The following is a 40,812-nucleotide window of genomic DNA, read 5'->3' as shown; positions in this document are numbered from 1 at the left end:
AGTAACGCAACAAAATCAAGTTGGTGCAGATGCCACTGAATCGCTCACTAAAGAGGATGTTGTCAAGTTACTGGCACAATTAGAAGCTTTAATTCAAGGCGCAGAACTCCCAGCCGACACTAAAGAAGAAGTAATTGAAGACTTGAGTGCAGCTAAGAAAGCAACAGATAAAGAAGAACCAAATAAGCAACGAGCATTAGAGCGTTTGGGAACTGTGGCAGAAACACTTGAAAAAACAAGTAAGGGCGTGGAAGCTGGTCAGAAAGTCTGGACAATAGCCAAGCCGATTATTGTAAAAGTTGCAACTTGGTTAGGTGTTGCGGCTGGTTCTCACCTGTTGGGATTGTAGAACTGAATTATGAGTCAGCAGCCACCTGAGAACTTGGAACCACAACAGCCTGATGCAAATTTAACGCAGCCGGCTGATGGTTCTGCATCTCAAAATGTAGTGCAGGGGAATCAAAACCGTGTAGTTCAAGGTAATGAGAACCAATCTGTTTTAGGTGACAATAATACAGTAGTTCAAGGTAGTAACAACTTGATGTTTGTCATCAAGGAGTTAATTCTTGGTCAGCAAGCAGTAGCTCCAGTAGGCAACCCTGCACGACCAAAGAATGAACGGGTACTATTAGCCGCAGTCAAGGAAGAAGTTACAGCACGGTTAAGGCAATCTCTACACAATGCGGTGCTGATTAATTTAGGTAAACAGTCGCAACCCCAGCAGGTTAAACGCCCTTGGGATGCAGAGATAAAAATTGGCTTAAAGCCTGTTGAACCTCTTCCAAATACTACAACTATTTTGTCAGTTTTTGAGTCAGAAGAAATTGCAGGTAAACTATTAATTTTAGGTACGCCAGGGGCAGGCAAGACAACCACACAATTAGAACTGGCACAAGCTTTAGTCAAACGTGCGGAAGAACAGCCTGATTATCCCGTTCCTGTTTTATTCAACTTGTCCTCGTGGAAAGATGACCGCCAATCTCTAACTGATTGGCTAGTAAATGAACTCAAATCTAAATACGGTGTTTCAAACCAACTTGCTAAAGAATGGGTAGTCAATCACCAACTGCTGCCAATGTTGGATGGTTTAGATGAACTGGAACCACAGCGCCAAGAACTTTGTGTCCATGAAATTAATCAGTTTTTAACGGGCGAGAATAGACCACTTTTTCTAGTCGTTTGTAGTCGGATTGAAGAATATAGTAGCTACTCCACTCAATTGCAACTTGACGGTGCTATTTACTTACAACCTTTAACCGATAATCAAATCTATGCTTATCTAAGAAATATTAAATCTATTGAATTGTGGTCAAGCATTAGTAATGATATCAACTTACTAGAATTAGTTAAAACCCCCTTACTACTTAGTATTACTGTTCTAGCATCTCAAGAAATATCTTTTGAACAATGGCAGCATTTGACTTCTACAGCAGAACGTCTTCAGTATTTACTAGATGCCTATATAGGGCGGATGTTAACACGAGATATTAACAGTAAGGTATATTTTAAAAACAAAACTAAAACTCCTAATGCTAGAAAAACGCGAATGTGGCTTGTTTGGTTAGGCAAACAAATGCAAAGAGAAGCTCAAACGGAGTTCTTGATTGAAGAAATGCAGCCTAGTTTGTTAAAAACTAAAATTCTCATAATTATTTATAATTTGATTGTCTGGGGAGTTATACAAATGCTGATTTACGGACTGATTGGAGGGCTGCTTCAAGGTCTGAATTTAGGGTTTATTGAATGGTTAATTTCGGGGCTGATTTCGGGGCTGATGGGAGGGCTTATAAATGGTTTATTTGGTGAGATAATAGAGTATAGTCTTGAAAATAAAGGTTTAATTAGGTCTAATAGCTTTTTAAATAAAACTATTAGAAAATGGCTGATTTACGGACTGATTGGAGGGCTGATTGCAGAGCTGACTGAAGGGCTGATTTACGGGCTGATTGAAGGGCTGATTTACGGACTGATTGGAGGACTGATTTTTGGACTGATTGGAGGACTGATTTTTGGGGTGATTGGAGATAAAATTGAAGCAATTGAAATTATAAAATTTTCTTATCATAATTTAAAAAATGGGCTAATTTTTGGATTAATTTTTGGATTAATTTTTGGATTAATTCTTGGGCTGATTGCAGGGCTGACTGAAGGGCTGATTGAAAACCTGATTGGATATCTGATTTTCGGGCTAATTTTTGGATTAATTCTTGGGCTGATTGTAGGGCTGATTGTAGGGCTGATTGTAGGATTTCATAGTCTAGAAATAGAAAATAAAACTATTCCTAACCAAGGGATTTGGCAATCTGCTAAAAATACAGTAAATTTATCAGTCTTGTTTTTTTTAACTTCTACAACATTAATCTTTTTGATTCAACTAATTATAACAACTAATAATACTTTAAATGAAACTTTAAAATATTTTTCAGATGGAGCTTTTAAAACTTTAACTTTAAATGAAGCTTTAATTTTTAGCTTAATATCTGGATTATTTTTCGGATTATTAATGGGGATACCTAGAAGTGGAACACCCGTTATTAAACACTTCACCCTACGCCTCATACTCTACTTCAACGGCTACATCCCCTGGAACTACGCCCGTTTCCTCGACTACTGCACCGAGCGATTATTCCTCCAGCGTGTTGGTGGTCGTTACCGATTTATCCACAAACTGCTGCAAGACCACTTTGCCCAAATGGAGTTCAAACGGAATTAGGAAGATATAACCCTTTTACAAGGGGAACGTTATTGTAGAACACATTTATGAGTCAGCCGCCTGAGAACTTAGAACCACAACAGCTTGATGCAAATTTAAAGCAAGCTGATAGTCCTACATCTCAAAATGTGGTGCAGGGTCATCAAAACCGCGTAGTTCAAGGGGAAGATAATAAAGCTGTTCTAGGTGACAGCAATTCAGTAGTTCAAGGTAATCACAATACCCAGAATATCCACATCACCAATTATTATTACCATGAAGATATTCGGGTAGCTTTTGTAAAACCTACGTCAGATGCTTTTACTGATGAAGAACTTCCATGCCCCTATCGCGGTTTATATCACTTTAGTCCAGATGATGCGGAATACTTTTTTGGCAGAGAAGTTTTTATAGAAGAACTGTTTGAGGCAACTAAAACCCGTAATTTTATTCCTGTGCTGGGTGCATCAGGAAGCGGTAAATCTTCTGTTGTGTTAGCAGGATTAGTACCGAAACTGCAACAAGAAGGTCATTGGAAGTTTACTCACTTTCGCCCTGGCTCTAACCCTTTCTACGGTTTGGCTGAAGCATTAGTTCCACTCTACACGCCTGATTTGGATGATACGGATCGGATAGCCCAAACACGCAAGTTGGCTAATTACTTCTGCAATGGCGATGTTCTTCTTGTTGATGTCATTGCCAAAATTCAGCAAAACCATCCTCACCATCGTGTGTTACTGATTGCTGATCAGTTTGAAGAGTTATATACCTTATGCAATGATGAAAAAACCCGCAGTCATTTTTTGGATTCTCTGCTAACTATTATTCAATCTCCCACCAGCAAATCGCTATCGACAGTATTTGTTGCAACTATGCGGGTGGATTTTTTAAGTTACGCGCTCTCATATCCAGAATTTGCGGATCGGTTGAAAGCTGACATCAAGCTGATCAGGTCAATGAATCGCTCTGAATTATCAGAAGTAATTGTAAAGCCTGCGCTAAAGTTGGGAGTAACATTCCAAGATGGGCTGATAGAACGCATTTTAGATGATGTAGAGTCCGAACCTGGGAATTTACCTTTATTGGAGTTTGCTTTAACTTTGTTATGGGAGAAACGCACCGATAAGCAATTGACTCATGCAGCTTATGAGGCAATTGGTGAAGTGCAAGGTGCTTTAGCTAGTCACGCAGATACAATTTACAAGAATTTAAATGTTACTCAACAGCAACAAGTAAGTAAAATTTTTATGCAATTAGTCCGCCCTGGTGAAGGTACTGAAGATACCCGCAGGGTAGCAACGAAAGCCGAATTAGGTGAAGAGAATTGGTCATTGGTGCAAGATTTAGCAGATGCGCGATTGGTTGTCACAAGTCGTAGTGTTGATGGGCAAGAAACTGTAGAAGTTGCCCATGAAGCGTTGATTCAGCACTGGCAGTTATTACAAAGTTGGATTGATGAAAATCGCAGCCAAATTATACAGAAGAACCGAATCGAACGTTTAGCTAATGAATGGGGAGGTAATAAAAAGTCGCCGGATTATTTACTGCAAGGAAAACAACTAAATGAAGCTCAGGCATTTCAGAAAAAAGAATCTGCAAACTTAACATTATCGAGTTTAGCTACTGAGTTTATTCAACAAAGCATCAGGTATAGGCGAAATAATCGCTTAAGGCTAATTAGTTTTGGTTTTATTCCGTTAGTCGCTTTAGCTGTATTTTTAGGATTTACTCTCCCCAGAGAATTCAAAATTAGTCAGTTGCGGAATACTGTTGAGCAGGCTAAGGGACAGACAGTTAGTCCTGCACGAATCCTCGCACTTCAAGAATTGGTCAAGCTTGGTGTTTCCCTTAATAATATTCCACTCAATGGTGCCATCCTCAATGGTGCCTACTTCAATGGTGCCAACCTCAATGGTGCCTACTTCAATGGTGCCAACCTCAATGGTGCCAACCTCGAAAGCGCCAACCTCAAGGGTGCCAACCTCTTTGGTGTCTACCTCAGCCTTGCCAACCTCAAGGGTGCCAACCTCAAGGGTGCCAACCTTGAAAGTGCCATCCTCAAGGGTACCAACCTCAATGGTGCCAACCTCAATGGTGCCAAACTCAATGGTGCTAATTTGGGTTGCAGAGCAATTTCTGAATATGACGAAGAATGCACCAATCTCAGTAATGCCAAAAACCTAACACCTGAGCAAGTTAAAGCTGCCCAAAATTGGCAGCAAGCGTGCTACGACCCAGAATTTCGTAAAACACTGGGCTTACCACCTGAAACTCCAATCGAGTGTAAAAATTAAGCATTGTATAGACAAACGATCGCATCCTTTCACACGAGTTACCAAATACCTCAATTCTTTATATCTTCTGCCTTTGAGGAGATGTCGGGATAGCTCCTAATCTTGACTGTGAGCCTGTTTCACTTCTATGTCGTCAAACTACCTTTAAACGACTTGTGGGCGATCGCAAGTGATCGCGGATTGGTTTGACTAATAAATTATTAGTGTCTTCCTACCTCTTTCTCCTGAAAGAAGACGAACTCTTCTGATACCAAGTGGTTGAAGCATTTTGATATCGCTGATAGCAACGATTTTCTATCAAGGGTATAGAAGAGAGTGTAGACAAATTAGGGAGCCGCAACCAGAGAAAAACCCCTTCACTGTGACCAAGAGTGCTAGATAATGGTTGTGGTATTGGAAACTGCCATTCTCGATACCGTAGCAGAACTTCGTTCTTCGGGGTAAAGGTGAAAGGGGAAGGGGGAAAGGTTTTGGTTTTATGGTTTGGAGGATTGATTTATGGCTTGAATTTGGTTAGACAGCATCCGGCTCAACTCCATTGCTTGGGTATAAAGCTGACTGTAAGTTTGGTTGTCTAAATAACCTACTTCTAAGGCGACTCTTAGAAGACTACGAACTTCTCCAGCAGAACCCTTAGCAATATTGAGAAAATTCAGGTACTCCTTGCGAGAAGCTCTTTCAAAGCCTTCAGCAATATTTGTAGGAATTGATACTGAAGCCCGTCTTAATTGATCCCGCAAACCAAAGTCCCTGCTCAGGTTTCCTGTGTTACTTATTAAGTATATTTGCTTAACCAGTTCAATACCTTTTTGCCATACTCTCAAATCCTCAAAAGTTTCAATCTTTTTCTTTTCCATTCCTTTAACCCTTCCCCCTTCCCCTTTCCCCTTATTATGACCAAGAGTCGAGATACGTAGCCGGGGGGAGTCATGAGCCAAGATATGGAATCCGTCGAGTTAGTTGTAGTCCAAAAATTGGAAAATGCCCTCAGTGCGAAAATTGAGGCATACTTTGCTGGCTCCATTGACTCTGACCCCGATGTTTTGGAAGAATTGCTGAAATCCAAGAACAGCGAGGGAACCCGTAAAGCTTACCGCAAAGATATCAACGATTTTTTCACTCGCATGACGGGCCAGCGCCCTAACCGGGATTCTATTTTGGAGTTTTTACACCTGGACGGTCACAAAGCAACGCTGGTAGTGACTAAATATAGATCCATACTCAATGAATCTGGACTAGCACCGAACACGATTAACCGCCGACTAGCTGCAATTAAATCTTTGGTTGCTTTTGGACGAAAGCTGGGAGTTTGCAACTATGCTGTGGATGTGGACAGCATCCCAGTGCAGTCATACCGCGACACTAGCGGTTGTACAGGCGAGGAATTTTTGACAGTCATTAAGGGGTGCGATCGCTCGACTTTAGCGGGGAAACGGGACTATGCTTTGCTGCTGCTACTGTGGGGCAATGCTCTGAGGCGAAATGAGATTAGCACCTTAGATGTAAGACATTTTGACGCATCTAGAGGGACGCTATCAATTTTGGGTAAGGGCAAGCAAGTACGAGTGACAATCAATCTGCCAAAAGTCACTGTGATAGCGATTACTGATTGGGTGATTGCCCGTGGTGGGGATATGTCTTTGTCCCGCCCATTGTTTACCTCGGTTGACTTCCAAAATTCTGGTCACAGGTTAACCGGGGATGGCATTTATAAAATAGTCAAACGTTTGTTTAAACGATCTGGTGTTGAAAAGCACATGAGTCCGCACCGCTGCCGCCACAGTGCTATCACAGCTGTACTTGAAAAGACTGATGGTAATGTCCGCAAAGCTCAAAAACTCAGCAGACACGCTAAATTAAATACGCTCCAAATTTATGACGATAACCGCAATCGCGATCAACTGGAGATGTCTGAATTATTGATGGATGGGTTGGATTGAAGTGGTTGCTAGACTATTGGTGAAGCGGGCGGCGGCGGCAGAATTGGAGAATGCCATGAATGTTTCAGCGCACTGGTTTAGGCACAGTAGAGCAAGCGTTTGAGCAAATTGAGTTAGAGGAATAAGTTACTCAATTACTTAACTCAATTACTTATTACTAGAGATTTGGGAATTAGAATTTAGAAACGGGAGAGAACTGTGAGCTTGCGCTTACATACACCGAACGGGTTGCCGCAGGCATTGCTCCAATTATGTACCAGGGCGAGCGCAGAAATGTTTAACGCCACAAGAGATATATAGGATGATTAAGTAATCGAATCCTCAAATTCATAAAGGGACATTGATTCTGGCAAATAGCGAGTGACAATTGATTCTCGGCGAGTGACATCATCAAATAATCCGGGTTGAAAGAATTCCACTTGATTTTCAATTCTTCTGACATCATCAAATAATCCGCGTTGAAAGAATTCCTCTTGATTTTCAATTCTTAAGGCTTCAGATGTACGATTAATCAACGATATTGTTTGCTCACCACTTAACGGGGATAGTTGATTCTCAAGTTCCAAATGCTCTTCAAAAGAAAATGCCGAGCCTGGAACTGGGTCGCTGCACCACATTATTTGTCGGGTGTTTGGATTTTGAAAAACAATGTGATGTGATTCATTTGTGAGCCAACCTTTTGGCGCTGTTGTCACATCTACAAACCGTAATAAATTTAGATTTGGATTTTTCCATAATATATCCTGATCAAAAATCATGGGACAGGCATAGTAAACTTTTGCACCTTTTATCTGACTCAATCGACATAAAGTTTCATGTTGAGATTTATTAGTCGATTTATTCGGCTTTAGTGACAAGGCTGAACGATAGTATGGTGTTGTAAACCCGTGAGGAAGATTTTTACTCCTTCGAGTTATTACTTCTACAACTTTGAATTGTAAAAACTCTCCAAAATAGAATTTAGATAATTTCGAGCTACCGTCTGAGATAGCAGAACGGAGTTGCATAAATAAATCCTGCTCGGACAAATCAGATTGTGTCCAACCTTGGTCAAAACCAACCCATGCCTCTTTTTGAGGAGAAGGTTTTAATAGTCTAAGAAATTTCGCACCAAATCGTTTTTCATACTGTTTAACAATCGCCCGATGAAAGTGCATTTCAAGCAGACTCTCTGGCAACCAATCCATTGCGTGTATCTATACCTTATTTAAGTATTGTGTTTATCTCACTCTTAAGTCAGTATTCCCATTCCTTCCAAATTAGTTACAACTGGCACAGAGCAACCAGCACAAGATTACCGTTCTCGCTCAACGACACGGGAAAGATGCTTTAGCCAAAAGGGGTAGAAAGTAATACCATGAATGATGGTCACAAGCTATACGCCCCGGTTACTTTTTAGATGGATTTATCACTGCAAAACAAAAACGTTTCTTTTATTTGGTCAATCGCTGATGATTGTCTGCGGGATGTATATGTGCGGGGTAAGTACCGGGATGTAATTCTGCCGATGTTTGTCCTGCGGCGGCTGGATTGTTTGCTGGAAGAAACGAAAGATGCAGTGCTGGAAGAGGTGCGGTTTCAGCGCGAGGAGGCGGAGTTTACGGTGCTTGACTCCATCGGCTTGCGGGAAGCATCAGGCTATGTGTTTTACAATACCTCTGATTGGACATTAAAGAAATTGGTCAAGACTGCTTCTAATAATCGCCAAATTTTAGAAGCGAATTTCAAGGCTTACCTAGATGGCTTTAGCGACAACGTTAAAGAAATTATCGAGAAATTTGAGCTACGCAACCAAATCCGGCGCTTAGTGCAGGCGGATGTGTTGTTGGATGTGCTGGAGAAATTTACCTCACCTTATATCAACCTGAGTCCCCACGATACCCTAGACCCGGATGGGCGAAAACTACCAGGACTGAGTAACCTGGGAATGGGTTATGTATTTGAAGAATTAATCCGCAAGTTTAACGAAGAAAATAACGAAGAAGCCGGTGAACATTTCACCCCCCGCGAAGTTATTAAATTAATGACTCATCTGTTGTTTATCCCAGTCAAGGATAAACTACCACCAGTAATTACGGTGTATGACGGGGCTTGCGGTTCTGGAGGAATGCTGACGGAATCCCAGGATTTTATTACCGTTTCCGAAGGGGAAATTAAATCGCAGGCGGCGGTTTATCTCTATGGCAAAGAAGTGAACGGCGAAACCTACGCGATTTGCAAGTCGGACATGATGATTAAGGGCAATGACCCGGAGAACATCAAGTTTGGTTCGACACTAGCAACAGATGAATTTAGCAGTCTGCGGTTTGATTTTATGTTGTCGAATCCGCCCTATGGGAAGTCGTACAAGTCAGACCAAAAATACATTCTCGATGGCAAGGATGTTTTAGACGGTCGCTTCGAGGTGTTACTAAAAAATTTTAAAGGTGAATTAGAAGTAGTTCCGGCGATTCCCCGTTCTTCCGATGGGCAATTGCTGTTTTTGATGGATATGGTCAGCAAGATGAAGCGGCTAGATGAGAGTCCTTTGGGCAGCCGCATTGCTTCAGTTCACAATGGTTCTTCGCTGTTTACCGGGGATGCAGGTAGTGGGGAAAGTAATATTCGCCGCTACATTATTGAAAATGACTGGTTAGAAGCCATTATTCAGTTGCCGAATAATTTATTTTATAACACGGGGATTACAACATATATTTGGGTTCTGTCTAACAAGAAAGTACCAGAAAGAAAGGGCAAGGTGCAATTGATTGATGCGTCAGAACTTTATCAAAAATTACGCAAGAATTTGGGAGCGAAGAATTGCGAGTTTGCAACTGAGCATATTGAAAAAATCACCCAGCTTTATTTAGAAATGCCGAATCAAGGTATTTCTAAAGTGTTTGACAACAAAGACTTTGGTTTTTACAAAATTACCGTGGAACGCCCTTTACGGCTGGCGGCTCAATTTACTCTGGGGCGAATCGAAAGGTTGCGCTATGTGCCTGGGTTGCGGGAGGTAATGGAATGGGCTTACGAAAAATGGGATGATGAGATTTACACTAAGCTGGCGGATTGCAAGCAAGCAATTGAAGATTACATCGAAAGTGAGGAAATTAATCTATCACCTAAAGTAAAGACATCGCTATTTACTGCGAAGACTTGGAACGGACAACGGGATTTGATGCAAGTAGGTGAAAAACTCGCCGCCGAGATGGGGCAAGATTTATGGATGGATTTTAATAACTTTTCGGCGGCGTTGGATGTGGCTTTGAAAAAGCTGGATATTAAACTTTCTGCCAGTGAGAGGAACCAAATCTGCAATGCTGTAAGTTGGCGAGATGAGAACGCCGAAAGGGTGGTGAAGAAGCTACACAAGTTAAAAGGTAATCAACTGAGTGATTTGTTGACGGAGTTGGGAACCACTGAGGATAACTTACCTGATTATGGTTATTGGACTGGGAAGAAAGCGGGGGAATGGGTAGAGTATGAGTCGGATAGTGAGTTGCGGGATACAGAAAATGTACCGTTGAAAGAACAAATACATGATTACTTTGTGCGGGAAGTGCGTCCCCATGTGGCTGATGCTTGGATAGCTTTAGATAAAACGCAGATTGGCTATGAAATTAGTTTTAATAAGTATTTTTATCAGCACAAGCCGTTGAGAACTTTAGAGGAAGTGACGGCGGAGATTTTGCAATTGGAACGTGAGACGGAAGGGTTGTTAAAACGGTTGGTGAGTTTTGGGGGGATAAACTGATGTCTGCTAGAGATATCTTCCATGAAAACGTCAAAAAAGCTCTCCAAAAAGAACAATGGGTGATTACAGCCGACCCGTTAAAATTTAAATATGGTAACGTAAACTTTCAAATTGATTTAGGAGCAGAACGAGTTTTAGCAGCAGAGCGACAAGGCGAGAAAATAGCTGTAGAAATTAAAAGTTTTCTCAATCCTTCGGCTGTGACTGATTTTTATGCAGCTTTAGGTCAGTTTTTAAGCTATAGATTAGCATTAGAAGCAACTGAACCCGACCGCTTATTGTATTTAGCTGTTCCTTTAGATATTTACGAGACGTTTTTTCAGTTTGAATTTACACAAGCAGCTAGACAACGGTATCAGCTTTTATTAATTGTCTATGAACCTGTACAGGAGGTAATTGTGCAATGGATAAATTAGCCAAGTATCGGGAGTGCGTGCAAAGTTTGTTAACTCGTTATGCTAACGAAGATGTGGCTCTTGATGAAGTGGAAGTCCAGCTAATTTTTGATGAAAAGCGCGACCATTATCAGTGGATGAATGTGGGGTGGGAAGGGTTAAAGCGTGTTTATCGCTGTATTATTCATTTTGATGTTAAGGAAGAAAAAATCTGGCTACAACAAAATTTAACTGACCAAAATCCGGCTGAGGAGTTGGTAGCAATGGGTGTACCACGAGAGGATATTGTTTTGGGTTTGCAACCTGCTTATAAACGGCAGTATACAGATTATGGTGTGGCTTAGATTGGTGATGGTGAATATTTTGCAATTGCAGCAGTTAGTAAGTTTGGGGGAGGTAAAGTAATGACTTTCCCCAAGTATGAAAGTTATAAGGATAGTGGGGTTGAGTGGATAGGAGAAATTCCAAGTCATTGGAAGTTGCGAAAGGCAAAATATCTTTGGAGAGAACTTGAAGAGCGTTCCGTGAGTGGAGATGAACAGTTACTCTCAGTTTCTCAATACTCAGGTATTATTCCCCGTGATGAAGATTCTAGAAGTGAAAGCCTGATAGATTACAAGCGATGCGAACCAAATGATTTAGTTGTTAATATCATGCTTGCTTGGATGGGTAGCTTAGGTATTTCTGAATACATAGGAATTGTAAGTCCTGCGTATTGTGTTTATCGACAATTGCAGAACCACAACTCAAAATACTTGGGATATCTGTACAAAACCTCCATTTATTTAGCTGAATTTGCGCGTCGTTCTAAAGGAGTTGTACCTTCACGATGGCGCATATATACAGAAGATTTTGGACAAGTTTTAACACTTCTACCACCTAGAGAAGAACAACAACGAATCGTTACTTTTCTAGAGCGCACTACTGCCGAAATTGATGAAGCGATCGCCAAAAAACAGCGTCTCATCAAACTACTGCAAGAGCAAAAAACCATTCTCATAAATCAAGCTGTCACCAAAGGGTTAAACCCTAAAGCACCCATGCGGGATAGTGGTGTTGAGTGGATTGGGGAGATTCCTGCAACTTGGAGAATTAGTAGGATTAAATATTTATTTGAGAACTTTAACGGAATACAGATGGGCCCATTTGGTTCAATGTTGATTGATATTTCAGAACAACCAACACCATACAAATTATATGGACAGCAGAACACAATTAGTGGAGATTTTTCAAATGTTAGTAGATGGTTGAGTCCGCAAAAATTCAAATCACTCAAAAAGTATGTAGTAAAGCCTGGAGATATAGTTACTACAAGAAAAGGCAGTATTGGCAACTGTAGATTGATTGGTTCAGACGTGGATGAAGGAGTTATTGACTCTGATACAATCCGTATTAGAGTTAATAAGTCTATCATTGTTCCTGACTTTTTAGCTTTGCTTCTCCATGAGGCTTACTATGTCAATAGCATGATTTTTTTTAATCGACGTGGTGCTGTTTTGAGTGGATTAAATACAAGCACAATAGCTGATTTAATTATTGCCTTTCCAAATATTGATGAGCAGATGGAAATTCTTAATTATGTAAGAAAGCTACAAGAACAATTTAATTATACTTTTGAGGTAATTAATAATCATTTAACTACCCTAAATGAATATAAAAGTCAAATTATAGCTCAGACAGTTACTGGCAAAATTAAAGTATAAGCAGAAACTTCTACTAAAACGGCTTGGGGATTGTTGATGATCTGTTGGCAGCAGGTATCCCCAAAGCCGATATTATTTTAGGCTTCCATCACCCTAGTAAACGCGCACTCACTGAATTTGCGATCGCTTAGATACATAGCACACTCGGCTACAAAGAACTATCATAGGAGAAATACTAGTATAAAATTTAACTAATTTCCTATGGTCAGCAAAACCAACGAGCAAGCACTGGAAAACTGTATCAAAACTGCACTCGTTGAACACGCTGGCTACCAAGAAGGAAACCCCGCAGATTTTGACCGGGAGTTTGCTATTGACCGAGAGAAGTTCTGGCGCTTCTTAGAAACCACCCAGGCGGAAGAACTGGCCAAACTCAAAGACCGTCCCAACTGGCAACGGCTAATTCTGGAACGTTGCGATCGTAAAATCAAAAAAGATGGTATCCTCTCTGTTCTTAAAAAAGGATTATCCATCGATGATGCTCACCTGACCTTGCTTTACAGCCTCCCCTACAACGATACAAATCCGGCTGTTTTAGAGAACTTTGAAAAAAATATCTTTTCGATTACCTGCCAAGTACATTACTCTGAAAGCGATGCAGGGTTATCCATTGATATTGTGCTATTTCTGAATGGTTTAGCGATCGCCACGATGGAATTGAAAAACCCCTGGACGGGTCAAACTGTTTACCACGCCAAAAAACAATACCGAGAAGACCGTAATCCCCAAGAACCACTGCTGCAATTTAGTCGTTGTCTAGTCTACTTTGCTGTTGATACCGATGAAGTGTGGATGACCACAAAATTAGACCATGAGAAAACTTACTTTCTACCTTTCAACAAAGGTTTTAATTTTGGCAAGGGCAACCCAGCCAACCCCAATGGGCACAAATCTGCATACTTGTGGGAATCTATTCTCACCCGCCAAAGTTTCACCAACATTATTGAACACTTTGCCATTCTCATCCCCGGCGATACCAAAATACCCCTTGCTCAAAAAAACCTTTATTTCCCCCGTTATCACCAGCTTGATGTCGTTCGTCAACTCCTTACCGATGCCCGAACACGGGGCACAGGACAGACTTATTTAATTCAGCATTCCGCAGGTTCGGGTAAATCTAATTCCATCACCTGGACGGCATATCAGTTAATCGAACTCTACGCCAAAGGTGCAGATAGTCCCCTGTTTGATTCGGTTGTGGTTGTCACAGATAGACGCATTCTTGACAGACAACTCAAAGATAATATTAAAGATTTCTCTCAAGTAAAAAACATCGTTGCCCATGCCACCAATGCCCAAGAATTAAAAGCTGCTCTAGAGAACGGTAAAAAAATTATTATTACTACAATTCAAAAATTCCCCTTTATCGTTGATGGCATTGAGGATTTGAGCAGTAGTACTTTTGCTGTAATTATCGATGAGGCTCACTCATCACAAAGTGGGAAGGCTGCTGATAACTTGAATATGACTCTCGCTAAAGAAGAGGATGATGAAGAACCCGAAGATTTACAAGACAAAATTCTCAAAGCAATGTCAGGGCGCAAAGTTGGTAAAAATGCTTCCTACTTTGCTTTTACTGCCACACCCAAAAACGCAACTTTAGAAAAATTTGGTCGGCGTATGGCAGACGGTAAATTTGTGCCGTTTCACCTCTACTCGATGAAACAAGCGATCGAAGAAGGCTTTATTCTTGACGTACTCGCCAATTACACCACTTACAAAAGCTATTACGAAATTCAAAAATCTATCTTAGATAATCCCATCTTTGACACTGCCAAAGCCCAGAAAAAACTCCGGGCTTATGTGGAAGGACATAAACAAACCATTGGCACTAAAGCCGATATTATGGTTACTCATTTTATCGGACAGGTATGGACACCCAAAAAGCTCAAGGGCAAGGCCAAAGCGATGGTCGTTACCCGCAACATTGAAACCACCATTCGCTACTTCTTTGCCATCCGCGAACTGTTAAGACAGGCGAACGCACCTTTTAAAGCAATCATCGCCTTCTCTGGTAAAAAAACAGTAGACGGCATTGAATATACCGAAGACATCATCAACGGCTTCCCCAGCAAAGATATTTCCGACCAATTTAAAAAAGACGATTACAAAATTTTGGTGGTTGCAAATAAATTCCTTATTGGGTTTGACGAACCCGTGCTACACAGTATGTATGTTGATAAAAAATTGCAGTCGGTGCTGGCAGTGCAAACCCTATCTCGCCTCAATCGTTGCAACGATAAGATGGGTAAACAAGATACCTTCGTTCTCGATTTTTACAACACCGTTAGCGACATCAAAATCGCTTTCGACCCCTTTTATACTGCCACATCCCTGAGCGAACCCACCGATGTCAATGTCCTCCACGATCTCAAAGAAGTTTTAGATGATGTGGGTGTTTACGAATGGTATGAAGTCGAGCAATTCAACGAATTATTTTTCAACAAAGCCGAAGCTGAACAACTTAGTCCTCTCATTGACACCGCCGCAACTCGTTTCAATGCAGAATTAGGACTCGAAGACGAAGCAAAAATCGACTTTAAAATCAAAGCAAAACAATTCGTTAAAATCTACAGTCAAGTAGCCTGTATCATTCCTTATAACAACATCCAGTGGGAAATGCTGCACTGGTTCCTCAAATTCCTTATTCCCAAACTTGCAGTTAAAAACCCCGACCAAGACCAACTTGATGAACTCCTGGAAAGTGTAGACTTATCTACCTATGGCATAGAGCGAGTTAAATTAAATCACACCATTGAACTCGATGCTTCGGAATCTGAAATTGACCCGCAAAACTCCAATTTACGCGGCTACCATGACGATGCACCGCAAAGAGACCCCCTTGATGAAATCATATCCGCCTTTAATAATCGATTTTTTACAGGCTGGGATGCTACTCCACAAGAACAACGGGTAAAATTCATTAATATAGCTAGACACGTAATTGACAACCCCTATTACCAAAATCAAGTCGTCAACAACCCTGACGAACAAAATCGCCGCCTCGCTTTAGAAGAATTAATTAAACAAGCTATCAACAGAGAGCGCAAACGCGAACTCGACTTGTATAAACGTTACGCATCTGACCCAGAATTTAAACGGGCATTTGATGCCAGCATCATGCAGTTACTTGCTCAAGGTAATCTAGATGGATTCCAGCAGCTTTTAGGATAATGAGCTTGTCAATAAGGTTGAGAATAACTTTCCCATTTTGGGAATGCCACAAACCTGATTTTTATCATTTTACTCAACTAAGTTAAGTAATTAAGTAAATTATCAGCAGCCTTTTCTATCTTGAAGGAGGCTGCTGATTTGAGAGCAAGTGAATAATCAACTGCATTCATTACTTTCACAGTGACATCTTTCATTGCTGGGATTATACTTATCTCAGTTAAGTAATTGAGTTAAGTAAATGCCCATTATTTCGTTTTGCAATCAGAAGGGAGGTTGCGGAAAAACAGTAGGGGCAGTTCATTTCGCATCTTGGCTGCACCGCAAGCGCAAGAAAATACACTTTGTTGATGCAGATCCGCAAAGCAGTGGAGCAACATGGATGTCCCTGCTGTCTAGTCAAATCCCGACATCGAAGATTACTGACGCTAACGAATTAATTGAAAAATTACCAGAGCTTGCCGAAGAATTTCAGTTTGTAGTTGTGGACGGTGCGCCAAATACCACAGAATCCACTAGAGCAATTTTGTGCTTGTCAGATGTTTCGGTAACTCCGGTTCAACCGACTGGACTGGATCTACATTCGGCTTCGGAAGCAATACGGTTAATCAAGTCGGCACAGAAAATATCGGGTGGGCTACCAAAGCCAGCAGTATTTCTCTCTCGCGCATCTAAAGGAACGAGGCTCAAAGAGGAGGCATTATCCCTACTTAGTAAAATTCCCGATGTTAAGTTGCTGAAAACTGTAATCCACAATAAGCAAGCAATTGCCGATTGTTTTACCCAGGAAGCAACTATCTGGGAAATGAAAGGAGCCAAAGATTCGGCTGAAGAATTTGAGCAATTGTGCAAAGAGATTTTTGGGTTACTGAAATGAATGCTAAACGAAAAAGGTTAGACGATAACGCCGATAAGTTCATTTTTGGTGATGACGAACCAGATAAAAAAACTACTGGTGTGGCTAAAAAACAAGAGTTGCAGTCAAGCGATTTATTAAGTAAATTAACTCAAGAATCTACACCAAGAGAAAGACCCATTCGAGTCAGTTTGGATCTATCTCCAGAAATGCACTCTAAACTGACTAACCTAGCTAACCGCACTGGCAGAAAAAAAGCTGAAATTCTCCGAGTCCTTCTAGAGCAAGCGTTTGAGGTAATTGACCTAGAGTAATCAGTTACTTAATTACTTAACTCAATTACTTAACTCAATTACTTATTGCTAGAGATTTGGGATTAATTCGGTGTCTTCATTGAGGTACTTAAGCAGAGTTTCAATTTGCTGAACAGAATAGACATTAATCGGAAGCATGGGAGTATCAGAACCAGCAAGGATAGCTATTACTCGATGAGTATTGTAGTCTATATTTTTGAGCTTTTGTATCAGGCGTAAGCCCAGAACTGGAGTATTACACCGGGATTTAATAAAAGTTTCAATGTCGGAGCGGAATGTAACTTCGACACCAACTCCACCGGAAAACTTTAGAGCTTCAGAGAAAATAATTCCTGGCTCAACTATAGTTTGAGCTTTTGTTAAGGCGATGAAAAAGGTGGATTTAAAATCATCAGGCATTCTATGCAGTTGACATTTTGTGGTTGTCAATGCTTCATCACTCACATATCCAAGGCTAATTTCTGAAGGTATGGGGCATTTTTCTAAATTAACTCGTGAACCGTAGACATCACCCAAAAGCTGTTTTCTGCGTTTAGCTTCTCCCATACTTCATCCCCTGTTACTACCATCAGTGTCTAACTAGAATACTAGCCAATGCTGCAAAGTCCAAAGCTAAAGCTTACGCTGTTACTGATTGAGAATGCAAAACTGCTCTCAAGTTTTTACAAGAGAGCAGTAGCAGCAAAGCGCGATAAATTTACATGGGGCTTCATAGATTCAATGCCCCGGTTACTGTATAGGTGGTTCGGTATGTAGGGATATACAGCTTACATGGTAGCAAGTTCCGAAAAAAATTCATGTTCTTTACAGAGAATTCATGAATTGCACCAGGGAGAAGCGGTCAACTTCATACCTCAAACTAAGCCTGTCCAGCCCCCAACAACCCCACACCAAAGACAATCCCAGTGAAGGAGTAGGGTTTTGTTGTATGTGGTCATGAAGAAACGCCAGCTTCAGCTACAGCAGCCCCTACCTCTGGTTTTACCTCCTTCGCTTTCTTTTCAAAAAGCTGAATTCCCGCGTCAATGATCTCAAACCCGTTTTCTGTTCGCACGCCAAGCTTTCCCGATACAGCCCCAGCCCAGTCTGCAAATTCTAAAGCGCTAGTTTCTGCCAAACGAGAAGCTTTTGGCGTTAACTTGAGCAGTGAAGACTATGCCGTTCTGATCAGTCAACTCGATTGCAACTTTCTTATTCTGAAGAGGTGTGGCTGTTGGTAATTCGCCACTAAATTTTATTGTCACTTCGCTTTTGGCTTCCATACCTTACCCCTGGCTCATCATCAATTAAAATTCTTCGCTCTTGATTTTATCTTGGATTAGGTTGACCAGAAGGTGCGCGATCGCTTGACTATCGTAGTTGATCACAAACAAATTGAACGTTGAGCATTCGGCTTGAACGAGAACCAAGACTCAACATTAAATCTACAAAAATTTACCCCGTTTTTGACCCCTTGTTAAGAATTCTTCCTAAAAGGCTAAAACGCCTATACCGTAATCCCTTCAGCCTTTGTAAATAAATCTTGTGAAAGATTACAATTGTGCTTTGATTTTGCTGTTTTGTGCATGACACCGAAAATCGCCAAAATTCCCGATTTTCACCAATTCTCACCAATTAAACTCAATATATTCCAATCCTACAGAACGCAAATTCAAATTCATCCCTGATTTTTTTACCTCTTCAACATCTTCCAGTCACCAAATTCTCATTAGCTTCATAGATCCCAATAAATCCCAAAAGTCACCCGATTTATCCCCATATTTGCCAACGAGTTTTAAACACGCTTTAGAACGCATAAACTTTGTAATCCATCTTTTTTTGACGCACAGTACGCCATATTTGGCGGAAAGTTTTTGAGAGTTAAAACCGAAAAAGAAAAAAATAGCCCTCAAAATTTAATACCAATAAACTACATAAGCACTACAAAAGCCGCCTCACAGTTAACAGCTACAACTGCGGCGGCTATTGTTCAGATATTGTTCGCTCAATCTCCTCCAAAAATCGCATCTAATTCTTGAGACGAAGCCTGACCTTGAACTATAGAAGCGGGTCTGATTGAATCAGCCGCTTCCCCTGAAAGCTCAGGCTCGGATAAAACATTACTCTTGTAACTTGGGGCATTGACCGCTACAACTGGTGCAGTCAACGCTGGCTGTGACACCACAAACTGCGGTTGTTCCACCGACAGTGCCAAACGCATATAACTACCGTGTTTATTCAAGGAGTCCTGCGCTTCCCAACAAGCAAAACGGATCTGCTCTGGCGTAAAATTACCGCTCGAATACCGCGCCACTGGCAAGAAAGCAGCCACCAAGATATCAGCCATCTTACGCTGTGCCTCATCCTTGGGCAACGAGTTCAAGTAATCAACCACCTCTGCTAAAACATCACCCTCATAAGGTTGAAGCCGCAAACTCAGAGACTTGCGTTTCTTTTTGCTTTGGTTCATTGACTTGTCTCCATCCCCAACAAATAATCAAACATCCCAAAGCAGTCCACCAGACGCGCTGACGTACTATACCTATACGTTTGTTCTGAATCTAAATTAAAAGTTTCTTGCACCTGAGTTATAAAACCGCTACCCCAAACCATTGGTATCATTGGCAATTTGTCGTCTTTGGGGATGTATTGACCAGTTCTCTCGTAAACACTGCTATACGTATCTATTTTCTTGAGTTGCCATGCACAATTAAAATACTTCTCCAACTCAACTTCTACATGGTAAGCAGCGCCCCCACCGATGATTACCTCGTTCAACGGTCTGGGTAATATTTTGTCCATCCACCGCAATAGATTATCCCAATATTGGGCTGTTGCCACTCTAATTGCATCAGCAATATGAGAAATTTCTTTTTGTCTTAAAGTGGGGTCTTTCGCACTTGCTAGGGCTTGTATTCGGTCAAAAGTTATCCAATCAGGGCGTGCCGAGCAATTACGGTCTTTGCTGTATACCTTATTAATAATCGTGTAGCGTGCATCAAATATTGCCGAAGATAAACGCTCTCGGTCTAAACCGCTCGTCATATCCAGCACGATATCCAACATATTGGCAAAGCCCAGCAGTGGACTATCCCCCAGCTTCAGTTGCCCCCGGTCAAAATAAAGTGCTGTCGTGTTCCTGTGACCGAACATCAATACCGCCAGTTGGGAAGTGCGTAACCAATCTACCCCCTGCTGTTTGATTCGCAGTGCTGCTAATCCCCCACCTTCAGGACGGCACAAGAAACGCTCTAAGTTCACCTTTAAATATTGTTTGCGTACCGTAAAATTAGCCAGCATCACCCGTAACTGTTCTTCAAAGCGGCGGCGATCGCTGTACTCATTCCACGGCAGAAGTAACGCCAACTCCAAGTGAATTTGTTTTTTCGCCGTCACCTTTACGTTGCTTAGTTCAACAATTAAACCAACAGCGCCCAGTACCTTCCACAAGGCATTCTCATATTTGAGTTCCTTAATCCGGTCAAGCGGATCAAAGTTAGCCGCGAACTCACCCAACACCACCACTCTGTTATTCCACTCAACCCACAGTTGTTGGTCTGGTGAAGGGCTACCAATCCAGCCCAAGCGTTCCATGAAAAAATTAAGTTTATCCTTAGTAATCTCTTCTATCGCTGGTGGCAGCAGAACATAATTTGGTTTAGTCTGGTCATCCACTTGATAAATTATCTTAGTTTGTGACCCGCCAACGTCCACGCTGAGGTAAATGTCAGTCATGCAAATAGCTGGTTAAAACGATGATTTAATTTTGGTGCAGATTTAGAGCAGATTGGCACTATCTAAGTGCAGATATTGCACCAATTTAGCACAATCTGGCACTCATGATTCCCCTCGGCTCATGACCCTAAATGCTGATTTTGGCTGACCAAATTGTGCCAAGTTGCGCGATATTTGTGCTGGGTTGCTCTAGATTTGTGCCAAGAGGTCGCTTTGCAGCAGGAGTGGGTGCTGTTGCCGCAGAATTTCGCTTCGGTGTACCATGTTGGTGGTGTACTCACTACACTTCCGCGCCCTGCGGGTGGGCTGCGCCCATCTTTCGCTTCGCTCAAGACGCAGAAGTTACGTTCGCCCCTGCGGGGAGTTTGTACCCCATTGGCACATTTGGAAAATCCGAAAAAAAACAATGGTGGCTTTAGCGATTCTGCGCGTTGAAAAACTCAAGTCTTTCGGCAACATTGGCGGCAGCGAGAAGCATACCGCACGTTTACAAGATACCCCAAATGCCGACACCACTAAAAAAAATATCCGGCTGATTGGCATGGAGGATGATTCACCGCTTGAAGTTTTGGTGAAAAACAAGATAGCCAACACAACTTTACACAAACCGCGCAAGGATGCCGTGCTGTGTAGCGACATTTTTCTTTCAGCATCCCCAGAATATTTTCGCCCCGATAATCCATCAAATGCGGGGGAATGGGATAATCCCCGAATGTTGGACTTTGTTAAGGCTTCCCGCAGTTGGCTAGTCAACAACTATGGTGATAAGTGCGTCAGGGCAGAATTGCATTTGGATGAAGCTACTCCCCACATTCATGCCTATGTTGTACCGATCAACGAGAAAACCAAGCAGTTAAGCCACAAAGAAATGTTTGGGGGTAATGGTCGCGCTGCCAGCATTAAGTTATCGAAACTCCAAGATAGCTATGCCGCTGCACTTGCTCCTTTGGGCATTGAACGAGGGGTCAAGGGCAGTAAAGCCACCCACACCAAAGTAAAGGAATATTACCAAGCTGTTAATAGTGAACCACTCACCGCAGTCTGGTCGAATAAGAAACTAGCTCCCCAACCGCTTGAATCCGCTACAAATTACGTTGCCCGGATTCAGAATGATGACCAATTCCACGCCATCAACCACCAACTGGCTGACCGGGCTTTCATGCAAGAGCGGCTAGAACGGGCAGAACAACGGGCAAGAGCCAGCGAGAAGGAACGACAACGGCTAGAAGAAATTGTACGAACGCTGGAGTTGAAGACCCAACAACTGCGCGACTTGGCTTTAGAGGATGTCGCTTGGGAACTGGGGCTAAATTATGAGCGTGAGCGGTGGCGGGGTCACGGACACATCATTAATATAGATGGCTCCAAATTCTACGACTTTGCCCCCGAACACTCCAAAGGCTCAGGTGGGGCAATTGACTTGGTGATGCACGTTAATCAGTGCAATTTTCGGCAGGCGGTTGTCTGGTTAGATGAGCGATTCGGTGAAGCTGGTGTAGAACGAGCAGCGATCGCTCACGTTAAGAACAGGGCGGCTGACATTATCCAGACTGAACCCCGTCCCCAATTCACCCCACCCGTTGAAGATAAAGCTAACTGGTCTGCCGTTGAACATTACCTCACTCAATTTCGGGGCATCCGCTCTGATTGTGTGCAAATGCTTCATAACCAGGGGCTAGTTTACGCTGATGACAAACAAAACGCTGTTTTTGTCATGCGGAATCTTGATGGTCAACGTAACGGTGCATTCTTACGAGGAACTAGGGGAGAGAACAACAGATTTCTTGGTTACTCTAAGGGTACTAAGCGCAGTGATAGCTGGTTTTACTTCCACTTGGGGGGCAAGGCTACCGATAAAACCTCAACAGCGATTCTGTGCAAGTCTCCCATCGATGCTATCTCAAGAGCCATGCTGGAATATCTAATCAGGGGCGATGTTCCACCCGAACGAACAGTCTATATGGCTATTGATGACATTAAGAGCTTACCACTTGAGCGATTGCAGAAAGTTCCTAATATACTGGTGGCGTTTGGTAACGATAAAAGCTCTGATGCGGCAGCACAGCGTGTATTAGAACTAATGCCACAGTCCCAAATCAAAAAATCTAAAGCCAGTGATTGGAATCAGCTGCTAAGAGATTATGGGCAGCAGTTAAGGCAACAGAATCAGCAACAGCAGGAGCAGGATGATGAATTGAGTCTTTGATAGTCAGCGTTCTAGTAGTGAACTGTACAGTCGCTTGATATTTTTTAATATTTACTTATCAGAATTTAACTCATGAGAATCTAACTCACGAGAAGGCACCTTCTGATAAGTAATTCCATCTCCGCAACTGCGATCGCACTTGTTAAAGATTTTTAATGTAGGGTTTATGGGTAGTCACAGTACTACCCAATTTTTATGTGCATATTGCTCTGAATTAAAAATTCACAAAAAAAAGAGCGCTTTAAACGCCCTTTGCAGTGTCTATTTACCCGTAATCTTATTCTTCAGCTTTTTTTTGTACTCGTTTCTGCTGGGAGTTCTCATTCTCTGTTTTATAGATGCTGGCAACCATGTAAGATGCGTTTCCAAACATTCCAATGTAGGCTTTATCAAGTACAGCTAAGTAACAAGATAGGATTAGCATAGAAACACTGATAACCGCAAAGCTTTTGCTGTCAGATAGCTTTCTCATGGATTCTCCTTAATGAAACAACAAATATGTCAATTGAGTACGAGTCAAGTGACTATATTTGAAATATGTTGTCAAAAAGCTTTGCAGTATATAAAAATATACCTTTTACTACGTGTATCAGTAATCGTAAAACTACTGAAAAATAATTTATATTAACTGTACTTAATAACTCTTATGAAAAAGAATAGGGTTAGTTTTGCAGAAAAAAGTTTGCTTGTAGAGAGCCGTCTGAATATAAGCGATTGCAGAACTTGAGGAACTAACAAAAGGGTAGGTAAAAGGGTCGCAGTGCCACCCTTTTACTTATGAAAATCTGACTATGAAAATCATGGTTCTCATAGTCAGATTTTCATAAATAAATTGGGAATACTAAAGTTACTAATCAGGGTGTCCTAATGAATAATTTTAATTTTGACAAATTAATAGGCAAAACGATAGAAGAGGCAAAAGAGCTAATAAAAGGCTTAAACTATGAATTAAGGGTACATCCTGTAGATGTTTGGACGGGTTTGAGAGCTACGACACAAAACGCTAACAAAGCAATTATAGTAATCCTAAAAGATGGGAAAATAGCTGCCTACAAAGTTATCTAAATCCGCACAGCCCCAAATTGGCTGTAACTCTTATACAGTAGAGTTATTAAACTACTTTCTCCCTGATTGATAGGTGGTTAAATTTTATGCAGATTCTCAACAATGACTGATGCCCGTGAAGCCTTACCCAGCATAGGTTAAGCGTGCATTAGATATGCAGATTTTCCTATGAAATAAAGCAAGAACGACTGCACTAGGCGATATAAGCTTGAGCTAATTTTTTATAAACTTCTGAAAACTGACATTTGTTTATCAAGTCTTTATTAATTTGTGATGCAATTACCGATGCTCTAGTAACCTTGCAAAGGTGAAGCTAAAAGCATCACAGATGTCAAAAAATATGCTCTTCAAAAAAATTGCAGCTTTCACTATAGTCACTGGATTATTAACAGCCGGAAGTGCAAATGCACAAGAAGTACCTCTCTGTTTTATCGAAAGTAGTCAAGGTGGCTTGATTGATCTAGGTGCAATGTGCGGTGTAAAGCCCACTACCCTTAAATCTCAAACAGTTTCCCAATCTCAACCACAAAAGAAATCACCTTCGCAAATAACACAAGAAGATTTAGGGGGATTTGCAGCTTTTTATGCAAATAAATACTGTGACTGGAGGGAAGCTGGCGGCAGAAGCCGTGAGGAATCTGAAAAAAATGCAAGTAACAAACTTATTGATCTGATTGTTACCCTCTACGGCATTGATGGAGCAGAACAAATTTCACCTCACTTAGATGTTAATTTTTATCAAACTGCCGACAAAATGATTGAACGGAAGTGTCCAAAAGATAAATAACTATTAACATCTGCCTCAGCCAACTACAAACGCTTCACATAAAATCGCATCTCGGTTGCCCTGCTCAGTGGTCACAGTCACAATTCCATTCTTGGGGTCATAGCTAACCATCTCACCTGCAAACTTGACTGACCCACTGAGCGATCACACCTTTGTTGTTCTAAACAGCAGCAAATGACTACAACCCTTACACAGTAGGGTTATTGAACTGGTTTAGTCCTAATTGTTACTTGGTTGCCTTTTGTGCAAATTTTCAACAATGACTGATACCTCTAAATCCTTACCCAGTAACACTTAGAGCTTGCATTAGATATGCAGATTTTCCTATAAAAGAATGCAAGAATAACTGCACTGGATAGATGCAACACGTAGTAGATAAGAATTACAGAAAGCCTTTTTGATTTACTAACTTGCCAAAAAATGATAGAGAAGCTTTTATGATTATTTTTATAATCTCTAAAAAAAGTTACTTTATGGGTGTTGATTCAAAGAAACTCTTTAAAAAATTCCAGCAGCAAGTAGACAGAGTAAAAAAAAATCCTAAAGTATGGGCTATTCCAGGTTCTATAGCACTAATAATATATGCCTCATCTTGTATAATTTCTTTGTCTAAGCCTGTTAATGTAAGTAAAAAACAAATACCAAAAGGTTGGGAAAACCTACGCGTAGGGTTAGAGCGCATTAGCAACGAAAATGACCCGCTACTTCGTGAAATCATATTGCAGGAGGAAGCAACAAGGTTTAAGAAACCAGTCAATGACTATCGTCAATTATTTGAAAGTTATAAAAAAAATAAGGCAGAATTCCTTCCTGCCTACCCTCAACATAGATGGTCAGTAATGGAATGGTGGCTTTGGTTTTTTAACGAAGTTACGCCAATCAAACGAAATGAATTATTAAAGAATAGTTTTCTAACTCTTATAGAGAAAGGTGTTTTAATAACTGGCGCTTTTGCATTTGTAAAATGGGTTATGGAAGCCCCACAGCGAAAAAGGCAAGAGCAATACCAAGCTTGGCAGATAATACATTTAGCTAAAGGTGAAGAGGTTAGCGGCGCAAGGAAGCAAGCCCTAGAAGACCTAAACAGACAAAAAGTATCTTTCGCAGGACTGTCATGTGAAAGAGCAGTTTTACAGGAAATTAACTTAGAGAAAGCCAACCTCTATCGTGCTAACCTCAAGAACGCTAACCTCAAAGGTGCTAACCTCAGTGATGCCATCCTCTGGAATAGTCACCTCAGTAATGCCGACCTCACCCGTGCCAACCTCAAAGGTGCTAACCTCATGGGTGCCAACCTCAATGATGCCAACCTCAATGATGCCAACCTCAGTGGTGCTAACCTCAACGGTGCCATCCTTTGGAATGCCTTGTTATGGAATACTAACTTCAACGGTGCTATCCTTTGGAATGCCCGCCTCACTAATGCCCAACTCTTTGTTGCCGACCTGAGCGGTGCTGACCTGAGCGATGCCGACCTGAGCGATGCTGACCTGAGTGGTGCTGACCTTAGTCATGCTAACCTCAGTCATGCTAACCTCAGTCGTGCTAACCTCAGTCATGCTAACCTCAGTCGTGCTAACCTCAGTCATGCTAACCTCAGTCATGCTAACCTCAGTTGTGCCAGTTTTCTAGAAGTAGAACAAGTCAAAGCTGCTAAATCTTGGAAAGAGGCTTTGTATAATGAGGACTTTCGCCAACTACTAGGTTTACCACCAGAACCAGAACTAGAACTAGAACCAGAACTAGAACCAGAAACCGCAAGTATTAATTATCACCAAATGGTTCAGCAGGAGATAGAGAGAGTAAGGAAGCTACCGTAAGCGGGATATTAGTAGCGACAGACGGCTAAGATTTTCTTATTACTGCAACTGGCATAAGCATTTACAAAAGTTAAAAATCAAGTTTGCGATCATGCCTAGAGAGACAACTAAAATTTTGCCTCATGTTCCCCGTTTACTTGCGCCAACTTATCCAACACTTATAATCAGCCAATTACAAACGCCTCACATAAAATCGCATCTCGGTTGCCCTGCTCAGTTGCCACAGTCACAATTCCGTTTCTGGGGTCGTAACTAACCATCTCACCAGAAAACTTGAATTTGACACCGAGCGATCGCACTTCAACTTGACAACCAACAAACCCTGCAACGTTGCCGCCTTCATTCTCAAACTGAAAGAGCGAGATTGGCTCATCCAGTAGTTCAACTTCCTCATCCTCTGGCTGACCCGACCCAGTTGCTAAGACTTCCGACCCAGTTACGACCCACTCACCGGGGCAAGAATCATTGCTGGGCAAGACTTCCGACCCACCCGACCCAGTTACGGGGGGATACTCCCTATTTTGCACTGGAGGAGAAGGCAATTGAATTTTCATATCTTCCTTTTCAGTGTTACTTTCTTGAAAGTTAGAAAAAGTGGGTCGGGTGGGTCGGGATGCTTGCTGTAGCTGGGTTTCTGGGTCGGCAACTGGGTCGTAACTGGGTCGGGTTTCGGTCAAACTGGGTCGGGTAACTTCGATAATTCCAATCCCTTTGAGTATAGGAATGTCTTTTTTCGCAACGTTGCAGTACCTAGTGCCTTTGACTGCCTTGGGGAAAAGTTGTAAAAATCTTGGGGAAACTTGGTTCGCTCCCTTAACATTCTTGTCGCTGGGTCGGGCTTGGTCTATCCATGTCCTACGGTTGCCGTCAGAGTCCATAGTTAATGTCCCGGACTGGATGTACCACTGCTCCAACCTCGACCACAGAGCGTTTACTGCTATTTCTCCACCTTCCACGTACCCTATGTTTGTGGATTCAATGAATTCAAAAAGATGATTGTTCTCTTTCTGAAGGTTGCGAAAAGCATCAGAAGTGCAACTATAATCTATGCCTTGTTCCATTAAATCCCTCAGCCCTTTTATCATTCGATTTAGAAATGCTGGGGCAACGTTAGATTTAATAAAATCCAGGTCATAAACAAATCGAGAATCAGCCTTTATTTCGTTTGGATTATTAGGGTCTGGGTTCTCGGTAAAAGTCTTTCTGAATTCCAAAACGGCAATTCTATCTTCAATTGCTTTCAATACACCCTGAATAGCTGGGGTTTCGTTCAAATTAAAAATACCTATTCCATTAGGGTTAAATTCTGTATGGTCTTTCCCCTTGCGTTCATAGTGTAATTTGTCCCCAGTGATGAAAAGCTTTAAACTTTGAATTCTATCAATTCTACAAGTTTGGGCATTTTCTGATGCCCAGTTAACCCGACTACCCATTAATGGATGTAAATTAAATTTTCTACCTTCATCGTATAGCTGGAAGTCAGTCAGGGGAACCGATGTAAAGGCTTTCTCTTCCCCATAAATAGCAGACAAACATCTACGTAAAGCATCTTTACCGTTAGAACCTAGCCCAACTGCTAATAATGCTCTTACCTGCCTACCCTTGAATTTTCTAACAGTTTCTAAGTCAAGTGATGCGGCTACAATCCTTATAAATATCTCTTGTTGTGGCTTATCCAAACATGATAATAATTGCTCACAATAGGTATCATCTGCGTCAGGGTCGTATGCAACTAATGGCTTATAAGTGTAATAATCCTCTGGTGTGTGTGGTTTTAGTTCAATAGTGAAATCTTTTTTATCCCAAAGAATTTTCAGGACTCCATTAGTACAGTTTGTTCCGGGAGGGTTAACTAATTCTGGGTCAATTCCTGTTCGTAGTTTCGCCCACTCAAGAACCTTTCCAACCCAATTTGGCGTTGCATAGGGATAAGTCTTTTTACCATTTGCATCTTCAATTGAGTAGGAATCGCAGAAATCAGTAATGCGTTTCTTTTCTTTGGAATCTGGAGATAATTTGTAGTAGCTTCCAGTGTGAAAATAAAGTTCGTCGTCAATAGTAATCCAGTGCTTATCTGTATATAAGGCATGAAAAGCTTGCTGGGTGAAGTTCGTCCCTACAGTCTCATCGCCCTGGACGCTGGACACACTAGCTTCTATTTCTTGCCGTTCCGCTACTGCTGCGTGAATCTGCTCCTCTAATTTGCGGATAAACTCTGGTACTTCCATCTGCCCCAAGATTTCTTTGATGTCACTTGACTTATATGGTAAATCGGGGCAGATGTCGTGAGGGTTAATTCCGATCAATGCGATTCCCACCTCTGCGGCGCACTCTTGGCAGGTCTGGAGTTTTTTCAGCCCAGTGTCATCGGCATCATGCAGAAAAACAATTAATCCTATGCCTGATTCCTTCAGGAGTTGATATTCTGGGGTGATGGTTTTTTTATCCCATCCACTGCCCTGAAACGTAATCCCAGCAAGACCATGTGACCGACCAACTTCTACGCATCCCTCACCTTCATGCTGGAGCAGTGCCGGGGTTCCCTGCATCAATTTACTAGCGGCGATCGCTTCATCAATGCGGTAAGCTTTCCAGGGTTCATCCCCTTTTCTCATCTCTGGAGTGCCATCTGGAAGCCTGTGCCATTGGCGGAAAGATTTATCTTTTCCCTTCTCTTTGATGTAATCCGCCCATTCATAGCGAATTACCCATTGGGTTTGTGAGTAAGGATAGATTGTTTGTGTTGCATTCCCTGGTATTCCCTTTGGTAGTTTGCAAGTTATGTTTTGAGTTTGGGGTATGTCAGTCGCCGCTTGGGTCAACATCACCAGTGCTAATTCACCATCTGGAATTGGCGCACTTTTGGGCAAGATTCTCTTGGGCTTCGCAGCCAAACGGTTTAGGGATGGAGTGTAATTAGCCCCTGCCCTTTCTGCCACCACTTCAGCCCAAGGTTTAATCGCCTCTCTGATGTCCTTACACTCACAATTATTGAAGCATCTGTACTTCCCGGTTTCTGGGACAATAGATAAGTCATTCCCGCCACAAACTGGGCAGATGTATTTATTTTTCTCTCTGGCTGGTTCTAACTGGTCTACAAAATTGCGAATATCAAAGGAGGCGAGTGCTTGTTGATTGGAGAATTGTGCAACCATTACGCGATACCTCCTTGAACATTATTTAATTTTTGACAATTGCTTAATACATAAGTTGGCCATTGTTTCGGTTGAGCCAGTGCATAGTTAGGCTGATGAAAGCGATCGCGATCGCAGACTGTAAAAGACAAGATTGAGTAGCACCAGTCTGGTTTACCGCAGTGGGGGCAAGCGTTAGCAATAGTTGCGAATAGCAGCTTGCTGGTAGTATCAGTATGAAATAGCTGTTTTTTTGACACTTTACAAATCCTCCAGTATGTGTATGTAGTGGAGGAATTGGAGCTATCCCGTGGCAGTAATTTTCTAGTACAAACGTTCAAAAATCAGGCTTTGCTAAAATTCTTGAAACACTCTTTACATCTGGTGAGCCAGTATTACATTGGCTTTACACCTGATCGTGTAAGATAAAATTACTATTAGGGATACTAATTAGGCTGCGAAACCCAATCCCCAATTCCAATGGAATTAATTTTGAAAGCCCCGTTGTCCACACTGGACGAAGGGGTTTTCAACTTTTAGCCTATTTGTATTGGGCTAACCAAGCCCTAACAAACTCGATTACTTCCCCCTCTTGAATCACAAACATAGTACCTTTTCTCCTAAGAGCCAGAATTCTCATACTTCCCACGGACGAATATAAATGTTCATTGAGATTTGAAGCCGCTCTAGTAGGAGGCCATAGGGCTAAAACTTTTGCTGTTGGCGTTTTTGTAGCTTCACGAGAAGACATTGCGAACAAGTCTCTGTTTTTGTTAAGCCACTTTTCGTAATCAGCCAACTCAAGTAGTGGACAAGGTTTCCAGGTTGTCAAACCATTCTTATCCTTCTTTCTGAGTTGTAAAGCTTCCCTGGCTTCGTTGTAGACTACCTCCCTATCTCCTATCGAACGAATGGAGATAAACAGGTGAGTTGTTCGTGGAAATCTAATAAACAAGTCAATAGGGTTTTTCTCTCCTCCCGGAAATGGAAAGATTTCTATCCCCTGGCTTTTAAACTCTTGTAAAAGTAGGTCGGTTAATTTTTCCAACCGTGCAAGTTTTTGAATGATCACCAACGGTTTGTAAGCCAATGCAAAAGCAGCCCAGGCAGCCGGATTAATGAAGCTGCCAGATACCAGCGCAGTACCACCAACTGCTAGAGCAACAGTGGAGTAGTAATTTTTCGTCTCCCTAATCCACTTTAATGCTGCTTCGTTATGCAGGGGGAGTTGAAAATCGCTTTGTGGGTCTTTCACGGCTAACATTGGCAGCATCAAAATTAATTATGTGAAATTAATACGGGCTGTACTGATACTAATGCTTGACACTGCATTTCTGAACTAATAGCCATTTATTAGACTCTTTATCCAGTGCAGGCAGTATCAAACGTTTTATATAGTCATCGTCATACTGGTTTGTTTTGATTAGTCTGTTTATGTTCTGCGATCGCTTTTCAGCTTCACAGCGATTTTAGCGCAATGTTGCAACATCAAGTTAGTGAGACACCTCTTTTACTCAGATACTCTTTAATTGCTTCTTCAACCGCGTCTGTAATCTGAATTTCCTGATCCGTGCAGTAGAGGCGAAACTTTTTAGCTATATCTTTTGATATTAAAGCGGTTATTTGTGAATAGTCTGGATTATTACGTCTCCCCATGCCATTACTCATAAGATTTATTGCTTCATTTTACTGTTGCAATAACAAAACATCATTTAACACGCTGTTGCAACAGCGCAATATTGCGTTAGCATAACATTAGCAAGCCAAAAAACGACGCAGAACAGAGGTGATAGAAGCCGGAAAGCGAAGTGATGGCAAGCCCCTAACTGGATATCTGGATTTGTCTAGATTTGACTAAAAATCAACGCCAAGCCAGAAAAAACAAGACTTTAACAATCATCTGAACCATGACAGCTATATATTCCAATGCCAAAAATTGGCTCGTTCAAGCAGACTTGTTAGCCAAATCTGGGCTAACTGACCTTATCGCCGGAAAAGATTCAGGTGCAGGGTACGGCAAGGCAATCATCGGTGATTTTTCGATCATGATGCCAGCCGTATACTCACTTGTTCGCAACCGCAATATCATGCACCACGAAACCATCTCAAAAGATGGCTGCTGGGTGCGGTATGTAGAAGGTTCTCGCCTGGACTTAAAAGATGTTCAATTCTTTTGGGGCAGTGCAGCGATCGCTCAAAGTGACCACACCCTGTTACACGAGGACAAAGCGAAAAAAGCAGAACTGGCACTAGAAAGCATCCTTGCAGACTTATCAGTTCTGAATATTCCCGATAGGGTCAAACTTTCGATTAGTTTGAGCAACCACAACCCCGAACGCTGGGGCCAAGAGATTAAACGCCGAGTCGAAGGGACTCACACCTTTGAACATCTGCACCCTGTAACCCGTTCCATTGTTACCAAGACAGTTGAAATCATAGTCACAGGCATTTATCCCGAAGGATTCGGAAGCATCGCTCACTGCTTATTTGGTGAAGCATCCCTGGTACTTGACCCCTCAGAATTAGCGATCGCACTCGATATCGGTTCATCAACTTGGCTTGTAACCGTGTTCAACGGTAGCGGTGCAGTCATAGACCGTCACCTGATTGAAGGTGGAGCAGGTGAACTGCACAGCATGATTGCAGAAGCTCTCGACAAGCGAAACGACCGAGTAAGTCTGCTGTCCAAGGATGTAAAGCACTCGCCCAGCTTGGTGAACCAGGGAATTATCGAAGCCACTTTCACATACGGCGGCAACCACCTCACGGGCAAGAAGTTTGAAACCGAGTACAGCCAGTGTCTAGATGAGTGGTGGAGTAACAGGATTGAGAAATTCGCCAACTTTGTGACTGCTGGCAATTATCTAGACCGCGCTAAATACCTTGTCGCCTGGGGTGGGGGTGTTTCGCTGCCAGTGGTGGATCAAAACTTAGCCGGTTTAGGCTTTGTGGTCTTGAACAATCCCCAATTTATCAATGCCTTGGGGTTGAAACTATTAACTCAAATATCAAAGGTAGCCTAATCAATGAATTACGAATCTCGGCGTATAACCATCTCCTACCTAGCAGTAATTGAATTGTGCAAGATTTTTGATTTACCCCAAGATGCACCGACACAGGCATTATCAGCAGGTGTAGAGAAGCTGATTTTTCAACACGGCAATGTGCAAGCATCACCAAAACCCGAAACAGTGCAATCTACACAGCCCAATAAATCAGCACTTAGCGCAATGGTCACTAATTTCAAGGGGGCAGCATGACCAAATCCAGATTTAGAAACACGGTTTTAGGCATTGGAGCAACAGCAGCAGCGTTAGCCCTTGGCTATTTCGGAGTCCAGCAGTTTGGCAGAAACAATATGTTCACCATTGCCGCAGCTATCGGGGGTGGAGGTGCAATCAGCTATGTACTGCAAAAGCCTGCTCAACCAAAAGCCCCAAGCACTGACCCAGAACCCCAACCCACACCAGTTAAAACCCAAAGGAGGAGAAACAAGTCATGAGCCACCAAGACACCCAAAAGACACAACCATCGCTAACAACAACCGAAATCATGACCATTATCCTGGGTTGCGAACAGATTCTTAGGTTTGTGCAAGCATCTCCAAATTACAAGCAAATTGAAGCCTCCGAAAAGTTCAGTACATCGAATGACTTAAAGATAGGTGATGCTGTCCAAGCCTTGATGGAGATTCACGAAGCAATCCTAAATATCGAGTTCTATTCCCAAGTTTAGGGACAAGCTTATGCTTTCAACGACAGCCTTACAGCGTAATCATCTGTACCAATTCCGTGGTCAACAACTGCGCTACAGCCACCAGTCTAATTGTCGAGTCAATGCACCTTTCATTTTCAATGACTCGAAAGGCAGAAGAAAAGAACTAAGCCAAAACCAAGTGCAGAGAGAGGTTTTTGAACTTGTTGAATTTCGTGAGAACTGATGATGAAGCGATTGCCCTGACCGAGCAAAGTAAGTGCAATCGCCCCACTCGAAAGTGCATCAAGTACACATCGTTACAAGGATTTTAGCAGCATGGCACTCGATTATAGAAATCCCAACGATTGGGGACGCTGTTCTTTCACTGATAATGCTTTGAAACTCCAGCAATTTAAGGCTCTTAACCCAACAGCTACGAAGCGCGAAATAAATAGTTTTCTTTGCAGCCTTTACTTACCCCTCACAGGAACGGAATTCTTAGCAACTCATGAAACCATTGATGAGCATCCATACTCTGCTGCATTTGGTCAATTTTTGGGCAATGGGATTGACGCGGACATTGCAAATATCTTGGCGTTTGGTGAGAACAGATTTGATTTAATCTCTGAAGATTTTGACGACCCCTTAAGGCAACTGGCAACGAGAATTTATAGCCGATTTGAAGAGATGGGTTACTGGGATAAGTTGCCCCAATCATCCAGCAATATCGACTATGACTACATCCCTTATTAGGAGAATAACGCAATGGACTTTGCAATACGTAATCCGGTAGTTGGTCATAGTTCACACATTGATGAAAAAGCACAAGCATGGGGAGGATTTGAGTCTGATATTCTGGGCTATCTTTCGGATATAAATAAGCTCGAACAGTTTGCCGACTATGCGAATAATGCCCAAGAATTATCTGACAGATTAGAGCCATTTTTGGACAACGCCAAGGTGGTCTTTGAGGCGATGGAGAAGCTAACAAAAGGTCAGGTAACTTGGACTGAACTTCGTAAACAATACGGCTCTCATGTTGCGGGTGCAATTGGTAAAATCCGTAAACTTAACGCTGAATTTGACTCAGAGTTGAGTAAAATAGATGCCCAAGATAGAGCCGACTTGTTGCGAATTGACCAGAAACGTAAACACGCTTTAACTGAAGTTGCAGCCCAATTGCATCAAGATTTACAAGCTGAACTTTGGCGGCATGAAAACAAAATCAGCAGCATAGAAAATAAGCAAGTTGTGCAAGCTGAAAGGCAAGCAATTACTACAGGATTAAGAGAGAAACGCCAACAACTTTTAGCCCGTGCGAGGTATGGGTCACGGGCGCTGGAGCCAAATCAAACACCCCAAGAAGTGATACCAGTTACTAGCCAAACTTCTGCACCAGCATCAAGTGTTTCCGCAACAGGAACAGTTCGCGGTTGGGGTGCGATGTTAGGTAACTTGTGGCAGAAGTTAGGCGACCGATAACTATTAGTTGAAAGGACACAGGCTGATGCTAGTAAGGAAACGAAATGAAGATCCTCATAGCGTCAGCCCTTTTTTGCATGAAGGGCTGGCACAGAAATCACAACAACAACATCAGCATCAACAACCAGAACAGCCACAACCATTACCAGAAAATAACCGAGGTCGGACATTTAGACGTGCTGGTAATGCCTGTGAGATTGTCGCTGGCAGTTGCTTAAATTCGGCAGTGATTTTCACCTTTCACCTATTGCAAGTTCACCCAGTTGGAATGTTCTTAGCTGTGGGGACTGCACACCTGTATTTTACTGCCACTGCAACAGGTGAAGGGTTCAATAATTTCGTCACTAATTTAATGACTGGTTGCAGTGCATCACTGGCGTTATTGTGTGCGCTTTCCGACCCGTTGGGTGAGTGGAATGAAGCGAGAACTTCTACTATTACTGCTAATACTTCAATTGAGTCGGTTTATAAGCCAAAAACTGCTGAATCTTCAAGTTGGATGGATGGTGCAGGAGTGGGCATATTTCTAGCGATATTAATGTTTTTTCTATTTGGTGGTAAAAGAGGTAAATGAATTATTTAACCGACAAACATAAACAGTTATCCGAGTCGCAACAATCGGGTTTGATGAAGTGGTTCGGACAGTTGCCGATGGACAAGAAAGCTGTCGCAATTGGGCTTAGTTTAACTGTGGGAATTAGCTCGGCGGCGATGGCGTGGCAGGGAACAAGTAGCGACAGAATTTATTTCTGTGTCAAAACTCCAAAGAAAACATTGGTGTGTCAGGACAAGAATAACAGACCATTTCGCATGACCCCCTTTTATTGGTCACAGTGGAAGCTAGAAGGAATGCCCACTCAGATTGTGCGTAACCCAGTTATGGGGGTAAACGGACTGGTGAAAGCGACTAACCCATACAAACCGTTTTGGGCGTTTGGGGGATTCCTGGGGTTTGCTCTTGCGGGGTGGATGCTCCGCCATTGTCAAGATGAGGAGAAGCAGAGAGCAGTTTTTGAAGACATCGCCCAAAAACGGGATGCAGCAAAGGCAGAGATGGCCGCACGTTCCGAGCTACTAGAGAGTTACCGAGACGTTGCGATCGCAGAAGTTCAACTACAAGCTGACTTGGATCTAATCGCCAACGATCGCACTGTTGATATCCAAAAAGCCGAGATTTACGCCCACACGGAAATTGAAGTTACCCAAATGGAGGCAACTGATGCCATTTTTGAGGCGCAGACGGCTGGGATGACCGAGCAACAGAAGGCAGATTACATTAAGCAACTGCGAGAGATGAAAACGCCCTATTTGCAAGGGAGTCAGACTTTACAAGGGACGATTGACCCCAACGACAAGGTTACTGGGGCAGACAACCAAGCAATCGCTCCTGGTGACAAATATCGCTGGATCAACAACACCATCGGCTACCCCACTTTGATATTTGGTGGTATGGGTGCGGGTAAGTCGTGGACTACTAGAGAGATTATTTGGAAGAAAGTACAAGCCGGATGGAACATCGTAGCGCTTGACCCGCACGGCACTATTGTCGAATGGCGAGGTGTGCGGCTGATTACCGGCTACAAAGAAATAGCCGAATTCATGCAATGGTACATGGATGAAATGCGCCAGCGCTATGAAGATTACCGCAAGAGCGGCATGACTGAAGAACAATGGACGGAGAACCTAAGAGCATCGGGCAAGATGCTATCAGTTATCTGTGAAGAATTTACGACATGGACAGATAACATTGTTGAGCCAATGCCAGACGATTGTGAGGATGAAAAATGGAAGCCCGACCCTGATTTTATTGGTAAATGGTTTCGCTGTGCCATGACAGAATCTCGTAAACAATTAATGATTCCTTTGTTCGTAGCTCACGACCGCACAATGGAAATCTTAGCTAAAGCCAAAGGGTTATCAAAACTTCGGGATGCGGCACTGTTAGAAGTAGAACTAATCGCAACTATTGACCCAATCACGACAGAAGCTAAAGCTAGCGGTCAGGGCAAGATTAAGCTACCTGGGCATGGGCAATGGATTGATATTGAACTGCCCAAGTTAGACCAGAAGCGAATTGATTTTAGGCTTGATAGACCTGTGACCAGTAATGAACCGCCAACCATCGATAAAGCTACTTTAGAGCGCATTTATGAACTGGAATTCAATCTTGGTAACAAAGCAGGTGACACCCAAGATGAACCTAATAAATTATCACCAATGGCGCAAAAGCTGTATGAATATCTCACCAGAACTGAGCGAATAGAAGCTGATGTAAGAGAGTTCAAGGGCAACTTTAAAGTGAACGGTGAGAGATTCACTGTAGAGCAAATCAAGGGCTGGATGTATGAAATTGTGGGGACAGGATTGGCGGACTGGATAGCCGAGGGTGTTATCAAGCTTAATCAAATTTGACTGCCATCGGTGTCTAGTGTCTCGCCCCAAAAACGCCCTTTTTTCGCGGACACTGGACACCGGACACCACAGACACCAAAGCTCAAAACCCTTATACAGCAAAGACACCGCCAGACACGACCCAGACACCAAGTGTCTAGTACGTGTCTGCTAGACACCAATAAGAAATAACCGAATAAACAGCCATTTATTATTAGAGGATTAATCAAATCATGCTGAAAATAGTAATTGTTGAACCAGAAACATTCACACTCTTGGGCATCAAAGGTGCTATTGAACAATCTCCAGATATAGAAGTTACTGGTGATGCCACCAGTGGAAAGCTGGGTTTTCAGTTAATTGAACAGACCAACCCTGATGTTGTGTTAGTTGATTTACTCTTACCCGACATGAGTGGTTTAGAACTGACTAGCTCAATCAAAAGGAAAACTAATAGTAAAGTGGTGATTTTTACTAATCAGACTCATTCCGACTTTATTAAGTCAGCTTTTCGTCATGGGGCTGATTCTTATATGCTCAAAAGTGCTGATATAGAATTGATTGAACTAGCCATCAAAAGAGCTTACTCTGATGAATGCCTGCTTGACCCGAAGCTGGCTAAAAAACTGTTAAAAAGCCTTGATAAAAATAGATATATTGACCCCAACTCCGTTGACAAAAACTTGCTTGACTCTCCCACCGAACGACAAATACAAGTCCTGCGTTTACTGGCTCAGGGTTTAGGTTTTGAACAGATTGCCAAAGAAATGTTTCTCTCTGTTAGTACAGTCAAACATTACGCCAGCGATTTGTACAGTAAATGGCACGTCAAGAACAGTTATGAGGCGATAAAAAGAGGGGCGATGCTTGGTTATATAGACTATAACTTGATTGTGAATGAATGATGTATTGGTGAGGATAGCGAAAGGATTAAGTTGGATATTGGTGGGGTTTATTTTTGTACAAAATCTCTATATCCCTAACTAGCCCAATCGTTGCTGCAACACGCCCAGAGCGCACTTCCCGAACATCGGCAGTCATTATTGAGATACAGCCCAACTTTAAAGCCAAGGCTCAACGGTTCAGTTCGGAGGAATTGAAGCGATTGTTTAACGAGTTAGTTGAAAACAGTCTGGCCATCTGGCTAGATGCTACGACTATCGAAATCACTGAAAATCAGACAGACGGACAGAACGGACAGGATTAGACAGAATCCTTATGCAGCAATGGACAGACAAGACAGACATCTAGACAAAGTTAAGACAGTAGACATTAGCCCTCGGTTCATCACCGGGGTTTTCTGTTGGTGGCTTGAGCCAGACTGCTGAAGAAGGCTCTCTTCCCCCAATCTCTCGTCTACCTCTTGCCGAAAGTCCGCGTTCGCTCCCGTCGTAGCCAAGTGTTTATAACTTGCAATTTCCGAGTGAATTTTGACGCTAGAAATAGAAAATCAACTTAAAGCATTAAAATTCTGGAATTGTTCATAATATATCTGTATCCAAAAAGAAATTTGTATACAGTACGCAGCCATGCCCCAGGACTTGTCCGGTCATAATCTCAGAGGTCGTTCTTTCAAAGGTCAAAATCTTGAGGGTGCAAACTTTAGCTATGCGGATATTCGTAGCGCAGATTTTACAGGAGCGAATCTGAGGAACGCAAACTTTAGTCATGCTACTGCTGGGTTGCAAAAGCGTTGGGCTATTTTTTTAGTCTGTGTTTCGTGGTTGCTGTCTGGAGTTTCTGGATTTTTCTCAGTTTTGGTTGAAGTGATAGTGGCTTTTACATTTAACAGTTCAAGATTTAACAGTTCAAGTCTAGAAGATAAGGTTATGGTCTGGACTGCCTTAATAGTAGTCATTCTTGTCTTTTTAATCATCCTTCGCCAAGGATTTAACTCAGCCGGAGCCGGAACCTTCGCCGTAGCCGGAGCCGGAACCGGAGCCTTCGCCGTAGCCGAAGCCTTCGGCATAGCCGGAGCCGGAACCTTCGCCGTAGCCGGAGCCGGAATCTTCGCCGGAACCGTAGCCTTCGCCGTAGCCTTCGCCGTAGCCTTCGCCGTAGCCGGAGCCGGAATCTTCGCCGGAACCTTCGCCGTAGCCGGAGCCTTCGCCGTAGCCTTCACCGGAGCCAGAGCCGGAGCCGGAGCCTTCGCCGTAGCCGGAGCCTTACTTAGTGCTTACATGGCTTGGAGAACAATGAAGGGAGATAAGAAATACTCTTTGATTCGGAACATTACTGTTGCTTTTGTAGCTTTCGGTGGTACAAGCTTTCGCAATGCCAACTTAACTGATGCCAATTTCACAGCCGCCACACTTAAAAGTACAGATTTAAGAAAAGCTAACTTGACTCGTACCTGCTTCAGCAAAACTAAGAAACTTGACCTTGTTCGCCCTGGAACAACTTACCTGCAAAAAACACAATTGCGTCAAGTTTTAGTGACAGGACAAGGACAAGACAAGAATTTTGACCGTGACGACTTGCGAGGAGTAAATTTTCAAGGAGCCAATTTAGTAGATGCCAGCTTTATTGGTGCAGACTTGAGCCAAGCGAATTTAAAAGATGCAGATTTATCCAGAGCGAAGCTAGTACAGGCACAACTTAATGGAACTGATTTAACAGGCGCTACTCTCACCGGGACATACATTCAAGACTGGGGCATTACCACCGACACCAAATTTGATGGGGTGCGGTGTGAATACGTTTATATGCGACTCCCTACAAAAGAGAACCCTGATCCACTTCGTAAACCTGATAACAATAAAGAAGTGTTCGCAGATGGGGAGTTCGGTGATTTCATTAAACCAATTTTTGACACCCTCGACCTGTACCATAACCAAGGGGTTGACCCAAGAGCGATCGCAATTTCCTTTAAACAATTAGCAGAGAATCACCCTGATGCTGAATTAGAAATTGTGGCAATGGAGAAACGGGGACAAAATAAGTTTCTGCTTCGTGCAAAAACCGCATCTACGGCTGATAAGTCTGAATTGAGTAAAGAATATTTTGATACTTATAATCAGCTAAAAGCTTTGGCAGAGCAAGAAGTCCAAAAGTTAATAGCTGAGAAAGATAACATAATTACCGATTTGAAAAATATGGTGGTAACAGCACTATACCGCCCTAGTATTTATTCAAATACTCAAATACAAGAGGTAGGAAGTATGACAAACAACCCCGGTGGATTTTCAGTTGGTGGTTCTGTAGGCGGCAACGTCAACAACGTTCAAGGTGATAACAACCGCGCAGTGCAAGGGGACAATAATCAGGCTGTCCTGGGTGATGGGAATCAAGTAACGCAACAAAATCAAGTTGGTGCAGATGCCACTGAATCGCTCACTAAAGAGGATGTTGTCAAGTTACTGGCACAATTAGAAGCTTTAATTCAAGGCGCAGAACTCCCAGCCGACACTAAAGAA

General features: G+C 42.4%; 39 protein-coding genes and 2 pseudogenes. 29 read left to right on the top strand and 12 right to left on the bottom strand.

Annotated features, from left to right (window positions below; all coding sequences use genetic code 11):
• The 3 genes and pseudogenes from IQ274_RS31680 to IQ274_RS31670 all read left to right on the top strand — a co-directional run.
• Window positions 1-349 (top strand): annotated as a pseudogene (locus tag IQ274_RS31680) (hypothetical protein); the annotation flags it as partial.
• A 9-nt stretch (window positions 350-358) separates the two neighbouring features.
• Window positions 359-2,713 (top strand): NACHT domain-containing protein, encoded by a 2,355-nt coding sequence (locus tag IQ274_RS37590; protein WP_265578591.1) that lies wholly within the window; start codon window positions 359-361, stop codon window positions 2,711-2,713.
• 47 nt (window positions 2,714-2,760) lie between these two features.
• Window positions 2,761-4,986: a pentapeptide repeat-containing protein gene (locus IQ274_RS31670; RefSeq protein ID WP_194144623.1), complete on the top strand. Its 2,226-nt coding sequence runs from the start codon at window positions 2,761-2,763 to the stop codon at window positions 4,984-4,986.
• A 476-nt stretch (window positions 4,987-5,462) separates the two neighbouring features.
• Here the strand turns inward: IQ274_RS31670 and IQ274_RS31665 are convergent, their stop codons facing one another.
• On the bottom strand, window positions 5,463-5,843 hold the full coding sequence (locus IQ274_RS31665; RefSeq protein WP_194144622.1) for a four helix bundle protein: 381 nt from the start codon (window positions 5,841-5,843) through the stop codon (window positions 5,463-5,465).
• A gap of 72 nt (window positions 5,844-5,915) precedes the next feature.
• On the opposite strand from IQ274_RS31665, the gene IQ274_RS31660 reads away from it, so the two are divergent.
• Window positions 5,916-6,926: a tyrosine-type recombinase/integrase gene (locus IQ274_RS31660; protein ID WP_194144621.1), complete on the top strand. Its 1,011-nt coding sequence runs from the start codon at window positions 5,916-5,918 to the stop codon at window positions 6,924-6,926.
• 305 nt (window positions 6,927-7,231) lie between these two features.
• Here the strand turns inward: IQ274_RS31660 and IQ274_RS31655 are convergent, their stop codons facing one another.
• On the bottom strand, window positions 7,232-8,113 hold the full coding sequence (locus IQ274_RS31655) for a hypothetical protein (protein ID WP_194144620.1): 882 nt from the start codon (window positions 8,111-8,113) through the stop codon (window positions 7,232-7,234).
• A 212-nt stretch (window positions 8,114-8,325) separates the two neighbouring features.
• Between IQ274_RS31655 and IQ274_RS31650 the strand changes: the two genes are divergently transcribed.
• The 8 genes and pseudogenes from IQ274_RS31650 (at window position 8,326) to IQ274_RS31615 (ending at window position 17,101) form a co-directional block, all read left to right on the top strand.
• Entirely contained in the window at window positions 8,326-10,662 is a 2,337-nt protein-coding gene (locus tag IQ274_RS31650; RefSeq protein WP_194144619.1) for a type I restriction-modification system subunit M, read from the top strand.
• Window positions 10,662-11,078, top strand: a complete 417-nt coding sequence (locus IQ274_RS31645; protein ID WP_194144618.1) for a XisH family protein — start codon at window positions 10,662-10,664, stop codon at window positions 11,076-11,078. The genes IQ274_RS31650 and IQ274_RS31645 overlap by 1 nt, the downstream gene beginning before the upstream one ends.
• Window positions 11,066-11,401 (top strand): XisI protein, encoded by a 336-nt coding sequence (locus IQ274_RS31640; protein ID WP_194144617.1) that lies wholly within the window; start codon window positions 11,066-11,068, stop codon window positions 11,399-11,401. Before IQ274_RS31645 ends, IQ274_RS31640 begins: the two co-directional genes overlap by 13 nt.
• 60 nt (window positions 11,402-11,461) lie before the next feature.
• Window positions 11,462-12,760, top strand: a complete 1,299-nt coding sequence (locus IQ274_RS31635; protein ID WP_194144616.1) for a restriction endonuclease subunit S — start codon at window positions 11,462-11,464, stop codon at window positions 12,758-12,760.
• Window positions 12,761-12,783: 23 nt separating this feature from the next.
• Window positions 12,784-12,891, top strand: a pseudogene (locus tag IQ274_RS31630) (element excision factor XisI family protein); the annotation flags it as partial.
• 70 nt (window positions 12,892-12,961) lie between these two features.
• The gene (locus IQ274_RS31625; protein WP_194144615.1) at window positions 12,962-15,934 is read left to right on the top strand and encodes a type I restriction endonuclease subunit R; all 2,973 of its coding nucleotides are present in this window, start codon (window positions 12,962-12,964) and stop codon (window positions 15,932-15,934) included.
• Between the two features lie 238 nt (window positions 15,935-16,172).
• A complete protein-coding gene (locus tag IQ274_RS31620; RefSeq protein WP_190938018.1) occupies window positions 16,173-16,808 on the top strand; it encodes an AAA family ATPase in 636 nt (211 codons plus the stop codon).
• Window positions 16,805-17,101: a hypothetical protein gene (locus tag IQ274_RS31615; RefSeq protein WP_194144614.1), complete on the top strand. Its 297-nt coding sequence runs from the start codon at window positions 16,805-16,807 to the stop codon at window positions 17,099-17,101. Before IQ274_RS31620 ends, IQ274_RS31615 begins: the two co-directional genes overlap by 4 nt.
• 48 nt (window positions 17,102-17,149) lie before the next feature.
• Here the strand turns inward: IQ274_RS31615 and IQ274_RS31610 are convergent, their stop codons facing one another.
• The 5 genes from IQ274_RS31610 to IQ274_RS31595 all read right to left on the bottom strand — a co-directional run bounded on the left by IQ274_RS31610 (window position 17,150) and on the right by IQ274_RS31595 (window position 20,815).
• Window positions 17,150-17,647 (bottom strand): hypothetical protein, encoded by a 498-nt coding sequence (locus tag IQ274_RS31610; RefSeq protein WP_194144613.1) that lies wholly within the window; start codon window positions 17,645-17,647, stop codon window positions 17,150-17,152.
• Between the two features lie 388 nt (window positions 17,648-18,035).
• The gene (locus IQ274_RS36965; RefSeq protein ID WP_228058497.1) at window positions 18,036-18,218 is read right to left on the bottom strand and encodes a hypothetical protein; all 183 of its coding nucleotides are present in this window, start codon (window positions 18,216-18,218) and stop codon (window positions 18,036-18,038) included.
• Window positions 18,205-18,363 carry a hypothetical protein gene (locus tag IQ274_RS36960; RefSeq protein WP_228058496.1) on the bottom strand — a complete coding sequence of 53 codons (159 nt, stop codon included), beginning with the start codon at window positions 18,361-18,363 and terminating at the stop codon, window positions 18,205-18,207. The genes IQ274_RS36965 and IQ274_RS36960 overlap by 14 nt, the downstream gene beginning before the upstream one ends.
• Before the next feature lie 722 nt (window positions 18,364-19,085).
• Entirely contained in the window at window positions 19,086-19,550 is a 465-nt protein-coding gene (locus tag IQ274_RS31600; protein ID WP_194144612.1) for a hypothetical protein, read from the bottom strand.
• On the bottom strand, window positions 19,547-20,815 hold the full coding sequence (locus IQ274_RS31595; RefSeq protein WP_194144611.1) for a ParM/StbA family protein: 1,269 nt from the start codon (window positions 20,813-20,815) through the stop codon (window positions 19,547-19,549). The genes IQ274_RS31600 and IQ274_RS31595 overlap by 4 nt, the downstream gene beginning before the upstream one ends.
• Window positions 20,816-20,955: 140 nt before the next feature.
• Here IQ274_RS31595 and IQ274_RS31590 point away from each other — a divergent pair, with 140 nt between their 5' ends.
• Window positions 20,956-21,234 (top strand): hypothetical protein, encoded by a 279-nt coding sequence (locus IQ274_RS31590; RefSeq protein WP_194144610.1) that lies wholly within the window; start codon window positions 20,956-20,958, stop codon window positions 21,232-21,234.
• Window positions 21,222-23,021, top strand: coding sequence for a MobV family relaxase (gene mobV, locus IQ274_RS31585; RefSeq protein ID WP_194144609.1), 1,800 nt, complete (start codon window positions 21,222-21,224; stop codon window positions 23,019-23,021). The genes IQ274_RS31590 and mobV overlap by 13 nt, the downstream gene beginning before the upstream one ends.
• Before the next feature lie 277 nt (window positions 23,022-23,298).
• On the opposite strand, the gene IQ274_RS31580 is transcribed toward mobV, so the two are convergent.
• Complete coding sequence (locus IQ274_RS31580; RefSeq protein ID WP_194144608.1) at window positions 23,299-23,493, bottom strand: hypothetical protein; 195 nt, start codon at window positions 23,491-23,493, stop codon at window positions 23,299-23,301.
• Window positions 23,494-23,888: 395 nt separating this feature from the next.
• On the opposite strand from IQ274_RS31580, the gene IQ274_RS31575 reads away from it, so the two are divergent.
• From IQ274_RS31575 to IQ274_RS31565, 3 genes are all read left to right on the top strand, one after another.
• Window positions 23,889-24,086: a hypothetical protein gene (locus IQ274_RS31575; RefSeq protein ID WP_194144607.1), complete on the top strand. Its 198-nt coding sequence runs from the start codon at window positions 23,889-23,891 to the stop codon at window positions 24,084-24,086.
• A gap of 340 nt (window positions 24,087-24,426) precedes the next feature.
• Window positions 24,427-24,873 (top strand): hypothetical protein, encoded by a 447-nt coding sequence (locus tag IQ274_RS31570; protein WP_194144606.1) that lies wholly within the window; start codon window positions 24,427-24,429, stop codon window positions 24,871-24,873.
• A gap of 605 nt (window positions 24,874-25,478) precedes the next feature.
• The gene (locus tag IQ274_RS31565) at window positions 25,479-26,693 is read left to right on the top strand and encodes a pentapeptide repeat-containing protein (protein WP_228058495.1); all 1,215 of its coding nucleotides are present in this window, start codon (window positions 25,479-25,481) and stop codon (window positions 26,691-26,693) included.
• 164 nt (window positions 26,694-26,857) lie between these two features.
• On the opposite strand, the gene IQ274_RS31560 is transcribed toward IQ274_RS31565, so the two are convergent.
• From IQ274_RS31560 to IQ274_RS31545, 4 genes are all read right to left on the bottom strand, one after another.
• Window positions 26,858-29,848, bottom strand: a complete 2,991-nt coding sequence (locus IQ274_RS31560; RefSeq protein WP_194144604.1) for a DUF5906 domain-containing protein — start codon at window positions 29,846-29,848, stop codon at window positions 26,858-26,860.
• Complete coding sequence (locus IQ274_RS31555; RefSeq protein ID WP_194144603.1) at window positions 29,848-30,087, bottom strand: hypothetical protein; 240 nt, start codon at window positions 30,085-30,087, stop codon at window positions 29,848-29,850. Before IQ274_RS31555 ends, IQ274_RS31560 begins: the two co-directional genes overlap by 1 nt.
• A 281-nt stretch (window positions 30,088-30,368) precedes the next feature.
• On the bottom strand, window positions 30,369-31,091 hold the full coding sequence (locus IQ274_RS31550; protein ID WP_190884685.1) for a hypothetical protein: 723 nt from the start codon (window positions 31,089-31,091) through the stop codon (window positions 30,369-30,371).
• Between the two features lie 224 nt (window positions 31,092-31,315).
• A complete protein-coding gene (locus IQ274_RS31545) occupies window positions 31,316-31,495 on the bottom strand; it encodes a hypothetical protein (protein ID WP_179076071.1) in 180 nt (59 codons plus the stop codon).
• 239 nt (window positions 31,496-31,734) lie between these two features.
• Here IQ274_RS31545 and IQ274_RS31540 point away from each other — a divergent pair, with 239 nt between their 5' ends.
• From IQ274_RS31540 to IQ274_RS37585, 12 genes are all read left to right on the top strand, one after another.
• The gene (locus IQ274_RS31540; protein WP_194144602.1) at window positions 31,735-32,850 is read left to right on the top strand and encodes a ParM/StbA family protein; all 1,116 of its coding nucleotides are present in this window, start codon (window positions 31,735-31,737) and stop codon (window positions 32,848-32,850) included.
• Between the two features lie 3 nt (window positions 32,851-32,853).
• Entirely contained in the window at window positions 32,854-33,087 is a 234-nt protein-coding gene (locus IQ274_RS31535; protein ID WP_194144601.1) for a hypothetical protein, read from the top strand.
• Complete coding sequence (locus IQ274_RS31530; RefSeq protein ID WP_194144600.1) at window positions 33,084-33,329, top strand: hypothetical protein; 246 nt, start codon at window positions 33,084-33,086, stop codon at window positions 33,327-33,329. The genes IQ274_RS31535 and IQ274_RS31530 overlap by 4 nt, the downstream gene beginning before the upstream one ends.
• A complete protein-coding gene (locus IQ274_RS31525) occupies window positions 33,326-33,562 on the top strand; it encodes a hypothetical protein (RefSeq protein WP_194144599.1) in 237 nt (78 codons plus the stop codon). The genes IQ274_RS31530 and IQ274_RS31525 overlap by 4 nt, the downstream gene beginning before the upstream one ends.
• A 10-nt stretch (window positions 33,563-33,572) precedes the next feature.
• Complete coding sequence (locus IQ274_RS31520) at window positions 33,573-33,767, top strand: hypothetical protein (protein ID WP_194144598.1); 195 nt, start codon at window positions 33,573-33,575, stop codon at window positions 33,765-33,767.
• A gap of 92 nt (window positions 33,768-33,859) precedes the next feature.
• Window positions 33,860-34,276, top strand: a complete 417-nt coding sequence (locus IQ274_RS31515; protein ID WP_194144597.1) for a hypothetical protein — start codon at window positions 33,860-33,862, stop codon at window positions 34,274-34,276.
• A 12-nt stretch (window positions 34,277-34,288) separates the two neighbouring features.
• The gene (locus IQ274_RS31510; RefSeq protein WP_194144596.1) at window positions 34,289-35,005 is read left to right on the top strand and encodes a hypothetical protein; all 717 of its coding nucleotides are present in this window, start codon (window positions 34,289-34,291) and stop codon (window positions 35,003-35,005) included.
• 25 nt (window positions 35,006-35,030) lie between these two features.
• Entirely contained in the window at window positions 35,031-35,579 is a 549-nt protein-coding gene (locus IQ274_RS31505; RefSeq protein WP_194144595.1) for a hypothetical protein, read from the top strand.
• Window positions 35,576-37,417, top strand: coding sequence for a hypothetical protein (locus IQ274_RS31500; protein WP_194144594.1), 1,842 nt, complete (start codon window positions 35,576-35,578; stop codon window positions 37,415-37,417). Before IQ274_RS31505 ends, IQ274_RS31500 begins: the two co-directional genes overlap by 4 nt.
• A gap of 212 nt (window positions 37,418-37,629) precedes the next feature.
• Window positions 37,630-38,301, top strand: a complete 672-nt coding sequence (locus tag IQ274_RS31495; RefSeq protein WP_194144593.1) for a response regulator — start codon at window positions 37,630-37,632, stop codon at window positions 38,299-38,301.
• A gap of 53 nt (window positions 38,302-38,354) precedes the next feature.
• Window positions 38,355-38,603: a hypothetical protein gene (locus IQ274_RS31490; RefSeq protein ID WP_194144592.1), complete on the top strand. Its 249-nt coding sequence runs from the start codon at window positions 38,355-38,357 to the stop codon at window positions 38,601-38,603.
• Window positions 38,604-38,925: 322 nt separating this feature from the next.
• Window positions 38,926-40,812, top strand: a 1,887-nt coding sequence (locus IQ274_RS37585) for a pentapeptide repeat-containing protein (protein ID WP_194144591.1), incomplete at its 3' end; no start/stop codon positions are given.

The organism is Nostoc sp. LEGE 12447, from assembly GCF_015206985.1.
In the GTDB taxonomy this organism is placed as follows: Bacteria; Cyanobacteriota; Cyanobacteriia; order Cyanobacteriales; family Nostocaceae; genus Nostoc.
The sequence above is the reverse complement of the archived record's forward strand: the minus strand, read 5'-3'. Positions and strand labels throughout refer to the sequence as shown.

Excerpts from the sequence above, each read along its gene's own strand:
- IQ274_RS37590 (WP_265578591.1), top strand. The coding sequence starts at position 359 with ATGAGTCAGCAGCCACCTGAGAACTTGGAACCACAACAGCCTGATGCA.
- IQ274_RS31670 (WP_194144623.1), top strand. The coding sequence starts at position 2,761 with ATGAGTCAGCCGCCTGAGAACTTAGAACCACAACAGCTTGATGCAAAT.
- IQ274_RS31665 (WP_194144622.1), bottom strand. The coding sequence starts at position 5,843 with ATGGAAAAGAAAAAGATTGAAACTTTTGAGGATTTGAGAGTATGGCAA.
- IQ274_RS31660 (WP_194144621.1), top strand. The coding sequence starts at position 5,916 with ATGAGCCAAGATATGGAATCCGTCGAGTTAGTTGTAGTCCAAAAATTG.
- IQ274_RS31655 (WP_194144620.1), bottom strand. The coding sequence starts at position 8,113 with ATGGATTGGTTGCCAGAGAGTCTGCTTGAAATGCACTTTCATCGGGCG.
- IQ274_RS31650 (WP_194144619.1), top strand. The coding sequence starts at position 8,326 with ATGGATTTATCACTGCAAAACAAAAACGTTTCTTTTATTTGGTCAATC.
- IQ274_RS31645 (WP_194144618.1), top strand. The coding sequence starts at position 10,662 with ATGTCTGCTAGAGATATCTTCCATGAAAACGTCAAAAAAGCTCTCCAA.
- IQ274_RS31640 (WP_194144617.1), top strand. The coding sequence starts at position 11,066 with ATGGATAAATTAGCCAAGTATCGGGAGTGCGTGCAAAGTTTGTTAACT.
- IQ274_RS31635 (WP_194144616.1), top strand. The coding sequence starts at position 11,462 with ATGACTTTCCCCAAGTATGAAAGTTATAAGGATAGTGGGGTTGAGTGG.
- IQ274_RS31625 (WP_194144615.1), top strand. The coding sequence starts at position 12,962 with ATGGTCAGCAAAACCAACGAGCAAGCACTGGAAAACTGTATCAAAACT.
- IQ274_RS31620 (WP_190938018.1), top strand. The coding sequence starts at position 16,173 with ATGCCCATTATTTCGTTTTGCAATCAGAAGGGAGGTTGCGGAAAAACA.
- IQ274_RS31615 (WP_194144614.1), top strand. The coding sequence starts at position 16,805 with ATGAATGCTAAACGAAAAAGGTTAGACGATAACGCCGATAAGTTCATT.
- IQ274_RS31610 (WP_194144613.1), bottom strand. The coding sequence starts at position 17,647 with ATGGGAGAAGCTAAACGCAGAAAACAGCTTTTGGGTGATGTCTACGGT.
- IQ274_RS36960 (WP_228058496.1), bottom strand. The coding sequence starts at position 18,363 with ATGGAAGCCAAAAGCGAAGTGACAATAAAATTTAGTGGCGAATTACCA.
- IQ274_RS31600 (WP_194144612.1), bottom strand. The coding sequence starts at position 19,550 with ATGAACCAAAGCAAAAAGAAACGCAAGTCTCTGAGTTTGCGGCTTCAA.
- IQ274_RS31595 (WP_194144611.1), bottom strand. The coding sequence starts at position 20,815 with ATGACTGACATTTACCTCAGCGTGGACGTTGGCGGGTCACAAACTAAG.
- mobV (WP_194144609.1), top strand. The coding sequence starts at position 21,222 with ATGGTGGCTTTAGCGATTCTGCGCGTTGAAAAACTCAAGTCTTTCGGC.
- IQ274_RS31580 (WP_194144608.1), bottom strand. The coding sequence starts at position 23,493 with ATGAGAAAGCTATCTGACAGCAAAAGCTTTGCGGTTATCAGTGTTTCT.
- IQ274_RS31575 (WP_194144607.1), top strand. The coding sequence starts at position 23,889 with ATGAATAATTTTAATTTTGACAAATTAATAGGCAAAACGATAGAAGAG.
- IQ274_RS31570 (WP_194144606.1), top strand. The coding sequence starts at position 24,427 with ATGCTCTTCAAAAAAATTGCAGCTTTCACTATAGTCACTGGATTATTA.
- IQ274_RS31560 (WP_194144604.1), bottom strand. The coding sequence starts at position 29,848 with ATGGTTGCACAATTCTCCAATCAACAAGCACTCGCCTCCTTTGATATT.
- IQ274_RS31550 (WP_190884685.1), bottom strand. The coding sequence starts at position 31,091 with ATGTTAGCCGTGAAAGACCCACAAAGCGATTTTCAACTCCCCCTGCAT.
- IQ274_RS31545 (WP_179076071.1), bottom strand. The coding sequence starts at position 31,495 with ATGAGTAATGGCATGGGGAGACGTAATAATCCAGACTATTCACAAATA.
- IQ274_RS31540 (WP_194144602.1), top strand. The coding sequence starts at position 31,735 with ATGACAGCTATATATTCCAATGCCAAAAATTGGCTCGTTCAAGCAGAC.
- IQ274_RS31535 (WP_194144601.1), top strand. The coding sequence starts at position 32,854 with ATGAATTACGAATCTCGGCGTATAACCATCTCCTACCTAGCAGTAATT.
- IQ274_RS31530 (WP_194144600.1), top strand. The coding sequence starts at position 33,084 with ATGACCAAATCCAGATTTAGAAACACGGTTTTAGGCATTGGAGCAACA.
- IQ274_RS31525 (WP_194144599.1), top strand. The coding sequence starts at position 33,326 with ATGAGCCACCAAGACACCCAAAAGACACAACCATCGCTAACAACAACC.
- IQ274_RS31520 (WP_194144598.1), top strand. The coding sequence starts at position 33,573 with ATGCTTTCAACGACAGCCTTACAGCGTAATCATCTGTACCAATTCCGT.
- IQ274_RS31515 (WP_194144597.1), top strand. The coding sequence starts at position 33,860 with ATGGCACTCGATTATAGAAATCCCAACGATTGGGGACGCTGTTCTTTC.
- IQ274_RS31510 (WP_194144596.1), top strand. The coding sequence starts at position 34,289 with ATGGACTTTGCAATACGTAATCCGGTAGTTGGTCATAGTTCACACATT.
- IQ274_RS31505 (WP_194144595.1), top strand. The coding sequence starts at position 35,031 with ATGCTAGTAAGGAAACGAAATGAAGATCCTCATAGCGTCAGCCCTTTT.
- IQ274_RS31500 (WP_194144594.1), top strand. The coding sequence starts at position 35,576 with ATGAATTATTTAACCGACAAACATAAACAGTTATCCGAGTCGCAACAA.
- IQ274_RS31495 (WP_194144593.1), top strand. The coding sequence starts at position 37,630 with ATGCTGAAAATAGTAATTGTTGAACCAGAAACATTCACACTCTTGGGC.